Source organism: Moorena bouillonii PNG (genome assembly GCF_001942495.1).
In the GTDB taxonomy this organism is placed as follows: Bacteria; Cyanobacteriota; Cyanobacteriia; order Cyanobacteriales; family Coleofasciculaceae; genus Moorena; species Moorena bouillonii.
Genome location: NZ_MKZS01000001.1, coordinates 242,231 through 297,471 on the forward strand (window position 1 = coordinate 242,231; position 55,241 = coordinate 297,471).

Annotated in this window: 50 protein-coding genes, 2 pseudogenes and 1 riboswitch; of the genes and pseudogenes, 26 read left to right on the top strand and 26 right to left on the bottom strand. The window is 43.5% G+C overall.

Annotated features, from left to right (window positions below; genetic code table 11):
* Positions 1-104 precede the first annotated feature (104 nt).
* Positions 105-230: a hypothetical protein gene (locus tag BJP37_RS43155; protein WP_269086927.1), complete on the bottom strand. Its 126-nt coding sequence runs from the start codon at positions 228-230 to the stop codon at positions 105-107.
* A 359-nt stretch (positions 231-589) separates the two neighbouring features.
* Between BJP37_RS43155 and BJP37_RS01055 the strand changes: the two genes are divergently transcribed.
* The 4 genes from BJP37_RS01055 (at position 590) to BJP37_RS01070 (ending at position 8,539) form a co-directional block, all read left to right on the top strand.
* A complete protein-coding gene (locus BJP37_RS01055) occupies positions 590-3,958 on the top strand; it encodes a PAS domain S-box protein (protein ID WP_075895796.1) in 3,369 nt (1,122 codons plus the stop codon).
* Positions 3,959-4,269: 311 nt separating this feature from the next.
* The gene (locus tag BJP37_RS01060; protein ID WP_075895798.1) at positions 4,270-5,760 is read left to right on the top strand and encodes a response regulator; all 1,491 of its coding nucleotides are present in this window, start codon (positions 4,270-4,272) and stop codon (positions 5,758-5,760) included.
* A 548-nt stretch (positions 5,761-6,308) separates the two neighbouring features.
* Positions 6,309-6,704 carry a response regulator gene (locus tag BJP37_RS01065; protein ID WP_070396425.1) on the top strand — a complete coding sequence of 132 codons (396 nt, stop codon included), beginning with the start codon at positions 6,309-6,311 and terminating at the stop codon, positions 6,702-6,704.
* The gene (locus tag BJP37_RS01070) at positions 6,701-8,539 is read left to right on the top strand and encodes an ATP-binding protein (RefSeq protein WP_075895800.1); all 1,839 of its coding nucleotides are present in this window, start codon (positions 6,701-6,703) and stop codon (positions 8,537-8,539) included. The genes BJP37_RS01065 and BJP37_RS01070 overlap by 4 nt, the downstream gene beginning before the upstream one ends.
* Positions 8,540-8,680: 141 nt before the next feature.
* Here BJP37_RS01070 and BJP37_RS44480 read toward each other — a convergent pair.
* The 5 genes and pseudogenes from BJP37_RS44480 to BJP37_RS01090 form a co-directional block, all read right to left on the bottom strand.
* Positions 8,681-8,776: pseudogene (locus tag BJP37_RS44480) on the bottom strand (zf-TFIIB domain-containing protein); the annotation flags it as partial.
* Positions 8,777-8,779: 3 nt separating this feature from the next.
* On the bottom strand, positions 8,780-9,052 hold the full coding sequence (locus BJP37_RS01075; protein ID WP_229415146.1) for a TFIIB-type zinc ribbon-containing protein: 273 nt from the start codon (positions 9,050-9,052) through the stop codon (positions 8,780-8,782).
* A gap of 214 nt (positions 9,053-9,266) precedes the next feature.
* Positions 9,267-10,817: an L-lactate permease gene (locus tag BJP37_RS01080; RefSeq protein ID WP_075895802.1), complete on the bottom strand. Its 1,551-nt coding sequence runs from the start codon at positions 10,815-10,817 to the stop codon at positions 9,267-9,269.
* A 27-nt stretch (positions 10,818-10,844) separates the two neighbouring features.
* The gene (cysE, locus tag BJP37_RS01085; protein WP_075905638.1) at positions 10,845-11,579 is read right to left on the bottom strand and encodes a serine O-acetyltransferase; all 735 of its coding nucleotides are present in this window, start codon (positions 11,577-11,579) and stop codon (positions 10,845-10,847) included.
* 327 nt (positions 11,580-11,906) lie between these two features.
* Positions 11,907-12,623, bottom strand: coding sequence for an iron-containing redox enzyme family protein (locus BJP37_RS01090; protein ID WP_143727410.1), 717 nt, complete (start codon positions 12,621-12,623; stop codon positions 11,907-11,909).
* Positions 12,624-12,870: 247 nt separating this feature from the next.
* On the opposite strand from BJP37_RS01090, the gene BJP37_RS38155 reads away from it, so the two are divergent.
* Entirely contained in the window at positions 12,871-13,023 is a 153-nt protein-coding gene (locus BJP37_RS38155; RefSeq protein ID WP_158069342.1) for a hypothetical protein, read from the top strand.
* A gap of 87 nt (positions 13,024-13,110) precedes the next feature.
* Here BJP37_RS38155 and thiC read toward each other — a convergent pair whose 3' ends face one another.
* Both thiC and ftsH3 read right to left on the bottom strand, forming a co-directional pair.
* On the bottom strand, positions 13,111-14,484 hold the full coding sequence (thiC, locus tag BJP37_RS01095; protein WP_075895806.1) for a phosphomethylpyrimidine synthase: 1,374 nt from the start codon (positions 14,482-14,484) through the stop codon (positions 13,111-13,113).
* A gap of 6 nt (positions 14,485-14,490) precedes the next feature.
* Positions 14,491-14,587: riboswitch (TPP riboswitch) on the bottom strand.
* Positions 14,588-14,874: 287 nt separating this feature from the next.
* On the bottom strand, positions 14,875-16,716 hold the full coding sequence (ftsH3, locus tag BJP37_RS01100) for an ATP-dependent zinc metalloprotease FtsH3 (RefSeq protein ID WP_070390739.1): 1,842 nt from the start codon (positions 16,714-16,716) through the stop codon (positions 14,875-14,877).
* A gap of 244 nt (positions 16,717-16,960) precedes the next feature.
* On the opposite strand from ftsH3, the gene BJP37_RS01105 reads away from it, so the two are divergent.
* From BJP37_RS01105 to mtnB, 4 genes are all read left to right on the top strand, one after another.
* The gene (locus BJP37_RS01105) at positions 16,961-17,515 is read left to right on the top strand and encodes a 1,2-dihydroxy-3-keto-5-methylthiopentene dioxygenase (protein ID WP_075895808.1); all 555 of its coding nucleotides are present in this window, start codon (positions 16,961-16,963) and stop codon (positions 17,513-17,515) included.
* 28 nt (positions 17,516-17,543) lie between these two features.
* Entirely contained in the window at positions 17,544-18,632 is a 1,089-nt protein-coding gene (locus tag BJP37_RS01110) for a RuBisCO large subunit C-terminal-like domain-containing protein (protein ID WP_075895810.1), read from the top strand.
* Positions 18,633-18,888: 256 nt separating this feature from the next.
* Positions 18,889-19,545 carry an HAD-IB family phosphatase gene (locus BJP37_RS01115; protein WP_075895812.1) on the top strand — a complete coding sequence of 219 codons (657 nt, stop codon included), beginning with the start codon at positions 18,889-18,891 and terminating at the stop codon, positions 19,543-19,545.
* On the top strand, positions 19,538-20,221 hold the full coding sequence (mtnB, locus tag BJP37_RS01120; protein ID WP_075895814.1) for a methylthioribulose 1-phosphate dehydratase: 684 nt from the start codon (positions 19,538-19,540) through the stop codon (positions 20,219-20,221). Before BJP37_RS01115 ends, mtnB begins: the two co-directional genes overlap by 8 nt.
* 59 nt (positions 20,222-20,280) lie before the next feature.
* Here the strand turns inward: mtnB and BJP37_RS01125 are convergent, their stop codons facing one another.
* Together BJP37_RS01125 and BJP37_RS35280 are read right to left on the bottom strand one after the other, a co-directional pair.
* Positions 20,281-21,375: a calcium/sodium antiporter gene (locus BJP37_RS01125; RefSeq protein ID WP_075895816.1), complete on the bottom strand. Its 1,095-nt coding sequence runs from the start codon at positions 21,373-21,375 to the stop codon at positions 20,281-20,283.
* A gap of 337 nt (positions 21,376-21,712) precedes the next feature.
* On the bottom strand, positions 21,713-21,931 hold the full coding sequence (locus tag BJP37_RS35280; RefSeq protein ID WP_143727411.1) for a hypothetical protein: 219 nt from the start codon (positions 21,929-21,931) through the stop codon (positions 21,713-21,715).
* Positions 21,932-22,654: 723 nt separating this feature from the next.
* On the opposite strand from BJP37_RS35280, the gene BJP37_RS35285 reads away from it, so the two are divergent.
* The 4 genes from BJP37_RS35285 to BJP37_RS01140 all read left to right on the top strand — a co-directional run bounded on the left by BJP37_RS35285 (position 22,655) and on the right by BJP37_RS01140 (position 26,246).
* Positions 22,655-22,924, top strand: coding sequence for a hypothetical protein (locus BJP37_RS35285; RefSeq protein ID WP_143727412.1), 270 nt, complete (start codon positions 22,655-22,657; stop codon positions 22,922-22,924).
* Positions 22,925-22,981: 57 nt separating this feature from the next.
* Positions 22,982-23,833, top strand: a complete 852-nt coding sequence (rfbF, locus tag BJP37_RS01130; protein ID WP_075895818.1) for a glucose-1-phosphate cytidylyltransferase — start codon at positions 22,982-22,984, stop codon at positions 23,831-23,833.
* The gene (locus BJP37_RS01135; RefSeq protein ID WP_075895820.1) at positions 23,757-24,821 is read left to right on the top strand and encodes an NAD-dependent epimerase/dehydratase family protein; all 1,065 of its coding nucleotides are present in this window, start codon (positions 23,757-23,759) and stop codon (positions 24,819-24,821) included. The genes rfbF and BJP37_RS01135 overlap by 77 nt, the downstream gene beginning before the upstream one ends.
* A gap of 207 nt (positions 24,822-25,028) precedes the next feature.
* Positions 25,029-26,246, top strand: a complete 1,218-nt coding sequence (locus BJP37_RS01140; protein WP_075895822.1) for a class I SAM-dependent methyltransferase — start codon at positions 25,029-25,031, stop codon at positions 26,244-26,246.
* Positions 26,247-26,369: 123 nt separating this feature from the next.
* Here BJP37_RS01140 and BJP37_RS01145 read toward each other — a convergent pair whose 3' ends face one another.
* Entirely contained in the window at positions 26,370-27,875 is a 1,506-nt protein-coding gene (locus BJP37_RS01145) for a HEAT repeat domain-containing protein (protein ID WP_075895824.1), read from the bottom strand.
* 954 nt (positions 27,876-28,829) lie between these two features.
* Between BJP37_RS01145 and BJP37_RS01150 the strand changes: the two genes are divergently transcribed.
* The 3 genes from BJP37_RS01150 (at position 28,830) to BJP37_RS01165 (ending at position 32,200) form a co-directional block, all read left to right on the top strand.
* On the top strand, positions 28,830-30,059 hold the full coding sequence (locus BJP37_RS01150; RefSeq protein WP_075895826.1) for a class I SAM-dependent methyltransferase: 1,230 nt from the start codon (positions 28,830-28,832) through the stop codon (positions 30,057-30,059).
* A 562-nt stretch (positions 30,060-30,621) separates the two neighbouring features.
* The gene (lhgD, locus tag BJP37_RS01160; RefSeq protein WP_075895830.1) at positions 30,622-31,830 is read left to right on the top strand and encodes an L-2-hydroxyglutarate dehydrogenase; all 1,209 of its coding nucleotides are present in this window, start codon (positions 30,622-30,624) and stop codon (positions 31,828-31,830) included.
* A gap of 103 nt (positions 31,831-31,933) precedes the next feature.
* Positions 31,934-32,200, top strand: a complete 267-nt coding sequence (locus BJP37_RS01165; protein ID WP_229415147.1) for a hypothetical protein — start codon at positions 31,934-31,936, stop codon at positions 32,198-32,200.
* A gap of 95 nt (positions 32,201-32,295) precedes the next feature.
* Here the strand turns inward: BJP37_RS01165 and thiS are convergent, their stop codons facing one another.
* Positions 32,296-32,520: a sulfur carrier protein ThiS gene (gene thiS, locus BJP37_RS01170; RefSeq protein WP_075895832.1), complete on the bottom strand. Its 225-nt coding sequence runs from the start codon at positions 32,518-32,520 to the stop codon at positions 32,296-32,298.
* Positions 32,521-32,606: 86 nt separating this feature from the next.
* A complete protein-coding gene (locus BJP37_RS01175) occupies positions 32,607-33,689 on the bottom strand; it encodes a thiamine phosphate synthase (protein WP_075895834.1) in 1,083 nt (360 codons plus the stop codon).
* Positions 33,690-33,894: 205 nt separating this feature from the next.
* On the opposite strand from BJP37_RS01175, the gene BJP37_RS01180 reads away from it, so the two are divergent.
* Positions 33,895-36,108 carry a DUF1565 domain-containing protein gene (locus tag BJP37_RS01180; RefSeq protein WP_075895836.1) on the top strand — a complete coding sequence of 738 codons (2,214 nt, stop codon included), beginning with the start codon at positions 33,895-33,897 and terminating at the stop codon, positions 36,106-36,108.
* Between the two features lie 78 nt (positions 36,109-36,186).
* Here BJP37_RS01180 and BJP37_RS01185 read toward each other — a convergent pair whose 3' ends face one another.
* Entirely contained in the window at positions 36,187-36,798 is a 612-nt protein-coding gene (locus BJP37_RS01185; protein ID WP_075905640.1) for an alpha/beta hydrolase, read from the bottom strand.
* Positions 36,799-37,130: 332 nt separating this feature from the next.
* Positions 37,131-38,360: an RNA-guided endonuclease InsQ/TnpB family protein gene (locus BJP37_RS01190; protein ID WP_075895838.1), complete on the bottom strand. Its 1,230-nt coding sequence runs from the start codon at positions 38,358-38,360 to the stop codon at positions 37,131-37,133.
* Positions 38,361-38,423: 63 nt separating this feature from the next.
* Here BJP37_RS01190 and tnpA point away from each other — a divergent pair, with 63 nt between their 5' ends.
* A complete protein-coding gene (gene tnpA, locus BJP37_RS01195) occupies positions 38,424-38,831 on the top strand; it encodes an IS200/IS605 family transposase (RefSeq protein WP_075895840.1) in 408 nt (135 codons plus the stop codon).
* Between the two features lie 15 nt (positions 38,832-38,846).
* Here the strand turns inward: tnpA and BJP37_RS01200 are convergent.
* A pseudogene (locus BJP37_RS01200) lies at positions 38,847-39,236 on the bottom strand (Crp/Fnr family transcriptional regulator); the annotation flags it as partial.
* Between the two features lie 212 nt (positions 39,237-39,448).
* Here BJP37_RS01200 and BJP37_RS01205 point away from each other — a divergent pair.
* From BJP37_RS01205 to BJP37_RS01230, 7 genes are all read left to right on the top strand, one after another.
* On the top strand, positions 39,449-40,591 hold the full coding sequence (locus BJP37_RS01205) for an RNA-guided endonuclease InsQ/TnpB family protein (RefSeq protein WP_229415148.1): 1,143 nt from the start codon (positions 39,449-39,451) through the stop codon (positions 40,589-40,591).
* 416 nt (positions 40,592-41,007) lie between these two features.
* On the top strand, positions 41,008-42,066 hold the full coding sequence (locus BJP37_RS01210) for a sirohydrochlorin chelatase (protein ID WP_075895842.1): 1,059 nt from the start codon (positions 41,008-41,010) through the stop codon (positions 42,064-42,066).
* Positions 42,067-42,312: 246 nt separating this feature from the next.
* The gene (locus BJP37_RS38160; protein WP_158069343.1) at positions 42,313-42,459 is read left to right on the top strand and encodes a hypothetical protein; all 147 of its coding nucleotides are present in this window, start codon (positions 42,313-42,315) and stop codon (positions 42,457-42,459) included.
* 3 nt (positions 42,460-42,462) lie between these two features.
* Complete coding sequence (sipA, locus tag BJP37_RS01215; RefSeq protein WP_070390761.1) at positions 42,463-42,699, top strand: regulatory protein SipA; 237 nt, start codon at positions 42,463-42,465, stop codon at positions 42,697-42,699.
* A 120-nt stretch (positions 42,700-42,819) separates the two neighbouring features.
* On the top strand, positions 42,820-43,899 hold the full coding sequence (locus BJP37_RS01220; protein WP_070396429.1) for an MraY family glycosyltransferase: 1,080 nt from the start codon (positions 42,820-42,822) through the stop codon (positions 43,897-43,899).
* Between the two features lie 540 nt (positions 43,900-44,439).
* Positions 44,440-45,321 (top strand): hypothetical protein, encoded by an 882-nt coding sequence (locus BJP37_RS34105; RefSeq protein WP_081431025.1) that lies wholly within the window; start codon positions 44,440-44,442, stop codon positions 45,319-45,321.
* A gap of 37 nt (positions 45,322-45,358) precedes the next feature.
* Entirely contained in the window at positions 45,359-47,203 is a 1,845-nt protein-coding gene (locus BJP37_RS01230) for a pentapeptide repeat-containing protein (protein WP_075895844.1), read from the top strand.
* 36 nt (positions 47,204-47,239) lie between these two features.
* Here the strand turns inward: BJP37_RS01230 and BJP37_RS01235 are convergent, their stop codons facing one another.
* The 6 genes from BJP37_RS01235 to BJP37_RS01250 all read right to left on the bottom strand — a co-directional run bounded on the left by BJP37_RS01235 (position 47,240) and on the right by BJP37_RS01250 (position 51,023).
* Positions 47,240-47,953, bottom strand: a complete 714-nt coding sequence (locus BJP37_RS01235) for a DUF2259 domain-containing protein (RefSeq protein WP_075895846.1) — start codon at positions 47,951-47,953, stop codon at positions 47,240-47,242.
* Positions 47,954-48,068: 115 nt separating this feature from the next.
* Positions 48,069-48,485, bottom strand: a complete 417-nt coding sequence (locus BJP37_RS01240) for a helix-turn-helix domain-containing protein (protein ID WP_075895848.1) — start codon at positions 48,483-48,485, stop codon at positions 48,069-48,071.
* Between the two features lie 380 nt (positions 48,486-48,865).
* On the bottom strand, positions 48,866-49,096 hold the full coding sequence (locus tag BJP37_RS35305; protein ID WP_143727413.1) for a hypothetical protein: 231 nt from the start codon (positions 49,094-49,096) through the stop codon (positions 48,866-48,868).
* Between the two features lie 234 nt (positions 49,097-49,330).
* Positions 49,331-50,188 (bottom strand): transposase, encoded by an 858-nt coding sequence (locus tag BJP37_RS42090; RefSeq protein WP_229415150.1) that lies wholly within the window; start codon positions 50,186-50,188, stop codon positions 49,331-49,333.
* Between the two features lie 446 nt (positions 50,189-50,634).
* Entirely contained in the window at positions 50,635-50,775 is a 141-nt protein-coding gene (locus BJP37_RS38165; protein WP_158069344.1) for a hypothetical protein, read from the bottom strand.
* 86 nt (positions 50,776-50,861) lie between these two features.
* Positions 50,862-51,023, bottom strand: coding sequence for a hypothetical protein (locus BJP37_RS01250; protein WP_158069345.1), 162 nt, complete (start codon positions 51,021-51,023; stop codon positions 50,862-50,864).
* Between the two features lie 43 nt (positions 51,024-51,066).
* Between BJP37_RS01250 and BJP37_RS01255 the strand changes: the two genes are divergently transcribed.
* Positions 51,067-51,837, top strand: a complete 771-nt coding sequence (locus BJP37_RS01255) for an ABC transporter ATP-binding protein (RefSeq protein WP_075905644.1) — start codon at positions 51,067-51,069, stop codon at positions 51,835-51,837.
* A 9-nt stretch (positions 51,838-51,846) separates the two neighbouring features.
* Here the strand turns inward: BJP37_RS01255 and BJP37_RS01260 are convergent, their stop codons facing one another.
* The 4 genes from BJP37_RS01260 to BJP37_RS01270 all read right to left on the bottom strand — a co-directional run bounded on the left by BJP37_RS01260 (position 51,847) and on the right by BJP37_RS01270 (position 54,866).
* On the bottom strand, positions 51,847-52,215 hold the full coding sequence (locus tag BJP37_RS01260; RefSeq protein ID WP_075895850.1) for a hypothetical protein: 369 nt from the start codon (positions 52,213-52,215) through the stop codon (positions 51,847-51,849).
* 9 nt (positions 52,216-52,224) lie between these two features.
* The gene (locus tag BJP37_RS01265) at positions 52,225-52,497 is read right to left on the bottom strand and encodes a hypothetical protein (protein WP_075895852.1); all 273 of its coding nucleotides are present in this window, start codon (positions 52,495-52,497) and stop codon (positions 52,225-52,227) included.
* 169 nt (positions 52,498-52,666) lie between these two features.
* Complete coding sequence (locus BJP37_RS43160) at positions 52,667-52,801, bottom strand: hypothetical protein (RefSeq protein WP_269086928.1); 135 nt, start codon at positions 52,799-52,801, stop codon at positions 52,667-52,669.
* Entirely contained in the window at positions 52,788-54,866 is a 2,079-nt protein-coding gene (locus tag BJP37_RS01270) for a dynamin family protein (protein ID WP_075895854.1), read from the bottom strand. Before BJP37_RS01270 ends, BJP37_RS43160 begins: the two co-directional genes overlap by 14 nt.
* Positions 54,867-55,241: the final 375 nt, after the last annotated feature.

Genomic DNA, 55,241 nt, shown 5'->3' on the forward strand with positions numbered 1-55,241 from the left:
AAAACAAGTTGAAATCCTGGAAACATCTGATGATAAATTAATCCCATTTAGCCAAAATCTCCGTCAATTATCCGAAGACTTTAAACTCAAAAAAATTCGACAGTTTATTCAGCAATATAGGGATAAATAATTATTACAGCAAAGGGAGCAGGGAGTAGGGAGTAGGGAGTAGGGAGTAGGGAGTAGGGAGTAGGGAGTAGGAAAGAGGGAAAAAATCCTGTGTAACTCATTAGGCGAAAAAAAGCTATAATTAATTAATTATTTTGTTAATTAAAAAACCATAAAACCAGGCATAAAACTCTATATTGTGTATAGCAATCTGTGTAATAATTTTGATAATTTTTGTTCCCTAGTTCCTAGTCCATGGTCCATGGTCCCTACTCCCTGCTTCCTGTTCCCTTTGCTATAGGATTGATTCATAACTAAATTATACACAATATATATAGTTGCGGCAGCAGAAGTAGTGACTATTTAAAAAAAAAAAAAAAAATACTACAGTTTTTTGGTAATTAAAGGGAACAATTAAAGGGTAACAGTGAACAGAATAATTTTTAAAAACTAGCAAAAACTAAACTAGTTAATCGGAGCAATGAAAACTATCAAAAAAATTAGCCCTATAGCCGAATTAAACTACTTTTTAGCTATTTTTATACCTTTAACGATAGGGATAGGAAGTTTTCTAGTGCTCATGCATCGCACCGAGGTTAAGGTTGACACAACCGAAGTCAACCTTAATGAAATTCGTAATGTTGAGATGGCAGCTCAAGGAGCAGCTAGTGATTTCCATGTCATTGAATCAGACTTGAGATTCCTAGCCAATCAAAATGAGTTACGGGCAATGTTAGATAGCACCAGTGATGCTCCCCAAGAAACTGAAAGGTGGCGCATGGCCCTTACTCAAGAATATCTGATCCTGGTTCGAGAGAAAGGGCTTTATGACCAAATTCGCTTTCTGGATACAACTGGTAAAGAAATTGTTACAGTCAACTTTAACCAAGGTCAGCCGGTTATTGTGCCTGAGGAACAACTGCAAGTCAAGGCAAATCGTTACTGGTTTCAAAAAACCTTAGCTTTGCCAAAGGGAGAAATGTTTGTCTCTCCCCTAGACCTGAATGTCGAAAATGGAAAAATTGAACACCCCCTGAAGCCAGTGATTCGCGTTGGTAGTCCTGTGTTTGACAGTTCTGGTCAGAAACGGGGCATCGTCATAATTAACTATTTTCCTAAACATTTCATCAATAGTTTGGAATCCGAAAATCACACGTCCTTAGGGGAAATGATGCTCTTGAATGGTGAGGGGTTTTGGCTGAAGGGAACCAAGCCAGAGGATGAATGGGGATTCATGTATCCTAACCGCAAAGACCGTACCTTTGCCAAGGGGTTTCCAAAAGAATGGCAACGGATTTCTAAGGCTGATCAGGGGCAATTTGAAACTACTAACGGTAAGTTTACCTTTACCACTGTTCATCCTTTCTACGAGATGCAAACAGGTAAAACTCCTGTACAAAAGCGTTTTTCTGATCCCACTACGATGGATGCTAACTCCGATACCTGGAAAATTGTCACCTACATTTCCCCTAAGGTGATAAATGAACGCTCTCGTGATTCCTGGAAGCCGCTAGGGTGGCTTTATGGTAGTTTAGTGCTGCTAATTGGTATTGGTTCTAGCTTACTAGCACGGGCTAAGATAGAGCATCAGCACGCAGAAGAGGAACTGGGACTGAGTCAGGAACGCTTGCAGCTAGCCTTAGAAGGATCTGGTGATGGACTCTGGGACTGGAACATCACGACTGGAGAGGTTTATTACAGTCCCCGGTGGTTAGAAATGCTGGGCTATGATGTGGATGAGCTACCAGGATACCTCAGCAGTTGGGAAAAGCTGATACATCCAGAGGATAAAGCCTTAGTAAAGTCGTTGCTGAATGCTTGTCTAAAGAACAGTTCGGTTCTCTTGGCCTGTGACCATAGAGTACGAACCAAATCTGGTCAATGGAAATGGATTGCCATTTACGGTAAAGTCGTGGCTCATGATCACAAGGGCAACCCGAAACGAATGGCAGGAACCCATAAAGATATTAGCGATCGCAAACAGGCCGAGGAGGAGCTGCGGCTGAGCAGAGAACGCTTTCGCACGCTCTATGAAAATACACCAGTTATGCTGCATTCGATTGATAGCAATGGTAAATTGCTCAGTGTCAGTAACTACTGGCAAAAGAAGTTAGGCTACGATCGTAATGAAGTTATTGGAAGACAATCAACTGATTTTTTAACAGAATCACGCCAGTACACCCAAGGGGTGTTTCTGCCTAAATGTTTTGAGACAGAAATGTGCTTGGATGTTCCCTATCAGGTGATTTGCAAGAATGGAGAAATCATTGACGTGCTTCTTTCCGCTATTGCTGAACAAGATGAGTTAGGTCAGGTGGTTCGGTCTCTAGCGGTTATGGTTGATGTCACTGCTCGCAACCGAGCGGAAGCCGCACTCCAACATGCTAAAGAGGCTGCGGAAGTCGCCAATCGTGCCAAAAGCGAATTCCTGGCTAACATGAGCCACGAACTAAGAACCCCCCTTAATGGTATCCTCGGCTACACCCAAATCCTCAAAAAGTCCAAAACCATGACCCCTGAGGAACTCAAAGGCGTCCACATCATTCATCAGTGTGGTTCACACCTGTTAACCCTGATTAACGACATTCTAGATCTATCCAAAATTGAAGCCAGGAAAATGGAACTCGTTCCTAGAAATTTTCATTTTTCCTCCTTTCTGGAAAACCTGGTTGACATCTGCAGTATCCGCGCTAATCAGAAGGACATTGTATTTACTTACCAACCCCTTTCTCAACTCCCCAATGGCATCTATGGGGATGAGAAACGCCTACGACAAGTACTGATGAATCTCCTAAGTAATGCCATCAAGTTTACTGACTCTGGGGAAGTAACCTTGAAAGTGAGTGTCCTTGAATCTACCCAAAAGGATATCTCCCCATCACCCTCCTTCACAAGGGAGCTTAACAAAGAAAAAAGGACAAAAATCCGGTTTCAAGTAGAAGATACTGGGATTGGTATAACCCCAGAGCAATTACAAAAGATTTTTTTACCCTTTGAGCAAGTAGGAAATCCCTTTCGCAAAGCAGAAGGGACAGGATTGGGATTAGCGATTACTCAGAAACTCCTGTGTATGATGAACTCTACCTTAGAAGTCAGGAGCCAGCCGGAAATTGGCAGTGTGTTTTGGTTTAATTTGGAGTTGCCAGAAGCCACAGAAAGCTTACATGCCCCCATGGCTTCTCAAACAGGGATCATTGGCTTCAAAGGCCAGGGGCGGAAAATCCTGGTGGTGGATGATAAATGGGAAAATCGCATGGTTTTGGTTAATCTGCTTGCCCCCCTTGGGTTTGAACTGGTGGAGGCCACCAACGGTCAAGAGGGTTTGGAGAAAGCTCAGTGTCAGCCTGAGGTAATTATTACGGACTTGCTCATGCCAGGGATGAATGGTTGGGAATTGATCCGACAGCTGCGAGAATCTCCCCAATTACAGTCAGTAGTGGTGATTGCTTGCTCAGCCAGCGTATTTGATACTCACCAACACAAGAGTATTGAGTCTGGGGCGGACGAGTTTCTGCCCAAGCCAGTAGATTCAGAAAAACTATTCGAGATATTACGGATGCATCTGAGACTGGAATGGGTGTATGAAGGAAAAGAAGAACGAGAAAAGATGATGGCTGAAAACATCTCATGTCAAACTACAGAGATTATCCCTCCCCCAGCTGAAAAACTTGCTCAGCTCTATGATTTGGCCAGAACAGGCTTAATCAGCGAAATTCTAGAACAAGTGGATACTCTGGATAAATCCGATGATAAATTTGCGATTTTTGTCCAACATATCCAGCAATTCGCTCAAGGCTTTCAGGTTAAAAAAATCCAAGATTTCATCAAACAATACCTGGAACGTAATTAGTTAAGAGGTAAGCCTATGGGCTACGCCCACACTACTTGAGGTGCCGTCAGTTAACGCCCTAAGCCCATGCTACCCTTGCCAGGGATCAGCCAATAGCCTACTTTTCGGCTAAGCAAACAGTCATTGATAATGAGAGCAAAGTTTTAGGGGTTAATGGGATTAACATTAATAAAATCCTAGTTTTACGGTTTAACTATTAGAAAGTCATGCTGATAGATTTATGGTTAGGGTTATTAGGAGTTATCAGGATGGTTTAGCAACGATTTATTAATTGGTTACTTGCTTCGACCACTCTATAAAAAGGTGTAACAATGATCAATGGCCAGGATCAACAACTAATATTAATTGTAGATGATATCGCCACCAATTTAGAAGTACTATCCACAACATTGATCAGTGCTGGTTTCAAAGTTGCAGTTGCCACTGATGGCGAAAGCGCCATTGAACAGGTTGACTATAAACCGCCAGATCTGATTGTGTTAGATGTGATGATGCCAGGAATTGATGGATTTGAAACGTGCCATCGGCTGAAGGAAAATCCGTTAACCCGTGAAATTCCTGTGATTTTTATGACAGCCCTGAGCGAGACCGTGAACAAGGTCAAGGGTTTTTCTCTCGGAGCAGTGGACTATCTGACCAAACCGATTCAGTCAGAGGAAGTATTAGCCAGAGTTAGAACCCATTTGCAACTGCAAAGTCAGGCAAAGGCCCTCAAGGAGCAAAATGCCCTTCTTAAAGAGGAAATTGAACAGCTAAGGTCAGCAGAAGCGAGGTGGCAAAACACCCTAGAACAGCTCGAAGCTGCCCAAAGCCAGATAATCGCCCAAGAAAAACTCGCTGCTCTTGGACAACTGGTTGCAGGAATCGCTCACGAAATCAATACTCCCCTCGGAGCAATTCGCTCCTGTGTGGGCAATCTGTCTAACTTCTTCAACGACCACCTCCAGCAATTACCCTCATTTTTTCAAGGACTCTCGCCAGAACGTCAGTCCGATGTGTTGGCCTTACTCCAATACTCCAGCCGACAGAGTACCCCTCTATCTACCCGAGAGCAACGTCAACTCAAACGAAGGTTGAAAAGCCAACTGGAATCCTACGCTATTGATAAAGCAGTCAAGCTAGCCAATTTATTGGCGGGAATTGGGGTTTATGAGGACTTTGAAGAGTTTTTGCCTCTCCTGAAAGACCCAGACAACGAAATGATTTTAACCACTGCCTATCAGTTAGCTAACCTCTATACGAGTACTCGCAACATTACCACTGCCGTGGAACGAGCCACAAAAGTGGTGTTTGCCTTGAAAACTTATGCTCGTTATGACTCTAGTGGGGAAAAGATAGATGCACAGATTACTGATGGCATTGACACGGTCTTGACTCTTTATCATAACCAACTCAAACATGGCGTAGACGTCTACAGAAACTATGACGATTCTTTGCCAGTTATCCGGTGCTATCCTGATGAACTCAATCAAGTCTGGACGAATCTGATTCACAATGCTCTCCAAGCTATGGAGAACAAGGGGACTTTAAGCATTAATGTGAGGCAGCAAGATGACCAAATCAAGGTCAGCATTACTGACACTGGCAAAGGGATTCCTCCTGAAATTCAGCCGAAAATCTTTCAGCCGTTCTTTACCACGAAAGCCGCTGGAGAAGGCAGTGGTTTGGGATTAGATATTGTTAGGAAAATTGTAGAGAAACATCACGGACACATGGAGGTGGAGTCCGTACCTGGTGAAACTACCTTTACAGTTTCCCTACCGATTCAGCAGCCACAGCCGATGGCTGAGGAGGTACATTGAGATGATGAACCTGAAACTGTTATTTGGACAGGATTGCTGGGGAACTTTATAAGTGTAGCTAGTTATAAGTGTAGCTAGTTATAAGTTTAGCTAGTTCATAAACAATGGTCCAAGGAAAAAAAACCCGGTCTAGGCAAGAGCGGGGAGTGTCAAAACTGTGACTAGTTGCAGTCCATGTCATTAAATCATCCATAGTAACCAATAATGATTACACTCCCAGGCTATCGGCTCACTGAGGAAATTTACTAAGCGCCTTAGAACCCTGGTTTATCGAGGGGTGTGTGAGGCTTACCAAAAACTTGTCATCTTCGATCAAGACCGTAAGATTACTTATGCGATTAGCCCGAAGGGCGTTGGCTAGCGAACGCGACCTTGCCTACTCAACCCATCTCGACCGTTTCTCTGACTATTGATAGCCATTTTTCAAAGTAGGACTACAGATGCAGATGGGGAAATCGGGAGATCGCCAGATCGGGAGATGGCCAGATGAAATTGATCTGTAGCCGTAATCGGCCAGAATTGGTATGAATTCAATGAGGGAACTAGTCATGTCTGACGCCGTAATTTTATGTGTTGATGATGAAATATCGATTTTGAAAAGCTTGGAGATGGAACTTCAAGCAGCTTTTGAAGATAAGTATCTCTATGAATTTGCTGAAAGTGCTGATGAAGCTTTGGAAATCATTGATGAACTCTATGATAATGGAGAACAAATTCTGATTATTGTCTCCGATTGGTTAATGCCAGGAATGAAAGGGGATCAATTTCTGATTAATGTCCATCACAAATATCCCGATATTATTAAAGTGATGCTAACGGGACAAGCTGATGAGGAAGCGGTTGAACGGGCGAAACAATATGCTAACTTATATCGATGTTTACATAAACCCTGGAATACTCGGGAATTAATTTTAACAATTCAGGATGCTTTAGTCGAATTATGAATCGAACTGCCATTATCTGTGTTGATGACGAACAAACCATCCTAGATAGCCTGAAAATAGAGCTAGAAACTAGTTTGGGAGATAACTATCTGATTGAAATGACCCAAGGTGGGGAAGAAGCGTTAGAAGTCTTCGAAGAATTAGTAGAGGATGACTATGAAGTTGCCCTGGTTATTTCTGATTACATCATGCCCAATCTGAAAGGGGATGAATTACTCAAACGCATTCATACTATTTCACCCAAAACCCTCAAAATTATGTTGACTGGGCAAGCGGATTTGGAAGCGGTGGGAAATGTGATTAACTATGCTAAATTATATCGTTATATCCCTAAGCCTTGGCAGGCTGACGACCTCAGAATTACTGTAAAAGAGGCATTGTATAGTTATTCTCAGGATAAGGCGCTAGCTGAAAAAAATGCTCAACTCCAGACAATGAATCAAGCGCTAGAAAAATCCAACCGCGAACAAGCTGATTTAATTTCCCAACTCCATGAAAATGAGAATCGCTTGAGGCAGTTCTTAGAAGCCATGCCTGTGGGAGTATGTGTAACTGATGCCAAGGGTAAGCCTTATTTGATCAATAAAGCTGGACAGCAGATTTCAGACAGAGCTATCATAGAGTCAGCTAAAAAGTCACAGTTACAAGACACTTATCAGATTTATCTCGCTGGAACTGAGCAACTTTACCCGAAAGCACAGAATCCGATTTTGAGGGCGTTGCAGGGGGAGAGTGTGGCAGTTGACGATATGGAAATACGCCAACGGGATAAGATGATTCCTGTAGAAGCTTGGGGTACACCGATCTATGATCAAGAGCGAAATGTGGCTTATGCGATCGCAGCCTTTCAAGACATCACCGAACGTAAACGAGCCGAAGCCGAGCGGGAGCGATTACTGGCGGAACTCTCTCAACTGAATCAGGATTTGCAGCAAGCCAATGGGCAACTAGAAGACTATTCCCACAACCTAGAAGAGAAAGTAGAACAAAGAACCGTCGAATTAAAAGCTGCTCAACAGCAGATTGTTGTCCAAGAAAAACTTGCCTCCCTCGGGGCGTTAACCGCAGGTATTGCCCATGAGCTCAGAAATCCTCTCAACTTTGTTAACAACTATGCTGAAGGTTCGGTTGAGCTGGTGGAGGAAGCGATTGAAGAACTTGACAACCAATCTGAACATCTCGATCCAGACGCTCTAGACTATCTCAAAGAGATTTTAACCGACATCAAAGAAAATTCCCTAGCTATCAATAAGCACGGGAACAGAGCCGATAGCATTATTAGCAGTATGATGCTGCACGCACGAACCGAGAGCTCTCAACATCAACTGACTGACCTTAATGAACTTTTAGCCGAAGCAGTACAGTTGGTGTATCACAGCAAGCGAGCCTCTGACAATCGCTTCAATATTATCATTGACACAGATTACGATAACTCTATTGAACCATTAGAGCTAGTATCAAATGATCTTAGCCGCGCCTTCATTAACCTACTTGACAACAGTTGCTATGCGGTTCAAGCCAAACAGCAATCTTATCAGTCAGATCCAGATCAGGTGGAGAAAGCCTTTACCGCGACATTGCGGGTCAAAACCCAAAATCTGGAGCAGATGGTAGAAATCCGCATCCGTGACAATGGTATAGGGATACCACCGGAGATTAAAGATAAAATTTTCCATCCTTTCTTTACCACTAAACCCACTGGAGAAGGAACAGGATTAGGATTATCAATGACCCATGATATCATCGTCGGTCAGCATGGAGGAACCTTGAAGCTGGAAACTGAAGTGGGAGCGTATAGTGAATTTATCATCACTTTACCGAAACCAGCCCAATAGAGTTGATCATTTCGGACTTGAGCATCTCGAACCTGCTTGATCAGGGAAATTAGCATCGTGGTCAAGCTACTACCTTTTCCCATAGGTTTTCCCAGTGGCAGCCAATTAATTTAAATTTTAAATTGCTAATTAGGCTATTAATTAGCTAAAAATATCCTTAAAAAAGTCTGCTATTCCCTCTTCCTTATAATCCTTAAATTCACCAGCATCAAACCATATACCATAGCATACCGGGCATTTTTAATACCGAATATGAGTCTGTTTTATATCAACCATTTTGGTCAGTTTTGTCTGGCATTTCGGGCAATTAATATCTCTAATTTCATTAAAGTTCCTCCCTGTTTTAGGGTCACCTGTATCTATAATCTCGGAGCCTTTTATGTCCTTCAACAGTTGAGCTTCCATGGAATCAAACCAGATCCCTTGACAGCTGCTGCAGCGGTCTACAGGAATCGTTGAATACACAACTGCTTCTAAGGTTCCTTCACATTTAGGGCATTTCAGCTGGGTCATTTGGCTACACCATCTCTAGGATTTACATATCATAGTCGGTAGCCAGACATAATTCAAGTTGACTGTTCAGACCAGGGAACTTCGGATGGGTGATCGGGTATCTTGGAACAGAAAGGGTTTGAGCAACTTTAATTTTCTTAATCAAGAGAACATAATTAACATAATTTATGTTCAGTGATTTATTTGATACTTACTCTATCTAAAAATAGAGATTTTATGGTAAAGCCAAAACCAGAAGTGACATAATAACTGCCACTGCTCCTAGAACAACTAGTCCCATCTGCCGGAGCAAAAAGACTTCAGCTCCAGACCACCCAACAGCAGTGGCAGCAATAATAGCGCGAGCAGGTGAAATCATCGTGGCGTGGGCGCTAGCTCCATTCTGAGCTCCCATCAGCCACTCTAGTGGTAAGCCAGACTGAATGCTTACCTCTTGTTGTAATTGGGAAAGCAGGGCATTACTCGCAGTACTTGAACCAGTAATCCAGCCTCCTAGAGCAGCTAACCAAGGTGCAACCCATATATACTTGTCACCAAGTGTTGCTGCGGCCATGCCTAGACTAGCTATCATGCCACTGGCTTGCATAACTTGAGAGGCTGCTAGAAAACAGGCGAGTGCGATGGCTCCAGGGATAAATTGTTGCCAAGCTTGTATTGTTATCACTTGCAGTTTGTGTACGACTGTTCCCAAAATTGTGACTGTAGCCAAAGCTGTCAAAAGTAAATAAAAGCCTGGGTTGTAAAGCAGGGGTAGATTTAGATTGATGGCAGCTATGGATATCACAAAATGGCTCTTCAGCAAAATTTTTAGAGGAACAACTAAGCGAGAGATCAGCAGAATTGCTGTCAGAATTCCGTAGGGAGCTATTACCTGCCAGAGGGATACTTTAGTAATACCATACTCAGCCGAATCATGAGCCGTTTTTTCGGAACTATTACGGGCAGTGTTGACTAGATTTACTGTTCTTTTTCGTTTTGCCTTATGAAATAGTTTATGAAATAGTTTTCGGTTTGCCCACACCACTAAGAATGACATTACCAGTGTGCTGCCAAGTACACCGGCCAGTTCAACCCCAGGAATCCAACTGAACCCCCAAACTCCTATGGTAAGAAGCACTCCGGCAGCGATCGCTTCTGGCCATCGGCGTTGCACGGATTTCTTTCCGCCACTCACTGCTAGTGCCACTAGTCCGTAAACTACGGGCAGAGGAGCAGTCAAAAGAGCAGTAGTCGAACCTAGAATACTAGGATCTAGATTAGTTATTTCCGCTCCAAGAACTGTACCTATCGCTAATCCTCCCCAAGGTACAGCCATTTGACCCAAAATACCCAGTATAGCTGACTGAGCAGAACTATAACCTAGTGCGAGAAACAGTGGAATTACTAAAATGGTACCAACTCCAAATCCACTAACTGACTCGGCAAAAGGAGCGAACCCAATCACTAGCAGCAACACCTGTAAGTCTCGCTCAGGAACTAAGCGAGCAATACCCCGTCCTAAAAGGCTCATACCATCTACAGACTTGAGCAGATAGTAAAGTAGCAAACTGGGAAATAGCACATAGAAAACTGATAGTGATGTCGCAAGTCCCTTGACCAAAGCAAGTAGTAATTGCCCAGGAAACAAACGAAAAACAGGAAATAGTAGTGTTGATCCGATAGCAGCTATCAAAGTAGCAAGTCCTGCCTGTTGGCTTGGTCGCTGCAATACCACTAGCATTACTATGGCTACCCACAGGGGCATAGTAGCAATAATGATTTCCAAGACATTTGTCTCCTGTATTAACAATAGTTAATCCACTTTTGCTAGCTGACGGCTATCTAAATTAGTATTGTGAGATAAGTTGATAGCTGGAGCTTGACACAACAGCTTTTCGGTGAAATGCATTTCTCTACACTGCTGTAATTGGTTTAGTTTGATTTCCAACTCATCTATCCTTTGGATAAGTTTATCAACCACATTAGCTACTGGATCCGGGATGTTACTGTGAGCAAGTGGACTAATCGGTTTGGCGAATTGCCTAACTATTCGTCCCGGAATCCCAACGACAGTGCAGTCACTAGGAACAGAGCGTAAAACTACTGAGCCTGCTCCAATACGGCTATTGTTACCAATTTCAATGTCCCCAAGAATTTTTGCTCCTGCTCCGACGATTACATTTTTTCCCACAGTAGGATGACGTTTACCTTGTTGTTTGCCAGTGCCACCTAAAGTAACGCCTTGATAAATTAAGGTTCCATCTCCAACGATGGCGGTTTGCCCAATTACTACACCTGTACCGTGATCAATAAATATGCCCCGACCAAGGGTAGCACCTGGATGAATATCAATTCCTGTTAGCCAACGGACAATGTAGGATACTAAGCGAGACAGCCAAAATAAACGGTGGCGATATAAGATATGAGCAAAGCGATGAACCGTAACTGCCTGTAAGCCTGGATAGCAAGTTAACACCTCAAGCCAAGAGCATGCAGCAGGATCTTTCTCAAACACAGCCTCAAAATCTGCTCGAATAGAATCCCACAAGCCTAATGTAGATGAAGCTGTGGTTTGGCCATGTTTCTCCAAAGCTTCAAGAGAATGCTTCATTTCTGATTTTTGTTTCATTTTGAGTCAAAATAATATAGCAGTTAGCAGTGAGCTATCAGGCATCGGCTTTTTTGCTTTTCCTTGTCCTGTGTGTCGTTCATGGTTTTCAGATGTACCTGATTAAATTGCCAACTGCTATAATAAATATCGGGTCAATTTGTGATGATTCGATATTTATTATAGCAGTAGAGTGATTTGATTGATGAACTCTACTTACTTCTATGCCACTCAGTTATTCACTCAGTTATTCACTCAATTATTCACTCAATTTACAGCTGCCATCTGCTTAGTCATGGCTAATTTGTAGTTATTCGTCCAAAATGTATCCCAATTATGTTTGGCTTTCTGATAGCCAGCGGTTAAATCATCTACGGTAGATGGATCGGCATCAACTATCTCATTAATGGCATCTCTGACCTTTTGACGATGGATAATATCAGCTTCGCCAACATGAAAGTTCCAAAAATCCCAATCAATGGTGTGTTTGTTTTCTTTTATGTATGGGTTTTTGACAAGATATTTGTACATAGTAGACAGATAAACTTGGCAAAGACACTCTCCACCCATGCCACATAATCCAATCACATAGGTGGTAGGCTTGTTTAACGTTAATTGCTTAATCTCATCAAGCAAAATTTTATTTTCTTCGCTAAGACAGTTTTCAAATAAATCTTGATTTATACCAATACTTAACAGATACTTATCCCATAGTTGGAGATGATTATTCTCATGATCTCCTTCACCTAACTCTTCTGCTAGTATTTCAGCGGTTAAGCTTTTAAATTTTCCGTAAGGAGCTTTGGAAATTAGAATTGCCAGATTATCAGGAAACTGTTTGGTAAAATGACGGTACTGGATACATATCTGCTGTAAAGCGTCCAGTGGGGCATGTTGTAAATATTGCAGTTTCTTATCAGCTAGATATTCAGCTTCCAGTCGAGAATGATCTGCCATAGTCCAAAATTGATCACGAGTTGTCATTTTTTTATCCTTTGTGTGTTTTATCTTAGCTCTATCACTACCATCATTCGCTAATCTGAAAATCACCTGAGTTTTCTCTTAAATCAACTGGTTAATCAGCTGTGAAGCATCTAATTTTAGGAGATGCGTTATAATTATCGAGTTTATATGAAATAGCTTCATAACTTCTACATATAGTGATTTTATAAATACGCGATCATGTATTTACAAATAATGGTGAGCTGATAATTGCTAAAAGCTGTGTAACTTGGCTTTTATATTGCTTCTTGCCTATTCCCTATTCCCGATTGCGTATTCCTTATTGCGTATTCCCTATTTCCTATTTGGTATTTCCTATTCCCGATTCCCGATTCCCGATTCCCGATTCCCGATTCCCGATTCCCAGCCCGTAGCGCTCTAATAGGTAAGTGGCAGTAAAAGTCAAAAAAAACCCGGCTTCTGCTCAGAAACCGGTTTTTTTAAAAGGTTTAGTTGATTGATGATTAAATTAACCTTGATGGGCAGGTTCTTTCGCCAAGAACTTCTCTAGTTCAGTCAAGGCATCAGCATCAACTTTAGTTTGCATGGGACAGAACTTTGGTCCACACATGGAACAAAACTCTGCTGTCTTATAAATATCTGCTGGCAGGGTTTCATCATGGTATTCCCGAGCTCGTTCGGGGTCAAGGGAAAGTTCAAACTGGCGGTTCCAGTCGAAGTTGTAGCGAGCAATGGAGAGTTGATCATCCCGGTCTCGTGCTCCTGGACGATGCCTGGCAATATCCGCCGCATGAGCAGCAATTTTGTAGGCAATCAAGCCATTGCGCACATCCTCAGCATCGGGCAGTCCCAAATGTTCTTTCGGGGTTACATAGCAAAGCATGGCGGTACCGTACCAGCCAGCCAAAGCTGCACCAATGGCGGAGGTGATATGGTCATATCCAGGAGCAATGTCTGTCACGAGTGGTCCTAGAACATAGAAAGGTGCTTCTGAACACTCTTCCATCTGCTTTTTGACATTGAACTCAATTTGATCCATTGGCACATGACCAGGTCCTTCTACCATCACCTGTACATCATGTTCCCAAGCACGACGAGTCAACTGCCCCAATGTTTTCAATTCTGCTAACTGCGCTTGATCAGATGCATCATGGGTACAGCCAGGACGCAGGGAATCCCCTAAGCTGAAGGAGACATCGTATTTCTTGAAAATCTCGATAATGTCGTCAAAGTGGGTATAGAGGGGATTTTGCTTGTGGTGATGGAGCATCCACTTGGCTAGGATACCACCACCACGAGAAACAATGCCGGTTAGTCGGTTTCTGACCAAAGGCAGATGTTCGATTAAGATGCCAGCGTGGATGGTTTGATAGTCAACTCCTTGTTGAGCGTGCTTTTCAATGATGTGGAGAAAGTCATCGGCAGTAAGGTTCTCGACTTTGCCGTGGACACTCTCCAAGGTTTGGTAAACTGGTACCGTGCCAATGGGTACAGGTGAGGCATTAATGATGGCGGAACGAATCTCATCCAAGTTGCCACCACCTGTAGACAAGTCCATTACGGTATCGGCCCCGTACTTCACGGCCAAGTTAACCTTCTCTAGCTCTTCATCAAGATTAGAAGAGTTGGGGGAGGCACCGATATTGGCATTCACCTTACATTTGGAGGCGATACCAATACACATTGGCTCTAGGTTAGTGTGGTTGATATTGGCGGGGATAATCATTCGCCCCCGTGCCACTTCATCTTTGATCAGCTCAACGGGAAGGTTTTCCCGCTGGGCTACGTAGTGCATCTCTTCTGTCAGAAGACCCTGGCGAGCATAGTACATTTGAGTCACATTGCTCTGACCACGGCGCTTGGCAACCCATTCAATACGCATATTTAATTTCCTCGATGACAGCTTCCCTCCGCCGGTATTAACCGGACTCAGGTTCTAAGGGTGTAATCTCAGCCTGGTTGCTCAGGCACCCCTAGCTTTGGTTTGATTATACTATCACAAATAAAATCAGTCGGATTATAGGATCGCCCTCCTTGGGATTGATTCACAAGTGGGTAATCTATAGAATTCAAGATTATTGAGATTAGCTTATGGAATTTTTAACAGGAATAGTTATATCGTTATGCTTGTTTAAGATTTAATCTCAAAATAATACAGGACAGTGCTTAGTTACACTGTCCTGTTACGGTATCCTGTTACGGATGATTAATAGCTAGAGGCTATTGTATTCACCATTGTATTTACCTAGGTGATTGCCCAAATCGCCTTGTGTTAAAGAGCGATCGCAGCCATCTTGACATCGTTAGTGCTTAGAATCTCTTGGAGTTCCTCAGCATCTACGGTTTCTTTATCAATCAGCATTTCAGCAAGCTTATCGAGGATGTGCTTATTGCCAAGAATTACATTCTTAGCCCGTTCGTAGGCTTCATCAACTAGCTTGCGAACTTCTTCATCAATGGTTGATGCTGTGGCATCTGAGAAATCCCGGTCTGAGGCAATATCCCGACCTAGGAACATACTGCCATTCTGCCGTCCTAGGGCTACTGGGCCAAGGCGATCGCTCATACCATAGCGCATCACCATCTGCCGTGCCACCCGAGTCACCTGTTGCAAGTCATTGGAAGCACCTGTGGTCACTTCTTCTTCACCGAAGATAATTTCTTCAGCAATCCGACCACCTAAGGCCACTGCCATCTGATTTTGCAGGTAAGAGCGGGAAAACATGCCTGAATCCATCCGGTCTTCGCTAGGGGTGAACCAAGTCAAACCACCAGCACGACCCCGAGGAATAATGCTAATTTTCTGCACTGGGTCATAATCGGGCATTAAGGCACCCACAAGGGCGTGACCTGCTTCGTGAAACGCTACGAGGGTTTTGCGTTTCTCGCTCATTACCCGGTCTTTCTTCTCTGGCCCTGCAAGCACCCGGTCAATGGCATCATTCACCTCATCCATCGAGATTTCGGTTAAGTTGCGACGGGCTGCCAAAATTGCTGCTTCATTGAGCAAGTTGGATAAATCTGCTCCGGTGAAACCAGGGGTCCGACGGGCAATCTTCTCGAGATCCACATCTTTGGCCAGGGTTTTCCCACGAGCATGAACGTTGAGAATTTCCAAACGTCCGGAATAATCAGGACGGTCTACTACTACCTGTCGATCAAAACGACCAGGGCGTAGTAGGGCAGCATCAAGAACATCTGGGCGGTTGGTAGCAGCAATAATGATAATACCGGTATTACCTTCAAACCCATCCATTTCAGTCAGCAACTGGTTGAGGGTTTGCTCCCGTTCATCATTACCACCGCCTAAACCTGCACCCCGCTGACGTCCCACAGCATCGATTTCATCAATGAATACAATACATGGAGCATTGTTTTTGGCTTGCTCAAATAGGTCTCGCACCCGAGAAGCACCAACCCCTACGAACATCTCGACAAACTCAGAACCAGAGATGGAGAAAAACGGAACACCTGCTTCCCCAGCTACTGCACGAGCTAAGAGAGTTTTACCGGTTCCTGGAGGTCCCACGAGCAGGACTCCCTTGGGAATTTTAGCCCCAATAGCAGTGAAGCGGTCAGCATTTTTGAGGAAGTCTACTACTTCGTTAAGCTCTAGCTTGGCTTGCTCAATACCCGCCACATCCCCAAAGGTTACCTGAGTTTGGGGTTCCATTTGGACTCTAGCCTTGGACTTGCCAAAGTTCATGGCTTGAGAACCTGGGCCATTCTGGGCACGCCGCAGTAATAGAAACAATCCCACCAAGAGCAGAATCGGGAAGAAGAAGCTGCTTAAGGTCTTGAACCAGAAACCTTCATCACTCTGGGGTAGAACTGAAATATCTACACCGTTATTATTCAGAAGGTTGATTAGTTGTGGGTCATTGGGGAGATTGACCTCTACCTGACGACCATCTTGAGCGATTGCGATCGCTTTACTGCGGTCAGCACTGATTCTAACGGTTTCCACCTTGCCGCTCTCGACTTGGCTAATCAGCTGGTCGTACCGCCACGTATCTCGACTTGGGGACGGTTTGTCCAAAAATGCTGTACCAAGGGCGATCACCACTATGGCTAGGAGTGCATACAGCCCTGCGTTTCTCCACTTTTTATTCACTCGTTGTTACCTCCATAGATTCGAGGATGTGGCAAATATAGAATTTAGCTTCTTATATTAATTTATGTTAACCTTTCTGAGGAAAACTGGGTGAACTTTATTCTAAAACAGCCTTTCTGGAAGCGTTTTATGCCTTTTGATACCTAATAATACTGTTTGGATGGCTGGTGTGGGTTGACCTAGATGAATGCTTAATATTATAATATGGGGCTTTGGAGATCGAACAGCCAACAGGAGGTACATGATGGCGGTTTTACGACTTGAAGATGGTAAAACTTATACCGAGCTCAGTGATATTGCCCAAGAATTAGCGCCTCTGAAGGTTCAGCTAAATCACTGGTCTGTAGGGGAGAACCCAGAAATTCACAGCCTTCTAGAGCAAGACACCCTTAGTGATATTGAAAAGGAAACATTACTCCAAGCTTTAGATAGCTACTTTGAACAACTTAAGGAAACCGCTGGCTATCAATCCCGTGACTTAATCGTTCTTTACCCAGACATACCTAATCTTGATGCCCTCCTTTCCAAATTTAAGGATTGTCACTACCATACTGACGATGAAGTGCGCTACATAGTTGCTGGAGAAGGGGTTTTTGGGTTTGTACGTCCTGATGGCAGCCAAATGGAGTTGACTGTGCAGCCTGAGGAGTACATTAATGTGCCAGCTAATACTGAACATTGGTTTTATCTGACACCATCACGACGGGTTAAAGCTGTGCGCTACTTTATCACTACTGAAGGCTGGGTTCCGGAATACACGGGTACGGAAATTCGGATGAAGCCGTTAGTAGCTGTTTGAGAATATCCCAGTTCATAACTTAATTAAAATGTCCATTGAAGTTGACTACCGCTTTCCAAGCGGTGTTGATGTCGAAAAACAAGCGAAAATGATTGCTGTTGGGCAAACCGCAGGCACCTGGAATGCTCGTTTTGCCCATCTCGAAAATGTGTTTCGCTCCCATCTTGGTACTGTTGTTCAAGGTGTCATTAACCCTGATGGTTCTGGTTTGGCTACCATCCGTTTTCCCGAAGCTAATGTGGAAAACGATATCCCTACTCTACTAACCATGATTTTTGGTAAATACTCCATGGCAGGGCCAGCTAAAGTCATGGCAGTGCGCTTGCCAGAACACTACGGTAGGCATCCCAAATTCGGAATTACCGGGATTCGGGAAAGACTAGGAGTAGTTGACCGTCCCCTGATTATGGCAATTTTTAAGGCAGCCTTGGGACTCTCAGCGGAAGACCATGGGAAGATTTTACAAGAGGTTGCTGGAGCTGGACTTGACATTATTAAAGATGATGAGATTCTGGGGGATTTGGAGATAGCACCAACCCTGAAACGTCTAGAAGTCTGCCGTAAGGTACTTGATGAAATCAAACAGCAAACTGGGCGCACTGTACTCTATGCCATTAATGTAACTGGTTCGGCTGACAAATTGCTTGATAAAGCTCATACGTTGGTAAAGGAAGGGGCAAATGCCCTGCTGCTGAATGTCTTGACCTACGGTTTCTCTGTCCTAGAAGCCCTAGCTGCTGATCCAGAGATTAATGTGCCTATTTTTGCCCATCCCGCCTTAGCAGGAGCACTCTGTGGAGCCCCAAACCACGGGATGGCTTACTCAGTGGTTTTGGGAACCCTGATGGCTCATGGTGGGGCAGATGCGGTGCTATATCCCGCCCATTATGGTAGTTTACCCTTTGACCCAGAGGAGGAAAAGCGAATTCGAGATAGTTTGCGATCGCGTAATGTATTTCCTGTGCCCTCCGCTGGCATTCATGCTGGGATTGTGCCTAAGGTTGTAGCAGATTACGGACAAGAGGTTATTCTTAATGCTGGAACTGGCATTATGGATCATCCCGATGGTCCTGCTGCTGGCGTTAAAGCATTTTTTGAAGCCATACATTCATTATGAGGTAATCAGGTAATCGGGTTATGGGGTAATGACAAGATGGTGTTTATCATGATTATGGGGTACATTTTGATTTCTTTACCATACTCTGTAATCATCACACAGTAATATATAATCCCACGAAACCCCAAGGTATTAAGTACCTCACCTGTTTGATAAATGCCATAGCAATGCCTATAGTAATACTATTGATCGTGAACATATCGTCAACAGCCACAGTTCTTACTCAGGACTGAGCACTCTTAGACTAAATACCATTGTGAATCGAGTTGTATTCTGCGACTTCGACGGTACCATTACCGCCGTTGAAACCTTTGTGGGCATGCTCAAACACTTTGCTCCCGAGTTGTCCGCCCAAATTATGCCCCAGCTGTACAGTATGAAGCTGACTCTGAGGGAAGGTGTGCGCCAGATGTTAGAGTCAATTCCTTCAGCTAGCTATCCTGACATTATTGCCTACGCTCAATCCAAACCGATTCGGCCTGGTTTAGAGCAATTGTTAGACTTTCTTGATACTCAAAATGTCCCTTTCATTGTCGTTTCCGGTGGTTTGCGCTGCATGGTGGAAACGGTTCTCAGTCAGGGAAGCACGGGGAAAAAATCCTTACTTGAGCGGGTAGCAGCTATTTATGCTGTTGATGTGGAAACTACCGGGGATTTTCTAAAGGTAACCTCTGAGTTTGAAGGAGAGACAGAACTTGTGTCTAAAGTGCGGGTGATGGCACAACACCCGGCTCAAGAGCAGATCGCCATTGGCGATTCGGTAACGGACTTGAATATGAGCCTGAAAGCCCCGGTAGTATTCGCCCGCGATCGCCTCAGCAAATACCTGGAGGAGCGCCAAAAGCCCTACATTCCGTGGGATGATTTTTTTGATGTACAACAAAAGCTATCCCAGCGGTGGAACAATGGTTAATCATGGCTCCTCAATCCGAAATCACCACCAATTACTATCAGCTATTGATCCAAGACCAACCTTAATTACTGCTGCTAGTCACTTCTATCAATTAGGTTGGATGGTGGGGACAGCCGGTAACCTCTCTGCTAAACAGCCCGATGGCAGCTTCTGGATTACTGCGAGTGGATGCCATAAAGGGCAGCTAGGCAGCAAAGACTTTATTCGCATAGCCACTGATGGCACAGTAGTAGAACAACCATCACCTGAATCTCGTCCTTCAGCTGAAACAAGCATTCATCAAAGTATCTACTCTTTATTCCCAGATGCTAAAGCCTGTTATCATATTCACACCATTGAGTCGAATTTAGTTTCTGGCTTCACTAAAGACGATACCCTGCCTTTGCCGCCGCTAGAAATGCTTAAGGGCTTTGGAGTACGGGAGGAGAACCCTAAAGTCACGGTACCAGTATTTGTCAACCATCTAGATGTTTCTCGCATTAGTAGTGAGATATGCGATCGCTTTCAGGCTGCACCGCCATCAGTCAATGTCCTATTGATTCGCAACCATGGTATAACGGTTTGGGCGTCTTCCACCGAACGTGCCCAGATCTACTTGGAGTTAGCTGATTATATTTTTCGATACATGGTAGCTGCTCGACAAATTGAGCTTAGCACTACCTCAATCAAGAATTAACAAATACAATTGCTGAATTGCTCAATCGGAACAATTCAGCAATTATTTAAGGCAATTATTTAACCAGACTTGATGCTAGTCCGTATACTGCCCATCACCAAAATCACTAGGGTAACTATGGTTAGGGGTACGACAAATGTCATCATGATAGTACTAAATTGTGATAAAGCTTGGTGTTGTGTGGCGTTTAGGAACAAATACAAGGTATAGGCACCGTAATAGCTTAAAAAGAGAAATCCCTCCCACCGGGAAATTTGATAGCCAGTAAAGAAAATTGGCAGACAAGCCACCGCTACTGCAATCATTACTGGAATGTCGAAGTTTAGGGCAGGAGTTGACACCTGTATACCATCAGGCACAATCAAGCTACACATCCCCAGCACCAACAGGATATTAAAAATATTGCTGCCAATAGCGTTACCTACGGCAAGATCTCGCTCACCACGGACACTGGCAATAATGGAGGTGGCAATTTCTGGAAGAGAGGTGCCAACAGCGATAATGGTTAAGCCAATAATCAACTCGCTCCAGCCAAACATCTTGGCCATAGCAATAGCCCCATTAATCAGCCAGCGGGAACCTAGTACTAACATTCCTAAGCCGAAAACAATCAGCCCTAACTGATTAACTATCTTTTTAAGGCTAGTACGAGACTGGGGATATTTGGTTTGAGGGGTATCCTGGTCTCGGATTTTCTGATTTTCTTTGCGACTCTGAATAATGGTGAATAAACTATATGCGATCGCGCCAGCCAACAGGATGCTGCCATCGACTCTACCCAGTTGGCCATCCAAGCTCATAAACAAGAGTAGGAATGATATGGCAATCATCAATGGTACATCTAATCGCACCAACTGCCGGGATACAACCAAAGGTAACATAGTTGCCGATATTCCCAAGATTAGCAAAATATTGGCAATGTTGCTGCCAACGATGTTACCAAGGGCAATATCAGCTTGTCCGTCATAACTTGACTGCAATGCTACGGCTAATTCTGGGGCACTGGTGCAGTAAGCGACTATAGTCAGCCCGATCACTAAGGGGGAGACACCTGCTACCAACGCCAACTGTGATGCGCCCTTGACCAATATTTCCGCCCCAACAACCAAAAGTACAAAGCCAGCAATAAATAAAATGAGAGTGATTATGTTCATTGGCTGTGTGTGAGTAAGTCATTGAGGACGAGTTTACTTCATCAAGCCTGAAAGTTGCTATAACCTCGACTTAGCCCTTATAATTATTGGCTAGGGTTTATTAAAACCGCAAACACCTCAACAGTAATACAGATAAAGCAAATTTTTTACTGTGTTTCTCCAGGTTTAGTTTTAGTTTTTAACTAATTTATTAGCTAACTGTTTTATATTATTTTTCTTAACAAACTCTCTAAAAACAGTTGCTTTAAAGACAAATAGATAAAAGGTGGAATGGTACTGTAGTAGCGGTTCGATAGTCTACTTGGCGAATGGCGGCTGTGTCATCGGGAATATAGCACTACTTATTCAAGGTTAGGACATTGATACAAGCTGAAGCGCTAATGCACGTGAACTTTTGCCTCTTGCCTCTTGCCAATGCCATTGCGCGTAGCGCTATACCATCACCTTTGGCACCGTAATCCCACACATTGACCATGTTCCCATCCAAAGGATAGAGGGGATTCGCTGCTACTGAAGAACTGACCAAGCTGGAAAAGCTAGCAGGTAAGCGGATCACCAATAGTAGGCTGCACAGGCTGAGGGAGAAGAGCGTGAGCTTGGCTAGGTAGGCTGAGGGAGAAGAGCATGAGCTTGGCTAGGTGCAGAGGAATGCCTACTAGATTTTTAAGTCTTTGGGATTGATATTTAGGCGTTAAATGTATAAAAAATAACACTTTATGAATCAGTCTTGCCAAACCTTTACTGATCATCCAGTGGTAGCAGTTCTTAGTTAATCTTGTTTTTAGCATTGTTCTAATACCACTTTCTGTCAAAAAAATTACAATACTTAATATTTAATTAATGATTTGTTTTTTAATTTAATTCAAGCCAATCTGGCAACAGATCTAACTACAACTTGGGTTTAATTGAAAATACTGAATGATATCAAGTCTGGTTAATTACTTTCCCAATAATCCCTGAATTTTTGGTAATGCGTAATGGGTGATGGCTCATCATAAACTAGCAATTACTAATTACTAACTACCAACTCACAATTACTAATTACCAATTACCAATTACCAATTACCCGTTCAGGAATTATGATCATTATTCAACCGAATTTGATAGGATACATCGATAGGTTTATTGATGACTGAATTCATAACTATATGGGGTGCATCTCATATTTGTAAAAAAGTGCGGTAGGGTGCGTTAGGGGCGAGCTCACCAAAACGCAAGCTGTAGCAAGTGTTGAGACAGTGCGTCCCGTAACGCACCACCAGGTCAAACTGCAAAAGCGATGCAGCGCGGTCTTGGGGAGGCAGTGCGGTCTTGGGGAGGCAGCGCGGTCTTGGGGAGGCAGCGCGGTCTTGGGGGTTCCCACGGGGCTTACAAGGTGCGTTCACGTAGTGTCTCCAAAGGAGAATCGCGGTGTTCCGCACACAGCCCCTCCCCACTCGCTATTGCCGTGGTTTCCCCCATGAGCGACTGCCGTTCCCCCAGCAACTGCCGTGGTTTCCCCCATGAGCGACTGCATCAAGACAATGAGATGCACCCACTATATGATTGAGTTGACGTAAAACCTGTTAGTAATTTTGTTGTTAGTAATTTTGGTCTCAACAGTCATATGAAAGTAGCAATTCTTGCCGGTGGTCTCGGTACTCGTCTAGCGGAAGAAACCGACACAAAACCAAAGCCAATGGTAGCAATCGGAGGGCGACCAATCCTCTGGCATATCATGATGCATTATTACCATTATGGCTTCCAAGATTTTGTGATTGCCCTAGGTTATAAGGCAGAAGTTATTAAAAAATACATGGTGGACTATAGTTCACTTAATAGTAACTTAACGGTCAACCTTAACAATGGCAAAGTCATCCAGCACGGTGGTGTAGCACCGGATTGGACAGTTGATTTAATTGATACTGGTATTTACACCAATACAGGCGGTCGGATTAAACGGCTCGCTCCCTACGTAGGCAATCAGACATTTATGCTCACTTGGGGAGATGGGGTTTCTGATGTTAATTTAAATGCGCTCCTGGAATTCCATCGCTCCCATGGCAAATTAGCTACCTTAACTGCAGTACGTCCACCTGCACGTTTTGGTTACTTAGACCTAGATGGAAACCAGATTACGGAATTCTCTGAAAAGCCTCAAACCAGAGAAGGCTGGATCAACGGTGCTTTCTTTGTTTTAGAACCCGGAGTTTTTGATTATATCGATGGCGATGACACCCAGTGGGAAAAAGCACCACTGGAGCGACTAGCCAAAGATGGGCAACTGATGGCCTATCACCACACTTCATTCTGGCAATGTATGGACACCTTACGCGACAAGCGCAGGTTAGAAAGTCTGTGGAACAGTGGCAATGCACCTTGGAAAATTTGGGAGGAAAATAATGCGAGTATTAGTAACTGGTCACAAGGGCTACATCGGCACAGTGATGGTGCCAATGCTACTAGCTCAAGGGTATGATGTATTTGGTCTTGATAGCGACTTATTTGAAAAAAGTACCTTTGGTGAAGGAATCCGAGAAATTCCAGAGCTAAAAAAAGATATCCGTGACGTTACCGCAACAGAACTAGAAGGATTTGATGCTTTAATCCACTTAGCAGGGCTTTCCAACGATCCTCTGGGGAATCTGAATCCTGACTTAACCTATCAGATTAATCATGCTGCTTCAGTTCATTTGGCTAAGTTAGCCAAAGCCGCAGGCATTGAGCGCTTCGTCTTCTCATCGTCCTGTAGTAACTATGGTGCTGGTGGTGATGACTGGTTGACTGAGGAATCATCCTTCAACCCTGTCACTCCTTACGGCATTTCTAAAGTTCGTGTCGAGCAAGATGTTACTCAGTTAGCGGACGATAACTTTAGTCCTACCTTTCTGCGGAATGCTACGGCTTACGGTGTTTCGCCGCGTTTGCGCTTTGATTTAGTACTCAATAACTTGGTGGCTTGGGCATTTACCACGGGTCAAGTGTATATCAAGAGCGATGGCACCCCTTGGCGTCCCATTGTCCATATTGAAGATATTTCTCAAGCTTTTATTGCAGTGTTGGAAGCACCTCGTGAGCTGGTACACAATCAAGGGTTTAATGTGGGACGGAATGAGGACAACTATCGCATTCGAGAGTTAGCCGAAATTGTCAAAGAAACAGTTCCAGGCTGCGAAATTGAATACGCTAAAAATGCTGGACCCGATAAGCGCTGTTATCGCGTTGATTGTAGTAGGATCATTCAGACATTATCCGAATTCAAACCCCAATGGAATGCCCGTCGGGGAGCTCAAGAACTCTACCAAGCTTATCAAACCGTAGGCTTAACCTTGGAAGAGTTTGAGGGACCGAGGTATCAGCGTATTGCTCACATCAAACAATTACTTAGCACTAGCAGATTAGATCAAACCCTGCGTTGGCGTACCCAGCTACCTACATCTCCTAAAATACAACCTATTACTGTTTAGGAGCTGTTGGGTCATTGGTAATCGCTAATCGGTAATCCTACTCTAATTACCAATTACCAATTACCAAAAGGGCGTCAATTTTTTTTTTACTCTGATTCCATTAAAACCATCTTTACTATTGTATTTTGTATTTTGCATTTTACTTTTTTACTTAAAAGGTAAAACTATGTCGTTCACTTTTTATGAGAATTTATATAACTAGTTAAAATGCCTATTTGCCGTGCTAACAGCACTGATGACTTAGAGTTAATTATTTCCTTCGGTTACACCCCCTTAGCTGATGGATTACTCACTAAAGAGCAGTTATATAAACCTGAATATACTGCCCCATTAGATCTGGCTTTTTCTCCTAGCAGTGGTTTAGTCCAAATCACCGAAAGTGTCCCCCCGGAAATCCTATTTTGTCGAGACTACCCCTATTTTTCTTCTGTATCAAAATCGTTACTAAAACACTTTGGAGATAGTGCCAAAGCCATCATTGAGTCAAGACAACTCAATAGCAACAGTCTAGTGATTGAAGCAGCTAGTAATGATGGCTATATGCTCAAGAACTTTGTTGAAAAAGGAATTCCGGTGCTGGGAATTGACCCAGCCTCTGGACCTGCGGAAGCTGCTCAAAAATCAGGTATTCCTACTCTTTGTACATTCTTTACGAAAGATTTGGCAATAGAGCTACACTCTGAAGGACGGAAAGCTGATGTTTTTCTTGCTAACAATGTCTTGGCTCATGTGCCAGATCTGAATGGCTTTGTAGCAGGGATTGGCGTTCTGCTAAAAGACACTGGTGTAGCAGTAATTGAAGTCCCCTATGTGGTTGACTTGGTAGATCACTGTGAATTTGACACTATCTACCATCAGCACTTATGCTATTTTTCAGTAACTGCTTTAGATCGGTTGTTTAGGAAACATGGTTTATTCCTAAATGACATCCAACGTACTCCAATCCATGGGGGTTCGTTACGCCTATTTGTGGAGCCTAACGAACAGGTTAAGGAATCCGTAAAATCTCTATTAGCAGAAGAAGTAGCGCGGGGAGTTGACCGCATTGATTACTATCGTGATTTTGCTAATCGTGTTCAGGAAATTAAGCTTTCTTTACTGGATATACTCTGGGATTTGAAGAAACAGGGTAAAAAGGTGGCAGCCTATGGAGCAGCAGCTAAAGCAACTACTCTGCTCAGTTATTTTGGGATTAATAAAACCCTGGTGGATTATGTAGTGGATTTAAATCCGTTCAAACATGGTCGCTACATGGGCATTAATCATTTACCTATTTTTCCACCATCAAAACTGTTAGAGGATAAACCCGATTATGTGTTGCTGCTAGCTTGGAATTTTGCTGATGAAATTTTGCAGCAACAAGAAGCATATCGACAACAAGGAGGGAAATTTATTATTCCGATTCCACAACCAAAGATTGTTTAGAGTTGACGGTTGACGATCAAGTAAGGGAGTAGGAAGTAGGGAGTAGGGAGTAGGGAGCCATCACTATTCCATAAAATCCCAAATTGGTATACCTCACCTATTTGATAAATGCTATAATTTAAGTCAACTTTGGTAGTTTGGGAGGGTACGGATACTTGCCAATTTTTCTTTAGCGAACTTCTGCACTTTCTGATCTGAGTCATGCTTTGCTCTATCTCGCAATAGTAGTAGAGTTTGGGGATGGTTTGGATAGTCATCAATGATTGCTGTCAGGGCAATTTGCCGAGGGTTTTCTTCCCGGCGCTGCTTGCGATAAAAGGGATCATTGACAGCGCGAACGCACAAAAATTCAAACATCCCAGGTTGATTTTTCCAACCACAGATTAATTCTGTCATAACTGCTGCTCGCACACGGCAATGCGGATCTGATTCAGCTCGTTGTTGGAGAAAATGTAAAGTGTCTGGGTGATCTTTCCAACCACGGACTAATTCTCCCAGCACTGCTATTCGCACATCCAAATTCCGATCTGATTTAGCCCGTTGTTTGAGAAAAAGTAGGATATCCGGTTCATCTTCATCTTTCCAGCCACGGGCTAATACTTGCACTGCTATTTGCCGCACATATCCATTCCGATCCGATTGAGCCAATTGTTTGAGAAAGGGTAACGTATCCGGGTGATTTTTACAACTACGAGGTAATGCTTCGGCTGCTGTTTGTCGCACAGCCAAATCCTGATCCGATTGAGCCAATTGTTTGAGAATAGGTAACGTATCATGATGATCTTGCCAACTAGAAGCTAATGCTTCGGCTACTGCTTGTCGAACAGCGGCATCCTGATCCGATTCAGCCAATTGTTTGAGGATGGGTAAGGTATCTGGATCATCTTTCCAACCACGAGCTAATGCTTCAGCTACTGCTTGTCGAACAGCGGCATCCTGATCCGATTCAGCCAATTGTTTGAGGATGGGTAAGGTATCTGGATCATCTTTCCAACCACGGACTAATTCTGCTACTGCTGCTTGTCGCACACGCCAAGACTGATCTGATTGAGCCAGTTGTTTGAGAATAGCTAAGGTATCGTGGTGATTTTTCCAACCATGGACTAATTTTGCCATTGCTACTCGTCGCACATCGGAATTGTGGTCAAATTGAGCCAGTTGTTTGAGAATGGGTAAGGTATCCGGATGATCTTGCCAACCATCGACTAATCCTGAAACTGCTGCTATTCGCACATCGGCATCCTGATCGGATTGAGCTCGTTGTTTAAGAATAAGTAAGATATCACGTTCACCCTTCCAACCACGAGCTAATTCTTGCACTGCTACCTGTCGCACATACCCATTCTGAACCGATTGAGCCAATTGTTTGAGTAAAGGTAAGGTAACCGGATGATCTTTCCAACCATGGGCTAATGCTTCGGCTGCTGCTTGTCGTACATCCCAATACTGATCCGATTGAGCTAATTGTTTGAGGATGAGTGGGGTATCTGGGTTATCCTGCCCACCACAGACTAATTCTGCCACTGTTACTGCTGGCAGATACCCATCCCGATCCGATTGAACCAGTTGTTTGTTGTGAAGGTTAAAATCTGGAATAATATCCTGATTTTTTCTAGGATTTTTATCCATTTTATCGAAAATTTTAAATTAATAAACGGCATTAAAATCTGGAAATTTATGGTAAAGTCTGAATCTAGTTTTACCCCATTAACCTAGTATAACAAAACCTATGATTTCCAAGCCGATTTGCCTAATAACAACCAAATATACTTAAATCTCAAAGTCGCATAAGGTTCCACTATCCGGCAATTACTCAATTCATTCAGCTCATGCCAATTCTATGTACAAGTACCTTTAATCATTATTGAAAAATTAGTAGGTAGGGTGATAATGTTGCATCATTCGCAGTAGGGGAATCGTTAACTTCAATGCCAAATAAATTCATCAATCAGCTATGGTAAACCACAGGGGAAAAACTGCTGAAAAATCTAGCTTGGTTTGCGATTCCAGGTATCCAGGTGATTGGTGATAAAACCATCTTTGGTCAGGAGGTAGCTAGAAGAGCCATTGAAAAACACATGACCTTTCCAAGGTACCCGGAATGTGTCACGCACGAACTGTCCAATGGGTGCATCTCACTTTTGCTATTTGACGCGGTGGTGCGTTACGGGACGGACTGTCCCAAAACTTGCTATGGCTTGCGTCTTGGCGAGCCCGTCCCTAACGCACCCTACGCCACTTTTTTACAAATATGAGATGCACCCCTGTCCAATTTGCCGTGATCACCTTTTCATCGGTTTGAGAGATATCATGCAGAACGAAATAAATTGTGCTAAAAAATAGCCGAGCGTTAAATCTCAGTATCTAAACTATAATTCGATAGTTTAATTTTACTTTAAATCGACTAATTTGGTCTTGAAATTAACTATTTTTTGTATAAAAATTATAGGCAATATCTTGCTAAGACAGGGTTGGTATATCGTGCTTAATGGTCTGAATTACCCGCTCAATCTGGGATTGATATTGATTGGCACTCAAATCCTATGAAGTCATCACATTTAAATTCTAAAAGAGTCACTCAAAATGATACAACAAGCATTGTCCAAAAATTTTGCTCACACACAACCGATTTCATTATCAGAACATATTTGTCCCAACTGTGGAAACCAAGGATTGTCCCTATTTTATGAAGTACATAACGTACCAGTTCACAGTTGCTTAATGATGTCAACCCAGGAAGCAGCTCTAGACTTCCCTTGCGGTGATGTGGTTTTGGGGTTTTGTCAAGACTGCGGCTTCATCACTAATGTTTCCTTTGATCCCAGGTGGTCAGCTTACGCTCCCAATTATGAAGACCAACAGAGTTTTTCCCCAACCTTCAATCAGTTTGCCCTTGATCTAGCCAATCATCTGATCGACAAATACGACCTTCATAACAAAGACATTATAGAGATTGGTTGTAGCAAAGGAGATTTCCTCTTGCTGCTGTGCGAATTAGGTAACAATCGTGGTGTTGGTATTGACCCGTCTGCTGTAGTAGGACGAGTCCAGAGTGAAGCCGCTGACCGGGTCACCTTTATTCAAGACTATTACTCAGAGCGCTATGCTGAGTATGTAGGTGATTTTATCTGTTGTCGCCATACCCTAGAGCATATTTATCCTACCGCTGAGTTTATTAGTACCGTGCGCCGCTCCATTGGCGATCGCCTCAATACCGTTGTGGTGTTTGAGATACCAGATACCATACGAGTACTCAAAGACTTAGCTTTTGAAGACATTTACTACGAACACTGCTCCTATTTCACCCCTGGATCCCTAGCGCGATTATTCCGTAACTGTGGCTTTGAAGTTACTGACCTGTATCGAGCTTATGGTGAACAATATTTGTTAATTGAAACCCGACCTGTCACCATCCCATCTGAGAAAGTACATCCTCTGGAAGAGAGTCTTGAGGAAGTTACTCAGCATGTCAAAAACTTCACCAACGAGATTAGCAAGAAGCTGGAGAATTGGAGGCAGCACTTAGAGCAGATGCATGCTCAAGGCAAGCGTGTTGTAGTTTGGGGTTCAGGTTCCAAGTGTGTGGCTTTTCTAACCACTCTTGATACCACAGACAAAATTGAATACGTTGTGGACATTAATCCCCATCGTCATGGGAAATTTATCCCTGGCGTTGGTAAACAAATTATGGCACCAGAGTTTTTAAAGGAATACAGACCTGATCAGGTGATTGTCATGAATTCCATATATTGTTATGAAATTCAGCAAATGTTGGATAAGATGGGAGTAACTACAGAGGTTATATCTCTATAAACATCAGTCATTAGTCATGAGTTATGAGTCATAAGTCAAAAATTAAAGACTTATGACTCATAAATTGTTTACTGGAGTTGTTTAGGTGTACTCGGGAACTATATTTTTTCTGCACAGACTTGGAAAAAATTTTTCCATCAGAAAGCACCCAGCAAAGTTTAGCAATAACCGAAGGATTGGATTCTTGCGGGGGAAAGAGTATTTGTCATTTGTCATTGTTTATTATTTGGTCGCCCCTTCAGGCCAAAATGGCAAATATACCAATAAGTTTTATGGTAAAAAAAAGTATGGTAAGTGAATAGGCTTACCAATTTTTTTTGATGATTAATTAATTGTTTATAGCGGTTTATCCTCCAATAAGGAGGTAGACCATAAGTCTCAATGAAAACATTTTTAGCTTCAAAATGTACCTCACCATACAAAAAAACACTATATTCTCCATTATTATACCTTTCTCAGGGATACGGTTAACTTTTAATATTCAACATTCAACATTCAACTTTGAACATTCAACATTCAACATTTAAAGTTAAAATTAATAGTTTCAGTAATAAAAATAACCATGTACGACTTGGCGATTATTGGAGGAGGAATCATTGGCTTATCCACAGCCATGGCATTGGGTCAACGTTATCCAGATGCCAAAATTATGGTACTGGAAAAAGAGAGCAGTTGGGCGGCTCACCAAACTGGCAATAACAGTGGTGTGATTCATTCTGGAATCTACTACAAACCAGGGAGTTTCAAGGCTAAGTTTTGTTACGAAGGAAACCGCTCGATGGTGGCATTCTGCCAAAAGCATGGCATTGATTATGACATCTGTGGCAAAGTGATTGTAGCAACTGAACCAGAAGAACTACCATTGCTGGATAGTCTTTACCAAAGGGGTTTGGAAAATGGTATAGAGATTGCCAAGATTACTGGTGAAGAGGTTAAGGAAATTGAACCCCATGTCCGTTGTTTAGCTGGAATTCGAGTTTATTCGACTGGGATTGTAAACTACAAGCAGGTCTGTGAAAAATACGTTGAACTGGTTCGTGTCCAGGGAGGGGATTTACTTCTCAATAGTAAGGTTGAACAAATCCTGGAAACTGGGGATGGTTTAGTGCTGGAAACCAACAATGGTAACTATCCCACTCGCTTTGTGATCAACTGTGCTGGACTACATAGCGATCGCATTGCTAAGTTGGGTGATGCTGAGCCTCCAGCTAAAATCGTTCCTTTCCGGGGTGAGTACTATGAACTCAAGCCAGAGAAACGCTACCTAGTCAAGCACTTAATTTATCCAGTTCCTAATCCAAATTTTCCTTTCCTAGGGGTTCATTTCACCCGCATGATTGATGGCAGTGTCCATGCTGGACCCAATGCTGTACTCAGTTTCAAGCGGGAAGGTTATCGAAAGACTGATTTTGACCTGCGAGATTTTGTGGAGGTCATGACCTATCCCGGTTTCTGGAAACTAGCTGTCAAACATGGAGACGCAGGAATTCAGGAAATCATCCGCTCCTTCAGTAAAGCTGCCTTTGTTAAGAGTTTGCAACGGCTGATTCCTGAAATCCAAGCAGATGACTTAGTTCCCACCCATGCTGGGGTCAGAGCTCAAGCCTTAAAAAATGATGGCAAGTTGGTGGATGATTTTTTAATTGTCAATAGTCCTAAAGCAATGCATGTGTGTAACGCTCCCTCTCCTGGTGCTACGGCTTCTTTGGAGATTGGTAATGCGATCGCTAGTGAGATCCCGACACTGAAAACTCTCGAAAGGGTGATCTGACCCAAGTTTCCTTAAAAGCTATCAGCCGTCAGCTATCAGCCGTCAGCTGATAGCTGATTATTTGTACTTTCCCTGTACTAGTCTCATGGAGTGAAAACTTGAAATGAACAGGTTATCTAACCACAACTGTCCTGTATGTGCCTCTGCCGATTTAGAGGTGTTTTTTGAAATGTTGGCGGTGCCAGTGTACTGTAATCTCCTGTGGCGATCGCGTCAAACTGCTCAAAACTGTCCTAAGGGAGATATCAAATTAGGGTTCTGTCCTAGCTGTGGTTTTATTAGCAACCTAGCGTTTGACCCTATCTATGAACAGGAGATTCGACAGTTGTGCAAAAATCTAGGTCTAACTCCTGAGCTAATGTGTGTTTGACTGTCTTTTAACCTTGGCTTTGGTGATATCAAGTCCAGTTGAATACCCATGATCAAGAAGATTGATGGGGACATTGTCAAATAGGTCCTTTGAAGTCAACCGCCGCCAACAATTGTGACAATTTCCAGCTGGTCTCCCTCCTGCATTTGAGTCTGGTTCCAAAACTGCCGATGGAGAATTTCACCATTATATTCTACTGCCACCAGGCGCGGATTTAAGCCTAGCTGTTCTAATAGCTGGGGTAGTTTAGTGTCACAAGAGCAGGTACGGGATTCACCATTAACTTCAAGGGTAATTTGAGTTGTGTTGTTAGAAATCATCAATGAATATTCACCACCAAGCTGTTAAAAATTAGTCACCATTACTAAATACCTAACACGTCCAACTATTATCAAGTTTGATGACATTAGGGTTTAGAAACCCCAGCTTCAAGAGATCGAAGAGTGTGCTCTCGTTTGAGCTGGGACAGAAAATATTGAGTCACTAGAGTTGGTTGTTCCGCCTCCATGATTCCCCGGACAACCGCCACTCGTTGAGCTCCGGCATCCAAGACATAGTTTAAATTGTTTGGATCAATTCCCCCAATTGCAAACCATGGAATTGTAGCATGCTCTTTAGCATACTTGACATAATCCAAACCAGCAGCTGGCTTACTCGGTTTAGTAGGGGTTTCATAGACCGGTCCAACACCAATATAATCTGCTCCTTCAGCAATTGCCCGGTGTAGTTCATCAGGGTTAGTAGTCGAGCAACCAATGATACGCTGGGAGCCGAGTAGCTGCCGTGCTAAGGAAATTGGTACATCCTGTTGTCCGATATGAACTCCATCAGCCTCCACTGCCAGAGCTAAATCTACCCGGTCATTCATAATAAACAAAGCACCATAGTGATGGCACAGCTGGCACAATTTCTGAGCATCAGCTAGTTTGTCCCCATCATCTGCTTGTTTTTCCCGGTACTGTACCAAGGTTAGTCCACCTTGGAGGGCAGCCTCTACCTTGGCAAACCACTGGTCTGACAAGGATGTAATCAAGTAGAGATGCGATCGCTCTAGCAACTGATGACGCTGATATCCCAGTAAATTGCTTTCTAGGCTGTAAACCCGATAGCGCATCTGCTTAAAGGCGATCCCCATCTGAGCATCGTATAGCTTACCATATTCTTCCAACACCCGTAGTGCTTCTTGCACCCGACACAAATTAGCCTGTAAAAGCTGCTGAATGCTGGAACGTCGTTCTTCCTGGGGATGAGTTAGTCCAGTCCCTGGATCTCCTGAGGTATCTCGGAAGATCCTGATTTCCGAGCTGTGCCAACGGGCTAATTCCTGGCGCATTTCCTTGCACTCCCCAGCCATCTGGGCGCTGTTGAGACCAAAGCGGCACCACTCCTCAATAATTCGCAAGCCTTCTCTAGCTCGGTCTAAATTTGCATCCAAAATTCGGCAAATCGCCGCTTTTTGAACCATAATGCCGCTGTCTTGCTCTTCCATTACTAACTACTCCATTATTATCTATCCTAACAGTGGATGGAAAGCTTGTTTCTGTGGTCAGTAACCTTTAGCAACGGACACATTTCAAGTGATAAATGATTACAAATAGATTACAACTATCCTAGTTTATGGATACGATCAAGCTTGACATTCAACTCAACTGTTATGTCAAATTCCATGAACATTGGACTAAAGGAGAACAGCCATGAGTTTGATCATAATTAACACTATAGAATTAACTATTTACCTTCGCTTAGCGTGGCCCAAGGCCAATCCCGTAGCGTGGCAGAAGGCCAATCATTCCCACTGCCATCACCAACATCACCAACATCAGCCTAGACCCTTTGATCTTGGGTTACCAGTAACAACGATTTTGCTGGGATTAACCTTTAGCATCTTCAGCCAAGTTATCCCTTCAAAAATGGTGCCACTAGGATTAGGAGGAACCACAGCTTTAGCCCAATCAACTCAGGATGATCGGGGAATCAAAATGGATTATACCATAGAAAGCAAATTTTTGTTTGTAAACCCAGTTACCGGAAACGACAGTAGTGGTGATGGCACCCAGGATTCACCGTTGAAAACTATCACTCAGGCGCTACAAGCTGCCCAGACCAATACTGTGATTGTACTCTCTAGGGGTATCTACAGCAGTGAAATGGGTGAAACCTTCCCCCTACTTCTGAAACCCGGTATCAAGCTACAGGGCAACCCCCGCACTAGAGGTCACGATGTGGTGATTCGCGGCGGTGGTACCTTTGTTAGTGCCACGGCTGCTAGTCACGATGTCCTAATCGTAGGTGCTGACCAAACAATTATTTCTGGCGTAACCCTTAACAATACTAATCCAGAAGGTTATGGTTTGTGGCTGGAAGTCGGTTCGGTTTTAGTGGAAGACAATACCTTAACTGGGAATAGCAAAAGCGGGATTGCTGTGGAGGGAAATAGTACACCAACAATTCGCAGTAACTACTTCTACAAGAATAAAGGAAATGGGCTCAGCATTTACGGAACCTCAAACACTCAAGTGGATGACAATGTATTTGAAAATAATGACTTAGGAATTCTGATTGCCGAAAACGTTGCACCCCATATCGTTAATAATCGCATCACTGGCAATAAAAATGGGGTAGTGGTTGAAACCAATGCTCAACCATTTTTCCAGAATAACCTGATTGAAAATTCCCAACTGGATGGATTAGTCCTCAAGGTGGGAGCTAATCCGGATTGGGGAAATTCAACAGAATCAACAAACAATACATTAAACAATAAATTAAACAATATATTTCGAGGGAATGGGCGGTTTGATATTAACAATCAGGACTCTGAGCCTACTGTGATCGCTTTTGGTAATCAGCTAGAAGAGGAAACTAACAGTGAGGTTAATTCAGGGGAAACTGAAAACGATATCATTCAAGAGTCGGAGGTTGAAACACCAGCTGTTAGTAAACCAGCTGTTAGTAAACCAGCTAGTACACCTGATGCTTCTGACAACCAAGCCGTTGTCATGGCAGAAAACTCTAATCACTCACAGAAGACTACACCTAATTCTCAGGAGAATCCCACTACCCCCAGCCAAGTCGTCCCATCCCAACCACCTGCCGAGAAGGAACCTACAAAGGAACCGACATCTGCTCAGGTCTCAGCAGCTTCATTTCCTGTTCCATCGAGTTTGGAGTCTCAGCCATCTACCTCGACTGATAATATCGGCAAAGACACAGCACTAGATAATTCTGCAAGTACTGAATCTTCTAGAGCAGCAGCAAGGTCCCAAACTGAGAGTCAGCAAACCTCTGAAACCCAACAGCCTTCTGATGCTAGGACTCAACGTTCACATTCTGAACCCCTGACACCCCTGACTCTGAAAGTTATTCAAAATCAGGAGCAGTCATCTTTTGAGGAACCAACATCTCCAGCCAAACCAGGAGAGGATTCTAGCAGTTTTACTCCAGCTTCACCGTCACAGGAAGTGATTGATGGGTCAAGTGACAGGTCAAAACCAACACCGGCAGCAGCCTCGACTGAGGACGTTAACGTTATGATGTCAATGTCTAGTCAGATCACTACACCGGTTAATCAAAATACTAGTAATCAAAATACTAGTGCTAGCTCCAATTCAGGTAGCTCAATTCCAGTGTTTTCTACAAGTACCCAATCAAACTCGGAACAAAGGGGACCTCAAGGGAATAATCCTACTTCAGCTCTACCCAGTCAGGGTTACCGGATTTTGGTAAATGCTGAGAGTGAGCAGCAACAAGATTTAATGCGATCGCTAATTCCCGATTCTTTCCTGACTTCCTTTGAAGGAAGAACTGTGATGCAAGCCGGATTGTTCACAACCCTCGAAAATATTGATCGGGTGCTGAAATTACTCAGTAGTTATGGTTTGAGCACCACTATTGTGCCTCTAAATTACTGATCAGACCAAAGAGGGAATAATGTTATTTCTAGTTTAAAGGTATTCCAGAGAAGTTAGGATATTGACGATCTCTGTTGACTATCTATTGAATAAAATAAATTCCCGGAGCAATTCTAAAAGCTCTAATGAAATCTCATGACCCATATCTAATTCTCTGTACTGCACTGCTGCTCCCGAGTTGAGCAAATAATCTCGTAACCGGTGAGCAGCACTTAAAGGAACAACCGTATCTTGTCTACCATGGACAATTAAAATGGACGGCAAGGATGAATCAACCTTTTGAGGGGTTCGATGCATATAGCCACTCAAGGACGCTAAACCTGCCAGGGGTAAGGTTAACCCTACATCTAGAGCCATTGCCCCACCTTGAGAAAAGCCACACAAAATTGTGGAGGACAGGGGAATACCTGTAAAACCTTGAAGAGAATTGAGCCAGTAGTTCAAGCGCTCTTCGCTTTCTTCTAATCCTCGATAGTCGTCTCTTGCCAAGTCGTACCACATTCTGCCACCAGTTACCTGAGGGTGGCTAAAAGGAGCATCGGGAATTAAAAATTGGGTGTTGGGCAAGTTTAACGATGGCACTAGAGATGCCACAGCTTGAGCATTAGCACCCCAACCGTGTAACGCTACGACCAATCGTGCTGGTCGTTGACCGTTTGCTGGTGGAATTGAAATCGCTTCGAGAGACAGGCCTCTTACTCCTGAAGAACACAACGGATCAGCATTCCAGATAGATGGGCTGAACTAGCGCACATTGACCCTCTCCCCTAGGGAGTAGGTTTGGGGAATTAATCGGGGCTGCAACTAAAGATAAGCCGAATAGCGAACTTTATGGCGCGCTTTTCTGGTTTCAGCCCAAGATATCTGTTAGTCTGAGAATCCTATCACCAATCCGCTACATTTGTAAAGCTGTCGTGCTTTAGGATAATGTGGCGAACACTATCAACAGTAATGGCTCCGTGACATACTCCCGACGTTGCCCTAACGGGACAACGCGGGCTTCTTGCCAACACCAGGTATTCCTATCGGGCTTTGCCCGACGCTACGCGAACGGTTGCTCGGCAAGCTTTACTTCTGACGGGATGCCCCACCGCCAAATTTAAGATATTCTTGGCCGCGTTAATGTCTCTGTCTTCTGTGTACCCACAGTGAGGACAAGAATGAATGCGGTCAATCAATTTTTTAGGTACTTTTTTGCCACAATTGGAGCAGTTCTGGCTGGTGTTCCTAGGATTTACCGCGACCGTTAACAACCCAGCATTTATGGCCGTAGGCCACGCTACGCGAACGGCTTTGGTTGCAAGGATTGACAGAAATTGACCCCATCCAGCATCAAGAACTGATTTAGCCATTCTAGTCCTAGCTAGACCTTTGATATTTAGTTTCTCGTGAGCTACTAGGTCGTGGCTGTCTAGCAGGTTTTTAGCTGTCTTAAAATGAAAATCTTTTCTGGTGTCAGCTACTTTTTTATGAGCTTTGCCGAGCTTAGTTACAGTCTTCTTTCTGTTGTTGCTGCCTTTCTTGGATCGGCTAACAGCTTTTTGGATTTTTTTTAATCGTTTTTGAGCCTTCCGGTAATATTGAGGGATTTCAACTGATGAACCATCAGACCTGATCAAAAACGACTTAAGACCCATGTCAATCCCGATCGGGTTAGATACTTCAGCTGCCGGAATAATTTCGGGGACAGTATCATCTTGGATCGACAGTGTGACATAGTACCCGTCGGCTTTGCGGGTTATGGTAGCGGTTTTGATTTTAAAGCCGTCAGGGATTGGTCTGTGGTAGATCATCTTGACCCAGCCAAACTTGGGTAGTTTTAAAAGATTACCCTTGATGGGATTTTTTCCAAGAGATGGAAAAGTCAAAGAACGGTACCGACCTTTACTTTTAAACCGAGGTCTTCCACTTCTCTTTCCTTTGTAATCGCCCTTGATAAATCGCTTAAAAGCTAGATCTACTCTCTTGACACAATCCTGTAACACATGAGCATGGATTTCCCCATACCAGGGTCTATCACTCTTTAATTGAGGTAAAGTTCGCTTTTGTGAGAAGTAGTCGGGATTGTCTCTAAGTTCTGGTAAATAACAGACAAGCGGGCAAGCATTAATCGAACAGCGATTTTGCTCGTACCAACGAAAACGATCTGCCAGTAGATAGTTGTACTGATAACGCAACATCTCTAGCCACCTTTCTATTTCGGTGACCTGAGTCTTTGTTAAGCGTAATCTGTACTGATAGGCAGAGCGCATGGTGTCTATAATCAACGTTACCATATTAGTATACACTGATTATAGCACTCCCATCCGAAAATTATGAAAAATGATTTTGTTTCTAGTGGTCGAGCCGTGTCAGATATGAAGGCTCACCTGGTTTTGACCACAAAATACAGACGAAAAGTCTTTACCAAAGAGATGATTGGACGACTACAGGAACTATTGTGGGAGCTTTGCAATAAATGGGACTGCAAGATGATTGAAGCCAATGGAGAAACAGATCATATACATCTTCTGTTTCAGTACTATCCCCAGTTGGAACTTCCTAAATTTATCGGCAATATTAAATCTGTCACAAGTAGGAGGCTTAGATCTGAATTCCCAGAACTTTTTGATACTTATAAGAAGGCTGTACTTTGGAATGAGTCTTATTTTATCGCTAGCTGTGGAGGTGTTACCGTATCCCAGTTAAAGATTTACGTCGAAAAGCAAAATACTCCTGATTGACAATTCCGCTTCGCTTCATTGTCGGGCTATCCTTCCCGACGCTGACCCTATCGGGTACAGCGCGGGGCTGCCGCCCATCAGCTCATGCTTGAACTTGCTGAGCAGTCGGGTAATTGTAACCCGCGTCGTTCCAATTGCATTGGCTAAATCCTGATGAGTAAGACGCATTCCGATCCGAATACCTTCTGGTACTGGCTCACCAACTTCCCGTTTTAATAGCAATAGTAAATGTTGTAGGCGTACCTCAACCCGGCGCTGACCCGAGATTGCTAACAGGATCTCTGTCTGTCGCATCCGACGCACTAGTTGGGGTAATATAGTCTGAGCTATATACGGAGAATTGTTGATTTCCGCTAAAGAATACCATTTGAGACGGACATCAGATAGGGCGATTGCCTGATAACTTGACCAAAAATTTGGGTCTCAAGCCCCGTCCTTCGCTGGATAGAAACCTTAGATAGTGGAGCCTTATTCAATAAGTTTTAACCCTTTTCCCCATAGCCTGCCGACCATAAAGGCTCCACTATCTAAGGTAACTTGGCCGTAGGCCACGCTGCGCGAACAATGGACGGCTTTTTTTTGTGCTATAATATTACGTAGAGTTATTCCACGTCAAAATGATTGTCTTAGAATTTAAGGTCAAAGGGAATAAAACTCAATATGCCGCCATTGATGAGGCGATACGGACTGGTCAGTTTGTACGAAATAAGTGCATCCGTTACTGGATGGACAACAAAGGTATAGGACAAAAAGACCTGTATCGCTATAACACGTGGATCAGAGCTGAATATCCTTTTGTCAAAGACTTAAACTCTCATGCCTGTCAAGCTTCGGTGGAAAGAGCTTATAGTTCAATTTCTAGGTTTTACGATAAGTGTAAAAAACAAGTCCCTGGCAAAAAGGGTTATCCCAAGTTTAAAAAGTTTTCTCGGTCAGTTGAGTATAAGACATCAGGCTGGAAACTTTCACCTGATACCAAGTCTATAAAATTCTTAGACAAAAAAGGTATCGGGAAACTAAAGCTTAAGGGAACCTGGGAGTTATGGCGTTACGACCAAAATTTGATTAAACGAGTTAGGTTGGTTCGTCGCGCAGATGGCTATTATGTTCAATTTTGTGTAAAAGTTGAGATTAAAGAATCTCTAGAACCGTCCCATACAAATGTGGGAATTGATGTGGGTTTACAAGAATTCTACACCGATTCAAAGGGAAACACAGAACCAAATCCAAGATTTTATCGTAAGGGCGAGAAACGGTTGAAATTTTATCAACGCCGAGTTTCTCGTAAAAAGAAAGGCTCAGCTAACCGAAGAAAAGCCATTAATAGATTAGGCAGGACACACCTTAATATAAGTAGGCAACGTGAAGAACATGCCAAGAGACTCGCGCGTTGCGTAATCCACTCTAACGACGTGGTCGCTTACGAAGATTTAAGAGTGAGAAATTTTGTAAAAAATCATTGTCTTGCCAAATCTATTAATGATGCAGGTTGGTATCAATTTAGAAAATGGTTAGAGTATTTCGGACAAAAGTTTGGCAGGGAAACTGTAGCAGTTAATCCTGCCTATACTAGCCAAAATTGCTCAAACTGCGGTGAAGTTGTCAAAAAATCGCTATCTACTAGAACTCATGCATGTTTATGCGGGTGTGTGTTGGATCGCGACCATAATGCAGCTATCAATATTCTAAAAATAGCCTTGGGTACTGTAGGGCATACAGGAACCTGGATCTTAGATCCGTTCGCGCAGCGGAGGCCGTAGGCCACGCGGGGCGCGTTCGGGTCTCCCAAAACGCTTATGGAGAATCGGCCTCTACTCTTCCTGATTCCGGTCTGGTTGAGCAAGTCGGCTCATTGAAGTAAGAATCCCCGTTCTTCTAGGACGGGGAGTGTCAAAGCACAGAAAACCAATTACCAAAGAATGCAGAAGACTCTGCCCAACCCAACCATATCTCCTTCCCTTCTGGGGAAAGGGTCGGTAATCAAGAGATTAAGCCCTTAAACAAATGAGGTATTAATAATAGAAGTATTCAGGAGCAAGATCGATGCTACCCCTGAGTTATTGTCCTTACCTTCCCTACCAGTAAAATGCCCTTGAGGAAATTAAGTATTTAATAAGTTAGTTAACTATGTAAGTATGACGTAGAAGTATGACCTATGAATGATCAAGGATGAAGTATGAAGATCGATGTCACCGCTGAGTCATTGTCCCTATCTCCCCTACCACTAAAACGCCCGTTATTAATGGTTGGTCACGGCACTAGAGACCCCGATGGGCGTCAGACTTTCCTTGATTTTGCCCAGACCTATCAAACCTTGAACCATTCTCGACCAGTAGTGCCTTGTTTTTTAGAACTAACAGGTCCAACTATTCAAGAGGGAGTAGAGAGTTGTGTCCAGCAGGGTTATACAGAACTCACTGTATTACCGATTTTACTGTTTGCAGCTCGTCACAATAAATTTGATGTTACTAACGAGTTAGACCGGGCAAGGGCAAAATATCCCCAAGTCAAGTTTCACTACGGGCGTCATTTTGGAATTACCACTGGAATTCTGGATTTATGGCGGCAACGGCTTGCCAAACTTGACCAACCCCAACCAGAGTTAGCCGTTAGCCAGTTGAAGGGTGAAGCTTCTAATCTAGAACCTTCCACAAAACAACCTCTAGCCTTAAGAAAGGACACAGTACTTCTATTTGTTGGTCGTGGGTCTAGTGACCCTGATGCTAATGGTGATGTCTACAAAATGGCTCGCATGCTCTGGGAAGGCAGTGGCTATAAAACTGTGGAAACCTGCTTTATTGGCATTACCCATCCTCGGTTAGAAGAAGGGTTCCGTCGCGCCCGACTCTACCAACCTAAGCATATTATAGTACTTCCTTACTTCCTATTTACCGGGGCTTTAGTAAAAAAGATTTTTGAGATCACAGCTCAGCAGCAGAAACTTTATCCAGAGGTTCCCTTGACCTGTTTACCAGAAATGGGGATTCAACCTCAGCTGCTATCTGTGCTCAGGGACCGAGAAATCGAGGCTCAGTTGGGGCAAGTGCAGATGAATTGTGAGATGTGTAAGTTCCGGTTAGCAGCCATTGATAATGGTGCTGACAACGGACACTCCCACCACCATCACCACGGGCATGACCATCACCAGCACCACTCTCACCAGCCTAATCACAATACCCCAGATCCCTATCAAGATTTGGAAAAATACCACCAGCGTATTTGGCAAGCACCCTAGGGTTGGCCGGTTGAAGGTTAACAGGTTGAAGGTTAACAGGTTGAAGGTTAACAGGTTGAAGGTTGAAGGTTGAAGGTTGAAGGTTTAAGGTTAATCCAGACAACTTCCAACCTATACTACAAGGGACCCCTGGGCAAGAACAACATTCAACCCAAGAACCTACCCTACACTGAACGCCAAAGGCGAACAACCCCATAACCTTGGCCTATTGGCCACGCTTCGCGAACAACCTTAAACCCCATAACCTTGGCCTATTGGCCACGCTTCGCGAACAACCTTAAACCCCATAACCTTAAACCCCATAACCTTGGCCAAAGGCCACGCTACGCGAACAACCTGTTAACCTTCAACCTTCAACCTTCAACCTTCAACCCCATAACCTTTTTTGACTGACCAATGTCTCAAGACTTTAACGTTGGCGATCGCGTAAGAGTAATTACATTACCACGCTACGTCAAAACTGCTGAACCAATGCCAATGCTGCGACCTCCTGATGTGATTAAAGTTGGGGAAGAGGGAGTAATCCTCGACCGACGTCCAGGAGGATACTGGGGTGTTCGCTTTTCTAGAGGAGCATTTCTGATCGATAGTCAGTACATTGAGTTAGTTCAGGGGGAAAATCCAAACCCCTAATCCCTAAGTGGTAATCGCTTTTTCCTGCTGATGTGCTTCTACCCATGTACCTTATTTACAAGATGAGCTTAATATTATCCATAGCGATTACAATTTTGCAGTCTGGACGTGACTTGGGAGATAGATGTGTACGGCTTCCTACAGTCCCTCGGAATTGCCAACCCTAGGGGAAGTGGCTGGCTGGCAGTCATATTAACTTTCGGATTGGCATGGGCAGTGACTAGATGCTTGATGCCAACTTTACGCTCGTTTGCTCTAGAGGTTGGTTGGGCTGACCAACCCAATGCCCGGCGGCTTAACCAAGAACCCTTACCCAATGCAGGAGGCTTAGCTATCTATACCGGAGTGGTAGCTGCCCTGGTACTAGCTACCCTCCTTAGACCGATTGTCATCGAAGGGGTGTTAGCTCAAGTGCTGACTATTCTCCTAGGGGGCTCGGTTCTGGTACTGGTAGGCTTTATTGATGATCAATTTGGTTTGCCTGCCTATGTACGCTTGTCGGTTCAAATTATTGCTGCCCTGCTGTTAGTGGCTAGTGGTGCCGGGATTAAAGCTACCTTCGGTACTCCGATTGATGTCCAACTCTCCATGTTACTTACGGTTCTATGGGTTGTGGGTATTACTAATGCCATTAACCTTATGGATGGGATGGATGGTTTAGCGGCAGGGGTCAGCTTTATTACTGCTATGAGCCTGTTAGCGGTTTCAGCTCAGTTTCCCAGTCGTGCCGCAGCAACGTTGCTTCTGGCAGCCCTAGGGGGGTCAGCTCTGGGATTTTTGCGCCATAACTTCCATCCTTCCCACATTATTATGGGAGATGCAGGTGCGTACTTTTTCGGCTATGTACTAGCTGCCAGCAGCATTTTAGGGTCTTTGAAAGTGACTACGGTATTTGCCCTAGTCCCCCCAGTAGTATTTTTGCTATTGCCAGTCCTAGATACTACTCAGGTATTTGTGCGACGGTTGATCAATGGTAAAAACCCTCTAACTACCCCAGGTAAAGACCACTTACATCACCGCTTGCTAGCCTTTGGTTTCTCTCAGCGCTATGTTGCCCTTATCCTTTGGGGCATTACCTTAGTGTCTAACTGGCTAGCAATGAAACTGCAAGGTATGACTCCTAGGGTGATTTATGCCACGACAGGGGGTATCATTTTGCTGTTAGGCATTACTGTTTTGCAAAGAATTAGAGCAAAATAAAGCGTTCCCCGATTGTGGAATGATTAAAGGTAATCGGTAATTGGTAATGGGTCATGGGTAATTTGTAACTGACCCAACTCTACTTGGTATCCCAAACGATAGTTAGCAATGTCCTGGTCAGTGCTGGCAAGGGCAGCATGTGCGTAGGGAGTAAGCTGACGACTCTTGCTCTGGAAGATATATTAAGAAATATTAAATTGTCAATTTAATTGACAATTTATACGAGACCGCTGCTAAAATTAATGGTGGGTCTGACCCCACATAATTGAATTGGTATTAAATGATATAATAGACTATTTATTATTATATCCTGATTAAATCACCTGCTTTGAGGCGATTTGCTAGCAACAAAGCCGCCCTCTTCAGTAAGCAGCAAGACTACCGGAATTTAACCGATCGCCATCGTAAAGCTTGAGTCAAGCTCCATTTGTTGGAGATTCAAGCTTCATCTCTTGATGCAGTTGCTCATGGGGGTTTACCCCAATAGCTATACTGCATCGCTTTACCCAATTTCTTGCTTGCAGCGGTTGAAGATGACCGATGACCAATTACCCCTTAATTAATATCTTACTACCAGCTGTAGTTATCTCCAGCACTATATTTTCCAGTTTGACCTTACCGTTTGTTTTCAACAAATCAAAACCAATCGTTGTTGAAGTTAAACCGTTTTTAAACGTCGAACTTAAACCCATCTTCCATGAAGACCATAAGGATTTAGCAATTCCTTATCTTGGCGTTGCCATCCTAGGGAGTGTGTTAGCTGGTCTTGGCACTGTTGAAGTGGGAAGGAAATGGCAAAAATACCAAGCATCAGTCAGAGAAAAAAACAGACAACGCCTCCAGGATATCGAATCCCTGAACCAAGGCGAATCGGAACCAGAATACCAACCGGATGTTTCAACAATAGCTCTTACCCAGAGGGATGATTTGCTTCGGTATCGAGGACTAACTCCTCCTAACACTCAATCGTTTGCTGTTCAACAACCCCATGGTGTTGTTGATAGCAATAATGTTATTGAGTTTAAACGCAATAGAGTAGCTCAAACTAAAGGGATGGCTATAAATGCCAACCAACTTAAGTTTTACCCTGAATCCCAAAACAATAATTCAGTTCAACTGAGGTCTTCCCCTGTTCCTGCTCTTGCTCTCCTTCAGGATTTGGAATTATCCTCCAGTCATATTATTAAATCCCGTCAGGATTACCAAATCTGCTGGATTAACGTACCTCATTTAAGCAGACGCTTATTAGCCATTAACGTTGATGGTCAATACTACAGTTTTTTACGATTAGAAAAAACTCAAGAACAACTTATCGCTATTTTGTCTAAGGTAGCTGATCAGCTCGATAAAATAGTAATTACTCATATCGATAAAGGGTATGTAATTTGGAATTGGGAACCGGAGGTATTATCTAATAATTAATTTTGATGATTTTTAAATTAAAACTAACGAACGATACATGAATACTGATGAAATTCAGTCACAATATTCCCTTGGGGAAAGAGATTTTAGTGGAGCTGACTTAAGTCAAGTCAACCTCAGCCAGGTAAATCTGGAACGGGTAGTTTTATGGCGAGCCGACCTCAGTCAAGCAATTCTTACTGGCACTAACCTCAGTAGTGCTGATCTCTGGGGAGCTAATTTGAGGGAAGCTAACTTAACTCAAGCTGTTCTATGTGGTGCTAATCTGGGTCAGGCAGACTTGAGCGAAGCTATTCTAGACTTAACTAACCTCCATACTACACTATACAATTTTTCCACTCAGTTTCCCCCAAATTTCGACCCTACCAAGGCAGGAGCTTATTTAATTGCCCCCGAGGCTTTACTAACGGAAGCTAAATTGAGTGGGGTAGATCTCAGTGATACCAATTTAAGGGGTGCGAATTTGACCAGAGCTGACCTCTGGAAAACTAACCTCAAAGGTGCTGATCTCAAAGAAGCTAATCTAACCCGTGCTTGCTTAATTGGGGCTGAGTTGCAGGATGTTGACCTAACAGGAGCTAATTTAAGCCGCTCCAATCTGATGGGGGCAAACCTCAAGGGTGCTAAGCTTCTAAATGCAACCCTGAGCGGTATACTCTACGACGAAACCACTCAGTTTCCTGACGATTTTGACCCAGTGAAGGCAGGAGGACATTTAATTGCTCCTGGTGTATCTCTACCAATGGCTAACCTGAGTCAGTCAAATCTCAGTGGTGTGGACTTAAGTGAAGCAGACTTATCCCAAGTTGACCTGAGTCAGGGTCACTTTTTTGGTATATCTTTGCTTAGAGCTAATTTAAGGAAAGCCAATTTAAGAGGAGTTCAATTCTGGGAAGCGGATCTACGAGAAGCCGATCTACAGGAAGCGGATTTGCGGGGAGCGGACTTATGGTTGAGCTTAGTTAGTGGCGCGGATTTCAGAGGAGCAGATTTAAGGAGCATTCACTTGTTTGGAGTAGATCTGTCCGCTACTAATCTTGAAGCGGTTAACCTCAAAGGAGCAATTTATAACGAAAAGACTCAATTTCCTGAAGATTTTGACCCCACAGCCTATGGGGCATATCTCATTGCTGCGGATGTGTCTCTGTGTGGGCTAAATCTTCAGGGGGCTGACCTCAGAGGAGCTGACTTGAGTAGGGCAGATTTGGGGAAAGTTAGCCTTTTTGGGGCAGATCTTTACTCGGTTAACCTGGAGGGAGTCAATTTGCTCGGAGCGCTCTACGACCAAGCTACTCGATTTCCAGAAGGGTTTGACCCCAGCCAACACGGAGCTTACTTAATTGCCCCCGGTGCATCATTTTCAGATCAAGAGTTAAATGGCACTGATCTGGGGGGAGCTAACTTTAGTAAGGTAAATTTGCTTGGTGCAGATCTGCGCTGTGCTAATCTCGAAGATGCTAAATTTGAGATATCGCTCTATAACCAAACTACTCAATTTCCGGAAGGGTTTGACCCTAGTAAGTTGGGAGCATATTGCATTGTGCCTGTTGCTTCCCTATCAGGGAAAGATTTGAGTGGAGCCAACTTAGGAGGAGTTGACCTTAGTCAAGCTGACCTCAGTGGGGCTAATCTCAGTCAAGCTGACCTTTGGGGGGCAAACCTGAGTCAGGCAAACTTGGCAGGGGCTAATTTGACAGGTGCTGACTTGTTAGGGGCAAATTTAACTGGTGCTGACTTAACCAAGGCTACCCTAAGTGGTGCTAATCTCCATGGGGCACAACTTAAGGATGCTAAACTGGCTGGCGTAGACCTGAGTGATGTTGACTTGAGCAACACGTTTATCAGTGGGGCAATTATGCCTGATGGTACGCTTCACCACTAAACTGTTAGAAAGCAAAAGGCAGAAGGCAAAAGTAGTTTAGATCGGAAAACTTTGAACAAAGGTTGTCTGAAAGTCAGCGTTATAGGTGGCTTGGTGGAGATTGATCAGTACAACTATGTTCTGTCTATTGGGGGATAAGCGAACTTCTCTGATGGAATATTTCCTGATAGCTTCACGGTAATTGTTCAGTTTACCTAGGGTCAGTTGGCGATAATTGTAATTAATGACTAGGTGCATTGAAGCCCGGTCTATATCAGACATTCCTCCAGATAAAACTGAGGGAATATAAATTTGTTCTAAACGAATCTCTAGTGGGTCTTTTTCTTTATCCACCAAGACCTTAACCGTTTCTGTGCCATTGGGTTGAATGGAACGCTCAATAATTGGCAGTTTGAGTCCTACTTTTAATTGATTGAGTCTTAAGCTCTGTCTTATTCTTTGGGTTTTCCTGAGTAAACTCTCTTCAGCCTCTTTAGGAGTGAGATTGGAATCCGAGTAGTTATAGTTAGTTTCTAGACAACCTTTCTTGACACAAGCGTTAGTGGCTACATCGATAATTTGGATTTTGGCAGTAGGAACCTTTGTGACATGGTTTCTAGCACTTTCCAGATAAATATAGTTACGGCTATCTACAGAAAAACCTGACAATCGACGATTGGTTTTGACAATAAGTGCTAATCCCTCCTCTCCAAGCAATAGTAGAAAGAAGCTAGCAATCAACAAACTTGAATATAAATAAAAGCGTTTCATCCGACTTCCCTGATCCTTTAATTGGTCTTTTCCATACCAGTGATGATGTTTCTCTGGAGTATAGCGTTTCCTAGTCTAATCAGGTAGATGTCTAGTCAGGTAAGCTGTTACTAAATTAAATAACTTTAAAATCAGAAATAGTCTCAATCCACACCCTTGCTCCACATTTGAGGGGATCATCGGGGCGATACATGACTCTACACGGCCCATTGACTTCCACCGTATGACCATAAGTGTTTTGAGAGCCTCGTTTTACGGTAATCACAGGGTTACGCTCCCCTGTCTTGAGATTGTTGCGAATTACCCTCTGGTTAACATGAATCACAGCCTTAGTGTACTCTCTGCGCTTTGACCAGTTCCGCTTGGGACCCCGAGTGCCGGGAGTGACTACTGGCATGCCATCAAACAGAGGAATCACCCAAGTTCTACCCACTTTATAGGCTCCTTTAACTCTGCCTTTGCTGAGAAGGTAACGGACGCGAGTGGCGGAAACACCTAGTAAATCAGCGGCTTGTGCGGTGGAAATCATCATGGGGAGTTAACCATTGCGTTAACGATACTATTATTGTAACAGAATTTTGGATAAGATGCAAGGGATAAGATTTTAGGTATTAATTACTAGATACAGTAATGCGTTCGCGTAGCGGCGACCCAGGAGCATCCCGTAGCGTGACCTATGGATCCCATTCCAGCCATTACTCTAGTTCCAAGTTTCCAAAAAAACTATTGCATTAGCGCATCAATAAGTCGAGTGAGTGGCGATATCAAAGTTAATTACTAGGTACAGTAAATGTGTTCGCGTAGCGTGACCTATGGTCAATCCCATGATCAGCCAAAGCGCCTCAGTTCCAGGTTTCCAAAAAAACTATTGCATTCACGCAGCAACAAGTCCAGTGGGTGGCCACATTTTTGTTAATGACTAGGTACAGTAAATGCGTTCGCGTAGCGGCTCCAAAGGAGCATCGCATAGCGGCTGCACAGGAGCATCCCGTAGCGTGACCTATGGTCAATCCCATGATCAGGCAAAGCACCTCGGTTCCAGGCGTTGCTTAATAATAGAATGATTGTAATAGTTTTGTAGAGTGGACATCTTGGTGGAATGGGCATCTTGCGTGGAACTGGCATCTTGTGTAGAACTGGCATCTTGCCAGTTTCCTCCTTATTTTCGGGCGGGCAGGATGCCCACTCTACTCCTATTCATTCAAAGACTGACGCAACACCGATTTTAAAGGTATTGGAAAGGATAGTGTTTATGGTGGTAATAAAAAAAACTTGTTAAGTGTTAATGGTTTGTCAATTAACACTTAACAATTAGGTGCGACCCGTGGCGAATTTAATTATTAATGAGTTAAGCGCACCCTGATTGACTGACAAAAGTTATTCCGGAACATATTGGTACGTTAGTACTTTGAACTCTAGCCTATAAATTCGTTTCTCGTGTTGTTTGCGCGATGCCATAACAGGGTCAGGATCACGGTTGGAGGTGAAACTGACGTGACGAATCAGTCGCCATCCGTTTAACAGAGCAGTTTTGACCCAATCCCAGCCGATGCGGAAATAGCTGTTGCCACGAAACCAATGGGTGTCAACCCACCGTCGTTTCCCCGTTTCCACAACCAATGTGCCTTGTGCCGTAACATAGAGTGTAGCCAATGCCAAGATGAACCACAGTCTTGAAAGGGCACATACACACCGAATCTCAGACTTCTGGATGTTCCAGCCGTTGGATTGGTCGTCCAAAAAAGCCTCCTCAATATCGAATCTCAATCCGTATTCACAGAATGTTTGTAAGGTGGTTGGTTCATCACTGACGATAGCCCAAAATTCACCATTGATATTGTTGCGCCCAAACGCTATGTGAACCGAGCCATACCATTGGTCTTTATGCAATCCCACGTTATGAAAACACAGCGCTTCGCCCCGTTTGAAGTGAAACTGTTTAAGTTGACACCAACCTTTGCCAGTGCGCCAAATCCAAGCATCCTTTTTCAAACGGATACGATAATGCCAATGCCATTGCTGAGTCAGGGCTTTGATCAAATCCTTATGGACAAACCCTCGATCAGCCAATAAGACAATTTTCACGTCTTTGGGTAGGCACCGAGCTGCCTGATTCAACACATCTCGGTAGTCGCTGAATGAAACCATCGCACTGCTGTGGTGAAGCACTCGCCAAGCCACTGGCAGGGCACGACCCCGATAAACCACTGCCACAAGGGAGCTGGCAATATTCATCCCAAAACAAGGACGTATCTAAGCTCAAGTAAAGACACTCTTGTTGCCAGTGAACCAAGGCCGCTTGGATCAAGGGTTTATACAGTCGATGTACATTGATACGAGGGTTATTGAGCCATCGACGGACCCGTCTGTGCTTACTGTGAGCATACTGTCCTCGGCAGGGCAGATAGGATATCCAACGGGTCAGATTAACTTCACCACTATGGATCAAGGCTACCACCATCCATAGACAGACCGTTAGATGAGCTTTGTGTGCCCAGGGACTGGCTTGACCCAGCCAGGCATTCAGGGCATTGTAGAGGCGGGAGTTTTTTTTCACAGCGTTCCTATGGTTTTGAGTGGCATCGCGCATCTTAGAACGCTGGCTCCCACTCAGCTTTTTTTAATCCCTCAAACATCCATCTGACAAACAGTTTGACAAAACAGTGACCGCCTTTTGTCAGTCAGTCAGGGTTGAAGGTTGAAGAAGGTTGTTCGCGTAGCGTGGCCTTTTGGCCAAGGTTGAAGGTTGAAGGTTGTTCGCGTAGCGTGGCCTTTTGGCCAAGGTTGAAGAAGGTTGTTCGCGTAGCGTGGCCTTTGGCCAAGGTTTAAGGTTTAAGGTTTAAGGGTTAAGGGTTAATCAGGTTGAAGGTTGAAGGTTTAATCAGGTTGAAGGTTTAAGTTTTAAGGTTTAAGGGTAAGTATTCAGCTGATAGCTGATAGCTGATAGCTTCAGATATTTTCCCGATTCCCGATTCCCGATTCCCGATTCCCGATCCCCGATTCCCGATTCCCGATTCCCGATTCCCGATTCCTGATTCCCGATTCCCGATTCCCGATTCCCGATTCCCACACTTCCCCTTCTTTTTTACAAATATCAGATGCACCCTTTAAAAATGACCAATAATCACAATTTGCCTAAGCTACAGGTGTGCGCTCTTTCCAAAAGTTTTCGCCACCGACGGGAAGAATTGGTAGTGCTAAAGGATATTAATCTCGATCTTGAGGCGAATGAATTTGTGTGTATAGTTGGACCGTCTGGCTGCGGCAAATCAACCTTGCTCAACATTATCGCTGGACTAATTCCTCCCTCTAAAGGACATGTAAAGGTAGATGGTGAGGTGGTTTTAGGTCCTGGTCGGGATCGGGGCATGGTTTTCCAGAACTATACCCTATTTCCCTGGCTAACGATTGCTGATAATATCGGTTTTGGTCTGAGGTTACAACGATTGCCTAAGGGGGAATCCCAAGAACGCATTGCTTACTATTTGGATGTAATCGGTCTAAGCCGCTTTGCTAATGCCTACCCCAAACAGCTGTCAGGGGGTATGAAACAGCGGGTTGCGATCGCACGAGCCTTGGCTAATGAACCGGAAGTGCTGTTGATGGATGAGCCCTTTGGAGCCTTAGATGCCCAAACTAAGGAGGAATTGCAGGAATTCTTCCTCGGACTTTGGCAGAAGACCCATATTACTGTTTTGATGATTACCCATGATGTGGAAGAAGCAGTGTTCTTATCCCAGCGTATCTATGTGATGGGAACTCATCCGGGTTGTATCCGGGATAAGATTATGATTGATTTACCGGCTGTTCGTACTCTGGATACAAAGCTAACGTTGGAATTTGTGGAATTGAAACGGCAGGTAATTCAGGCTTTGCGCATTTGATCATGGTTATTAATTGGAGATAGTGGCTATTTTATTAACTCTTTCATAGTCTTTATTAAGATTATAATAGTTGTCCAATTTATCTCCAAAAAGCCAGGTTTTGACGATATCTACGACTTCTGCTGTTTCCTCGACTGTAATGCGAGCAACAGCGTTATCCCATTCCCTTTCATCCTGCCAGTCTTCTAAATCAATTGCTATTCCATCACCATCTGTGTCAATCCAAATGTGTCTTTCTGGATAATTTAGGCTTTGGAAAGATAAGGTAGATAGACAGGCTTCAGCACGATCTGTTTCATAGGCTATTGGGATGATATCCCCAATCATTTGCCTAAGAGTTTCGGTAATATCATCCTTTGGATCAGTTCTCAAAGTCATCAGGTTACCTCATTTTTTTAATTTTTCTCTGTTATCTGTCAGTAGCTTGCGAATGTTTATCCCTGCTACTCTTCCAGCTTTAAGAGCTTCTTCAACTGTCATGGTTTTTGCTTCATCAGGAAGAACTTGGTTAATATTAGATCTTCGGAATCTAGCAATATACTCTTGGACAGTGAGAGAGCGATTTTTGTAAAGCTGGCCAGTTATAGGTGAGTTGAGATTACCAAGTTTACATTGTTTAGCCCAATCCTCAAATTCTTTGTCTGGTTGTTCAACTGCCACTGGGCAAGGATTACTATATAAGTATACAATATTAATTATATAGCGGTTCAGCTCTTCCGTAAATCAAGATGCTAAATACTGCACTAAATATAGGATAGTAGTTGTTATGGTTTTTGCTTCTATTATCGATTACCCAAGACTAATTATTACTCTTGGGTAATCGATAGTATCACGTTAAGCGATCGCATTGTAAGCGAACAGCGATTAGCGCTACTTGAGGTGCCAAAAGCCAACGGCTGACCGCTGACCACTGACTACTGACCGCTGATAGCTGAATGCTTACTAGAAGGTTAAGCGATCGCATTCACAAAATTCTGATAAGTGCTCTCAACCTTCTCGGCTTGGGAGGCGACATCAGCTTCTAACTGTTTCAAGCGAGCTAATTCTTGCTCCCGATTAATTTCATGAGATTCTTTTTGCTTCATTAAATTATCTAATTCCCCTTTGCGAGCTTTAATATCATCATCCATCCGCTCAGTTACTTCCTGCTCATACACATCAAAACATTCTTTGATAGCATCATAAATTGGTTGCCATTGCTCTTGTGCTACCTCAGGCAAATATTTCACCAACTCTTTTCTAGCTGCTTTCACCAATTCCTTACGAGCTTGATCGGCTTGCACGACTCCAACTCCTAATCCTAATAAGGCTAGACCCACTGGTCCAAGAGTAATCCCAGAAACAACGCTAATGATGCCACCAATTCCCATGACTGTGATGAAGTTCAGCACAATATTTTTCCAATCGAAACCAGCTCCAGCCATAGCGACTCCTGCTAGATTTCCCCTAGCTAAGGAAAATAATCCTGCTGCCCATTTTGCCCAAGCGGGAGCGTTATCTTCTGTAGTGTAGTTGCTGACAGGTCTTACGGTTTGTCCGGTTAATTTTTGATTAATTTTATCCGTGACTTTAGTATAGGAAGCACCGTAGGTTACTGCACTGCGAGATAGCTGAGCAAAGGCAGCATCCATCTCTTTTTCAGCTGTCTTACTCCACTCTGACAATTTATCATTAATATACCGTTCAAATCCTTGCCTCAACTCGGATTCAAAGGCTTCTCGTTTGCCTGTACTCAAGAAATCCATAAACCGGAGTTCAGGTTGATAGTGTAAGAAGTCTGACTCAAAGGTATTGCCTAAATTTAAAACATAGGTACGAAATGAATCTGCGATCGCTTTCGCTTTATTATCCCGAACTGTTTTAATTTCATCCTTGAATTGCTCACCAATATCCTTGAGTTTATTAAATTCTGGTTCAACGGAATTAATTCGTTCTTTTAACTCATTTAAATCTTGCTCTAGCAAGGGGATGCGACGTTCAATAGCTTCATGAACATGGTTACTGCCTTGACGGGCTAAGGTTCTCGCTTGTCGTAATTCAGAAATTGCTCGTTCCTTCGTTAAAAATGTATTGAGTGCTCCCATAAACTCCGGAAATCCTGTGCCATCAAGAGACACGTCTGGATTTTTAACTCGCTTGCGCAGGGCATTAATTGCTGAAATTTCAAACACTCGTTCATCATAGATATCATATCCATCTACCTGACAATAGTCTGCCAAGTTAGCCTGAAATACTCGCCGTAGTCTATCTTCAGCTTCTTCTAATTCTTCTGTATCATCGGGGTCAATCAAACTTTCCCGAATCTGGTCCCAAGCATTAATTAGAAAGAAAACCGTTAATCCCCGGTCTTTTAGATAATTTTCTAGATAACGACGTTCCCCTAAAGTACAGGGTTGAGTTGCTCTGAGCACAAACAGGATAGCGTGACAATTATTAATGTAACCGAGGGATAACTCATTGCGCGCTTCCGTATCATTCAGTCCTGGACTATCTACAATTTCAATCCCTTTTTCTAGCAATGGTAAGGGATACTCCACGATGGCATGACTAACATTGGGAAACGCTAGCTTCTTCTGTTGTTCAAGTCGCTTTGCTTCAGCTGGATCGATGGTATAGCGATGCTTAAAGGATTTAAAATCAATTTCTTCTGGTGGTGTATCATCATTAAAGTACACTGTCACATTCTTTTGAGCACCATAGCGTAAAACTGTCAGCAACGCTGTACAAGGATTGACATCACTGGGCAGTAAATTCTCACCAATTAAAGCATTGAGAAATGTACTTTTTCCCCGCTTCATATCTCCTAATACCAGTAGTCGGAATCGCCCCTGTTGTAAATTTTTACTAGCTTTAGAAATATCTTCAATATCTCTATCCAAGCCTAACTTACCGGAATTACTCTCCCCTGCGGATTCCGATTGTTCTAGTATATTACTGATTTGACTCAAGTAACTAGCTATTTCACCACGCACCGTGGCAACTCGATCGAGATCATTGAGAAAATTTGTGGTTTCGATTTTAGCACTCATAGTTATATAGCGTTTGTATCTAGGTTGTCAACACACGTATTGTAAAAAAAGGCAATAGGCAATAGGCAATAGGCAATAGGGAACAGGGAACAGGGAAGAGTAGTCAAGAGATGCGAGTAGTTTTTGGTGTTATGCTCAATTAGCATTCGTTTTCATGATCTATTTAGAAATGCTATAGTTTTAGCTTAGCTAATTAATGGTTTCAACACTTCCGACTCTCTACTACCTAGGGGAGCATGTAACTTTTGTTAATCTCTGATTTAGATTCCCCGTTTCCCTTAATAAGGGGGACTTTTTAATCTAATTCCCCCCTTTTTTAAGCTATCCATTAGGCAAAAGTAGTCGAAACGGTGATAGAGACTAGGATTTAGGCAA

What these genes read in the sequence shown, in the direction of transcription:
- BJP37_RS01140 (WP_075895822.1), top strand. Translation starts at nt 25,029, where the DNA reads ATGCCTATTTGCCGTGCTAACAGCACTGATGACTTAGAGTTAATTATT.
- BJP37_RS34105 (WP_081431025.1), top strand. Translation starts at nt 44,440, where the DNA reads ATGACCAATTACCCCTTAATTAATATCTTACTACCAGCTGTAGTTATC.
- BJP37_RS01175 (WP_075895834.1), bottom strand. Translation starts at nt 33,689, where the DNA reads ATGGAAGAGCAAGACAGCGGCATTATGGTTCAAAAAGCGGCGATTTGC.
- BJP37_RS01135 (WP_075895820.1), top strand. Translation starts at nt 23,757, where the DNA reads ATGCGAGTATTAGTAACTGGTCACAAGGGCTACATCGGCACAGTGATG.
- BJP37_RS01060 (WP_075895798.1), top strand. Translation starts at nt 4,270, where the DNA reads ATGATCAATGGCCAGGATCAACAACTAATATTAATTGTAGATGATATC.
- BJP37_RS42090 (WP_229415150.1), bottom strand. Translation starts at nt 50,188, where the DNA reads ATGAATATTGCCAGCTCCCTTGTGGCAGTGGTTTATCGGGGTCGTGCC.
- BJP37_RS01205 (WP_229415148.1), top strand. Translation starts at nt 39,449, where the DNA reads ATGATTGTCTTAGAATTTAAGGTCAAAGGGAATAAAACTCAATATGCC.
- BJP37_RS01190 (WP_075895838.1), bottom strand. Translation starts at nt 38,360, where the DNA reads ATGCGCTCTGCCTATCAGTACAGATTACGCTTAACAAAGACTCAGGTC.
- BJP37_RS01255 (WP_075905644.1), top strand. Translation starts at nt 51,067, where the DNA reads ATGACCAATAATCACAATTTGCCTAAGCTACAGGTGTGCGCTCTTTCC.
- BJP37_RS01180 (WP_075895836.1), top strand. Translation starts at nt 33,895, where the DNA reads ATGAGTTTGATCATAATTAACACTATAGAATTAACTATTTACCTTCGC.
- lhgD (WP_075895830.1), top strand. Translation starts at nt 30,622, where the DNA reads ATGTACGACTTGGCGATTATTGGAGGAGGAATCATTGGCTTATCCACA.
- BJP37_RS01105 (WP_075895808.1), top strand. Translation starts at nt 16,961, where the DNA reads ATGGCGGTTTTACGACTTGAAGATGGTAAAACTTATACCGAGCTCAGT.
- sipA (WP_070390761.1), top strand. Translation starts at nt 42,463, where the DNA reads ATGTCTCAAGACTTTAACGTTGGCGATCGCGTAAGAGTAATTACATTA.
- BJP37_RS01110 (WP_075895810.1), top strand. Translation starts at nt 17,544, where the DNA reads ATGTCCATTGAAGTTGACTACCGCTTTCCAAGCGGTGTTGATGTCGAA.
- BJP37_RS01055 (WP_075895796.1), top strand. Translation starts at nt 590, where the DNA reads ATGAAAACTATCAAAAAAATTAGCCCTATAGCCGAATTAAACTACTTT.
- BJP37_RS01065 (WP_070396425.1), top strand. Translation starts at nt 6,309, where the DNA reads ATGTCTGACGCCGTAATTTTATGTGTTGATGATGAAATATCGATTTTG.
- rfbF (WP_075895818.1), top strand. Translation starts at nt 22,982, where the DNA reads ATGAAAGTAGCAATTCTTGCCGGTGGTCTCGGTACTCGTCTAGCGGAA.
- BJP37_RS35285 (WP_143727412.1), top strand. Translation starts at nt 22,655, where the DNA reads ATGCAGCGCGGTCTTGGGGAGGCAGTGCGGTCTTGGGGAGGCAGCGCG.
- BJP37_RS01125 (WP_075895816.1), bottom strand. Translation starts at nt 21,375, where the DNA reads ATGAACATAATCACTCTCATTTTATTTATTGCTGGCTTTGTACTTTTG.
- BJP37_RS01240 (WP_075895848.1), bottom strand. Translation starts at nt 48,485, where the DNA reads ATGATGATTTCCACCGCACAAGCCGCTGATTTACTAGGTGTTTCCGCC.
- mtnB (WP_075895814.1), top strand. Translation starts at nt 19,538, where the DNA reads ATGGTTAATCATGGCTCCTCAATCCGAAATCACCACCAATTACTATCA.
- BJP37_RS01165 (WP_229415147.1), top strand. Translation starts at nt 31,934, where the DNA reads ATGAACAGGTTATCTAACCACAACTGTCCTGTATGTGCCTCTGCCGAT.
- BJP37_RS01145 (WP_075895824.1), bottom strand. Translation starts at nt 27,875, where the DNA reads ATGGATAAAAATCCTAGAAAAAATCAGGATATTATTCCAGATTTTAAC.
- BJP37_RS01090 (WP_143727410.1), bottom strand. Translation starts at nt 12,623, where the DNA reads ATGACAACTCGTGATCAATTTTGGACTATGGCAGATCATTCTCGACTG.
- thiC (WP_075895806.1), bottom strand. Translation starts at nt 14,484, where the DNA reads ATGCGTATTGAATGGGTTGCCAAGCGCCGTGGTCAGAGCAATGTGACT.
- thiS (WP_075895832.1), bottom strand. Translation starts at nt 32,520, where the DNA reads ATGATTTCTAACAACACAACTCAAATTACCCTTGAAGTTAATGGTGAA.
- tnpA (WP_075895840.1), top strand. Translation starts at nt 38,424, where the DNA reads ATGAAAAATGATTTTGTTTCTAGTGGTCGAGCCGTGTCAGATATGAAG.
- BJP37_RS35305 (WP_143727413.1), bottom strand. Translation starts at nt 49,096, where the DNA reads ATGCCAGTTCTACACAAGATGCCAGTTCCACGCAAGATGCCCATTCCA.
- BJP37_RS01070 (WP_075895800.1), top strand. Translation starts at nt 6,701, where the DNA reads ATGAATCGAACTGCCATTATCTGTGTTGATGACGAACAAACCATCCTA.
- BJP37_RS01235 (WP_075895846.1), bottom strand. Translation starts at nt 47,953, where the DNA reads ATGAAACGCTTTTATTTATATTCAAGTTTGTTGATTGCTAGCTTCTTT.
- BJP37_RS43155 (WP_269086927.1), bottom strand. Translation starts at nt 230, where the DNA reads ATGAGTTACACAGGATTTTTTCCCTCTTTCCTACTCCCTACTCCCTAC.
- BJP37_RS01260 (WP_075895850.1), bottom strand. Translation starts at nt 52,215, where the DNA reads ATGACTTTGAGAACTGATCCAAAGGATGATATTACCGAAACTCTTAGG.
- BJP37_RS01150 (WP_075895826.1), top strand. Translation starts at nt 28,830, where the DNA reads ATGATACAACAAGCATTGTCCAAAAATTTTGCTCACACACAACCGATT.
- BJP37_RS01270 (WP_075895854.1), bottom strand. Translation starts at nt 54,866, where the DNA reads ATGAGTGCTAAAATCGAAACCACAAATTTTCTCAATGATCTCGATCGA.
- BJP37_RS01210 (WP_075895842.1), top strand. Translation starts at nt 41,008, where the DNA reads ATGAAGATCGATGTCACCGCTGAGTCATTGTCCCTATCTCCCCTACCA.
- BJP37_RS43160 (WP_269086928.1), bottom strand. Translation starts at nt 52,801, where the DNA reads ATGCGATCGCTTAACCTTCTAGTAAGCATTCAGCTATCAGCGGTCAGT.
- BJP37_RS01075 (WP_229415146.1), bottom strand. Translation starts at nt 9,052, where the DNA reads ATGACCCAGCTGAAATGCCCTAAATGTGAAGGAACCTTAGAAGCAGTT.
- BJP37_RS01230 (WP_075895844.1), top strand. Translation starts at nt 45,359, where the DNA reads ATGAATACTGATGAAATTCAGTCACAATATTCCCTTGGGGAAAGAGAT.